This is a genomic window from Micromonospora marincola (genome assembly GCF_056150385.1).
Genome location: NZ_JAXCFT010000002.1, coordinates 1 through 57229 on the forward strand (window position 1 = coordinate 1; position 57229 = coordinate 57229).

Here is a 57229-nt window from a genome sequence, read left to right on the forward strand (position 1 = left end):
CGGCGTGCTGCCAGCACACTGACCGACACCGCCTCCGGCATCGCCCACCTCCACAACATCATCCTCGCGGGATGACGCCAACACCGTTGCCGGCCAACGCCTTCACCGAGTTACGAGACGTCCTTTAGATTGGAGGAGCTTTAACTTCGGCGGCCTGGCATCCCAGCGGCGCCAGCCCGCGCACTCAGCCGCGATGATGGCGCCCTGCGAGCCGCAGGTCGGCCCCTCCGCCAGGGGGCTCGGCGTAGGTAGTCCTGCTCAACGAGAGCGCTGCTGCGGCTGCAACTGTCGGGCGTTGCTGCTCTTGCCTGCGCCGGAGTTCCTCGGATGCGGATCAGAATCGTGTCGGGGCTGCAGGTAGGGCACATCGTTCATGGCGGCGGTCCTCCCGGCCCGATGCCCGATGGGTCGGTATGGCTGCGGCATCGGTGTCGCGTTGGTCGCCGGCTTCATGGCCGGGAGTGTCATCCGGGGTCCCGTGTCGGCGTACGGGTGAACGGGACCAGCCGCGTACGACCGAACGGGGCCAGTCCGCCGTATCTGCGCACGCCCCTCATGATCAGGGACGATCTCGACATTGATCAGGTGGTGCAGGGCCCGCCATCGGCCCGGCGAGGGAGATCAAGCTCGCGCTCACCCGATCCGCCGGAGTCGACGCGGCCCTCGACGAGTGCTGCGGTAGTGGGTCGAGACCAAGCCGACCCGCACCGCAGCCGCGCAGCGGCGAGGAGCGGAAGCGGCGCGGTAGTAGGGGCTATCCGGCTGCCTTCACGGCAACGACAACGTCCGCCAGGCAGGGCCTCGGCCGTGGGTAGGAGGCTGGCGCCGTTCATCCGTACCTACCTGGTCCCGTTCACCCGTACGCCGACATCCCGGGCGGCGAACCGCCGCTGGCGGTAGAGGCGTCGCTGCCCGGTAGCTACCAGGCGCGTGGCGTGGGGCAAGGATTCGGTCGGTGTCCGGCCGATAGGGGTCACTTCACGTGCGTGTCCCGGAGCTATTGCTGAACACTGCTTCGGACTACGCCACCGCGGCCGCGCGCATGGCCACCACGCTGCTGCCGTTCAACGGTCCCCTGGCACTGCCCATACCGATCAGCAGGTCGTGCTGAGCCTGCTGGCCGGTGTCGTTTTGGATGCGGCGGCCCCTGGTGTCGGCTTACGGCAGTGCGGGTGCCGCCGGCGACGCGGATCGACTCGCTCGGCACGGGACGGGTGGTTTTGCTCAGACAGATCCGCGACGGGCACCCGGATCTCACACGGCTGCACGCCTGCCGCCGGGCCCGACGGATTGCGTGGAGGCGCTGCCGGCAAATCCGGTGCCGATGGTCGACGGTGACCGATCACGCTTGCATGGCCGCCTGTCCCGCGCATCGCGCCGACGGTCGAGGGCGTCTCGGACACGCCGGAGGGACGGCTCAAGGTTGCCTTAGCTCCGCGAGGAGTGGCGATGCCACCCGGTACAGGACCTTGACGCCATCGGCGATCAGCACGACTGCGGCCACGATCCGCCCGAAATCTTGGGCTACCTGCTCGACTCTGTCGACGAAGCCCTCACCGGGGTCGTTCGGGAACTGGCGGTTCATGTGCAGCTTCCTTCCTCCTACCGCTCACGGATCGAGGCAGACACGCAACCATGATAGGTTTCACGCATCCGCCGTGTTGTGAAACGAAGACTACACGATTCACAGGGAGTGTGTGAAGTGAAGGCAGGCTCTAGTTCGGCGGTGGCCTTCGGACGCGTGTTGCAGGCCGTGCGTAAGCGCTTGGCGAAGAACCAGGCCGATGTCGCCGGATGCTTCGACCCCAGGCTCTCCGTGGCCGCTGTCTCGATGGCCGAAAGCGGCAACCGTCCACCCAAGACCGAGGCGATCATCCGCAGCTACGCCGTCGCCCTGGACCTCGACGAGGATGCACTGCTTGAGCTCTGGCGCGCGGTGCAGGGGACGGTCGAGATCTATGGTTGGGACGAAGAACCTCTGGGCACACGATGGTGGCGCGAGTTGGAGGCAAATCCTCAGGTCGAACTCGTCCATCGCCAAGCCGTAGCCGAAGCCGCGAAGGCATGGACCCCAAACGAAGACTGGTATGAGCCTTCGCTGAAGCTGGTCGCCCTCGCCGACGCGATCTGCGAAATCCTTGAGCGCTTGCTCGGCAGTTCTTGGAAGGTTGACTACAGATGCGAGGTCGGCCTCCGCGAGCCGATCGATGGGCGCCCTGCAGCGGTCATCATCGAACTGCGGGCAAGAGTTTCGGAGGACGGCGGCTCGAGCGAGCCCCTCGAGTTGATGACCAGCTTCCCATGCCCGGAACCCGTCGCTCGACCGGCTCCGCCCGAGCCGACGGCAAAGCCCCACACCGGGACCTTCCCCGCCGACGTCGCCTGGATCCTCGCGTCAGTTCAGGCAATGCCTGCACGCGAACGAGCAGCAGTTGCCGCATTCATCCATGGACTGCGAGAGGGAGCCAGCCTGTACTCAGCGACCTCTCCCCCTACGTAGGAGCCCGGTATGGCGGGCCCGAAACGGGCGTGCTGGCATACGAGCCGTCATGCTGTGGGGCGGCGGCTCTACCTCGCCCCGCCGACCGCAGAGTGTGCCGATTTCCGTGTTTGGGCCTGAGGTGCGATCGAGGTTATTAGATGGCGATCCGGTCACCGTAGGCCAGGACCAGGGCGTTAGGGGCCTTGGCCCAACCATAGACCCGGCCGCCGCCTTCAGGGTGTTCACCACCAGCGGCTCCTGACCTTGATCTCGCGTACGGGTATCTCGGAGGGGTGTAGGGGGCGTTCGACGACGGGGCGCATCGTGTGGGGTGTGATGCGGTCGCGTTCGTGTTCCTCGGCGAAGCGGGCGGCCTGTTCGTGTTCGCCGAGGTTGTCCAGGGCCTTCAGGAGGTCGGTTATCAGGATGTCGAGGCGGTGGGTTTCGGCTTCGGCGGCGAGGAACCGTTCGTGGTGGGTGACTGCCCGGTGGCCGCACCACTGGCGTAGTAGTTCGTGGCGGGGCCGGTCGTGGCGGCGGTACCAGTCGTACTCCCATTCCGGTGTCGTCGACCGGCTGTCGCGGCCGACGCGGTGCTCGTCGCCGAACTTGCATTTGTGGCGGGACTGGGCTTCCTGCTCGATGACGAGGTCGAGGACCTGGGCCGGGTGGGCGCGGCACGTGGCCTCGACCAGGTGGAGGGTGCCGGCCGGTGACAGGATGGTCCCGCCGTCGTGGTCGAACCATTCAGCCGAGGCGAGGATGTCGTCGACCGGGCCGTCGATGATCTCGCTCAGCCGGGCCCTGTCGTGGATGTCGGTGGCGCATGACACCGGGGACCAGAGCAGTTCGGCTACGTCTTCGCTGATCAAGAGGCCGAAGATCTCCTCGATGCAGGCTTCCTCTGTGTGATCGAGGCTGAGATCGTCGATGCGTTGCCAGTTCGCCATCAGCGCATCGAAGGTCCCGACCTCGTTCCACGGCACCCGCAGCCGCGATCCGGGGACCTTCTCCACCCGTTCGCCGGGGTCGTCGAGGAATCTGATCTCGAGGCGGGCGCTGGTCTTCTTCGGTTCGACGGCCAGGATGCGGACGCGTTCGGACGGTGTGTGGTCCGACTGCCGGTACGCCCATTCGTCGCCGACGGTGAAGCGGGAGGGGTCGATTCTCATCCAGCCGTCCTTCGGGTGAGCGTCGCTTGTTGCGTGGTACCGGGTCGTGCTGGCGGTTCGCGCCGCGATGGCGGCAGGTCCCGGCGGAGGCTCGTGCGCATCCGGCCGGAGGGTGGTGGAGGTTGAGGTGGACGCACTTCAGGCGCCGCGGTCGAGCAGCCCGTGGTGCCACGATTCGGCCTGTCGGCGGATGCCGGCGTGGGCCTGCCGGTCGTGATCAGGGCGGTGCTCCTTGCGTGGTCCGTGGGGGCTCCAGTCACCGAGGAACGGGCGCAGATCGTCGGATCCGGGTTCGGGGTTGTAATCGATGTCAGTTAGCACGCGGGGATTGCGAGTGGGGTCGATCCGGTCGGCGGCGGCCCTGCCCCACGCGACCCAACTGGCGAGGTACCCGCCGGCGGTCCTTCCCTCGGCCGCTTGTTCGAGGGCGTTGCAGAACGCGCGGATGCCGGCTGCGGTGGTCCACGCCTGGTAGGCGTTGCGGAAGGTTTCCGCGCGGATGTTGTCCGCGGCCCGGTCGCGGGCGTCGGCCATCGCGGCGTGCCATCGGGCGAGGGTGGCCTCCTCCTGCCGTCTGCGCTCGGCCGCGGCTTCCTCCTGCCGCCGCCGGTGTTCGGCTGCGGCCTTCTCCCGCGCGGCTTCGGCTGCCCGCCGTTGCTGTTCGTCGGCGACCGGTACGCGAACTCAACGCCACCCTGTCCGGCATGGGCGGGCGCTATCCGCTCATCGACTACGGCGCGCAGCACTCCGAGGACTTCGCCGACTACGTACGCCACCATCGCGACTCGCTGCTTGACCGGCTGCGCTGGCACCGGTGGGACCGCTTCGCGGCCGGCGACCCCCAGCCGGACTGGCCCCAGCTCCGGCGGGTTGAGTTGCTCGCCCCGGACCCGGAGTGGGGCACCACCGTCGACGTTCTTTCGACCGATCTCATGGCGGCGCGCGTCGAGGAAGAACTCACGGCGCGGCTGGGCGAACAGCCGCCAGACAGCGGCCCCCCTCTGCCGCGCCGCAGCGACTGTGCCAAGGCCAACGCCGAGTTGGTCGATACCGGCGCCGGCAGGCTGGCCAAGCTCGTGCGCGCCTGGCTCGAACGGCACAGCCGCCCGGTCCCCGCGCCGTGGACAGACGAGGCGTCGGCAGGCCCGGCGCTGCGCGCAACGCTCGACTCGGCCGGCGCGCTCGACTTCGCCATGCTGACGCTTCCGGACGTGCTCCGCTGGCTGCAAACTCTCGGCGTCTGGCCGACGGACATGCCCGCGACCGATGACGTTGACGCGCTTGGTCTCACCCACGACGACCTCGACCGCCAGAAAGCCGAGGAGCGGCAGCAACGCGCCGAACGGGAACGGCAGCGGCGGACCGTGAACATCGACGACAAACCATTCGACCTTGACGACGGCTTCACCTCGCTACGCGCGGCTCTCGACAATTCGCTGGACCGAACACCCGCGTTCCTGGCCACTCCACGCAGGTTCACCGGCCTCAAGGAAACCGACGCCCGGTCCGGCCCCGGCGGCCGGATCGCGGGTGGCGGCTTCGGCAGCGGTGGGTTCGCGTCCGAGCTGTCAAGCCTGCAAAAGCTGGGGGTGGGTTTCGCTGGCGAGTGGTTCGCTTATCGATGGCTGGAGCGGCAGTACGGTGCCGACTTCAGCCCGGAATGCTGGGTGTCGGGATACCGTGAGCGGGTCTTCCCCGGCACCGGTGACGACAGCCTGGGCTGGGACTTTGAAGTCCCCGGCCGGCGCGGCACCTGGTACTACGAGGTCAAGGCCACCCTCGCCGAGGGCGGTCGAATCGAGCTGGGCGAGACTCAGGTCATCTCAGCGCAGGAGAACGCCCGGAACCGGCGGTGGCGGCTCCTAGTGATCACCAACGTCATGAATGAGAATCGCCAAATCCGTATGCTCCCGAACCCGTTCGACCCGGCGAGCCGCGGCCGGTATCGCTTCGTCGGCCAGGGTCTGCGTCTGGAGTACCGCTGGTCGTGACCGCCGGCATCTACACGGGTATCCCTGAACTTCGCTGTCGCGTAGAGTTACTGAGCGGCTTCGGCTCGTGTGACCGAACGCTTCTTAACCACGCCGCCCTGCAGTAGCGGAGCCCGACATCGGCCGATGATGCCGAAGGGCTGAGACCCCGCCAGCGGCAGCGCTCACGCCTCTTCCACTCGCTCACGCATGAGCCGGTCGTTCTTGCTGTCCTTCCCGCCGCAGGCTGCCTGCCGGTCATTGACCAGGCCGTGTTGGAAGCCGCACTGGTGTGCCCTCCTGCCGAGGAGTGTCCGATGGATGTGTTCCGCCCCGACCTCGAGCCGTTGTCGTCGAAGCGGTGGCTTGCCCGCCGTTTCCCGTACCGTGAGGAGCTGATCGTCGACCTACGCCACCGCATCCGCCGCGCTCCTGCGCCGATCACCGTGTGCCCGCCGAATCCGCGACACTTCGGCCACGCTATCGAGAAGACCTTCGCACTCGATCTGTGCGACACTCCGCCGTACCCACACCTGTTCGCCAGCCTGCCCAAGACCGAGCGCCAGACCCTCCTCACCACCGCCGGCTACCGGCCCGACCACCGGAGAGGCGACGCGGCGTGGCGCAGGACCAACTCTGAAGTGCCAGGTGCCCGCCTGCTCACGGTGGGCAGCGTGCTCACCATCCTCGAACAAGCCCTGCGACAGCTTCCCATCACCAGGCCGGACGGGGCCCATGCCACGCTGCAAGGTCCGCTGCGGCATCGCCGGACTATCGCCATCTGCGCGACCGCGACCCGTGCCGTCCGACCAGCATTTGCCGCCTTCTGGGCCAGCTACCTCAGCGGATTCCGTGCTGCGCTGCGTAGCTACGGCCCCATAGCCGCCGGTCCCGCCCTACTCGATGGGCTGAGGGTCGCCGACCTACTCGCCGGCGCCACGATCGTGGAAGTCAAGACCGGCCACCTCACCGAGACCCACCAGTTCGAGGGTCTCATCGACCAGGTCCTTACCTACACGCTGCTCGCCGCTGTGAGCGGTTACCAGGTCTCCGCGGTGGCGGTGTACCTGGCCCGCTACCACGTACTTGCCCGGTACCCGATTGATGCACTCACCACCGAGTTGGCCGGCGGACCTGTCGACACCACCGAAGCCGGCAACCACCTCGCCACCCTCATCCGGGCCGAGTATCCATAAGCCGCCGCAGCGCTATACGAGACGGCTGCGCAACGGTCCCACTCGGGGCGGTGAGGCGGAAGCCCGCAGGATCGTGCCGCCCCCAAAACCTGGTGTCGAGGTAGGGCTCGGGCTTCTCCCGTTTGGGGTTCTCGGGCCAGGTCTTTGGGCTCGGTGAACAGCTGGGCTGCCTCCAGCACTGCAGGCGCCGGTTGGTGCGGACGAAGGCCCTCTTCAGGCCAGACTGCGGGTCGATGAGCCTGGCAGGTTGGAAGAAGGCGGCGTCCTGCAGTCCGACAATGGCGCCCAGGCGGTCGTGCTCCTGCCGAGAACATCCCTTGCGAGGCGGTTGGTGTGCGACTGGCCCGTGGCGTCGCCGGTATCCCTTTTGTCCGGGTCGGGTCGGACACCGGCCCCGACCTCGGCGCTGTTGCGCAGGCGGACGATGATGTTGAGGTCGTCGTGAAAGCGGACCACGGCTGTCGTCGGCCAGGTCGGACTCGCGTGCGAGGCCGAAGTGGTGCTCCAGGGTCGCCAGGTGATTCGTAACGAGCCGGAGCACTCGGACCAGTGGTGGGCCGATGCGGTGTTCGGCGGGGACGGCCTTGCTGATCCGGCGCATCACCGCAATGATGGTGGCGCTGGCCGGATGAAGCCTCCGCCCCGCAGGCTCCTTACGACCGAACCGCGGCGGCCCTGCCACCTGTCTTGGCTCTAAGCTTGGTCGGCAAGTGGGGAAATCGCGAAGGTCGCGATACTCAAGATCATTTTTGGGTCATGTCGCACAGGGAAGTCAGTCGTTGACGCTAGGGTCAGGTCAGCGTCTGTGGCTTCATGCACGGCAGCTGGGGGAGGTGCGGCGTACGTGGCGACAGCTGATCAAGTCAAGGCCCTGGTCAGAAGTCATGGCGAGGGTGACGATGCCCGCTTCTACTCGGTAGCCCTGCAGGTAGCCGCGAAGGCCGCTCGAAGCGGTCAAGCGCACTTCGCCCAAGAGCTGCGAGATCTAGTCGATGGACTCCGAGCAACTTCTGAGAGGGCAGACAGGCCAGTTAGCCGCCCGGTTCCTGTCGCTCGACCACGAGGTGAGCTAGCTGACCTCTTGAGCGTCGCCTACCCGACCACGCGTTTGGCAGACCTCGCGCTGGAGCCGGAAGTTCGGCAACGGTTGGAGCGTGTCTTGCTTGAGCAGCGACAGCAAGACAGACTCCGAGAACACGGCTTCGACCCTCTGCGTCGCCTCCTACTAGTCGGCCCGCCCGGGACCGGAAAGACGATGACGGCGCGCAGCCTCGCCGGCGAGCTTCGACTACCACTCTTCACCATCCGCCTGGACGCCCTGATCACCAAGATGATGGGCGAGACGGCCGCAAAGCTGCGGCTTGTGTTCGACGCGCTAGCGGAGACCCGGGGAATCTACCTGTTCGATGAGGTCGACGCTCTTGGGGGAGAGCGCTCCAGGACCAACGATGTTGGTGAGATCCGACGCGTGCTGAACTCCTTCTTGCAGTTCTTAGACCAGCAGGACTCGGACAGCCTCTTGGTGGCCGCGTCGAACCACCCTCAACTGCTCGACCGCGCGCTGTTCCGGAGGTTCGACCTCGTTGTCGGGTATCCGCTACCCACGCCCGAGGTCAGCAGGGCTGTTATCCGCAATCGGTTGGCTACTATGGGGCCCAAAAAGTGGGCGTGGAGTGCTATCGACGAGGCCGCAGCAGGCCTGAGTCACGCCGAGATCACAGTCGCCTGCGAACTAGCCGCCAAGGAGGCCATCCTGTCTGGTCAGCAGCACGTCACTCCTGCCACCCTGGCGGCAGCCCTGCGAGATCGGCAGAACATGGCCCACGAGAAGCAGTAAAGATGGCCCCTCGAAACCGCCCCCATCTCCTACTCACGCGAGCCGCCACTGCCGAGCCATACCGCCGCCCCGGAAGCGGGGGCGACAACGGCACCGTGGCGGCACCCTCGGATCGTCAGGCTCACGCGCAACGGCTCTCCGAGCAACTGAGAGAAGTCGACATAGCCGCACAGGCTAGGCGTGCGGAACGAGAGGCGACCGTCGAAGGAGCAATCGACGGCCTGTATCTAGTGTTCGAGAGCTTTCCTGGCGTCGGCCTAGCACTCCAATCGCTGGAATCGCAGCGCAGGGGTCTCCAACCAGAACTGGTCTCGGTCCATGAAGTCGAAACGCCAACAGGACCGGTGGAGCAGGCGACCGTCTTCGTCCCAGACGGCAAACTTGGTCACTTCTTCTCCAAGCTCGAGGGCTACGCTGAGACCACTAATGACGCCAAGCCAAAGAACGCCAACCTCGTCGACCGGATCGCAGCGGTTAGGCTAGCTTCAGTCGAGGCGCTATGGACCGATCCGCCAGAGCAATTTCCAGAGCCGGATGCCCACGTCTGGTGGGAAGTGTGGCTGCGTCGCCGCGACGGCAATGAGATCGGCCGTCTTCAGCAGTTCGCCGAGCGGGCGAGAATCCGGATGGGCCCGCGCACCCTCGGCTTCTCGGACCGAACAGTCGTCTTGGTCGAAGCGACCGCCCGGGATCTGGCAACCGCCCTAGACGTGCTCGATGACCTCGCTGAGCTACGTCAACCTCATGAACTCGCGCAACAAATTGCCTCTGAGCCCGCCAGCGAACAGCGTGAGTGGGTAGACCAACTCGTCGACCGAACAAGCGCCGCTTCAGCCGAAGCCCCCACCGTATGCATCCTCGATACCGGTGTTCACAAAAACCATGCGCTCTTGGAACACTCACTCGACCTAACCGACTGCCACTCTTGCGATCCGAATTGGCGGCTTGACGACCACGGTGGCCATGGTACAGAGATGGCCGGCCTCGCTCTCTATGGCGATCTTGGCAAGGTCATACGATCAGCGGGACCAGTGAAGCTTCGGCACCGCCTAGAGTCTGTCAAGCTGGTACCGCCGCCTCCTCGGGCGCATCCACCCGAGCTGCATGGTGCAGTTACCGCAACAGCGGCGAGCCTTGTGGAGGTTCAAGCCCCTGCGCGTCGCCGGGTATTCTCGATGGCTGTTACGGCAAAAGGAGGACCGGTTCAAGAGGACGGCAGCCGCCGTCGCGTGACGGGCGAACCGACGTCGTGGTCTGCAGCTGTCGATGCGCTCGCAGCCGGAAGAAGCATCGACGTCACCGACAACGGCTTGGTCTATCTTGACCAGGCCGAGGAGGCAGCTCGTCGCCTCTTCCTCATTAGCGCCGGGAACGTGGAGCGCACCAAGTTCCAGCAGGACTACCTGACCCGAAACGATGTCGAGCCGGTCGAGGACCCCGGACAAGCGTGGAACGCGTTGACCGTGGGGGCCTACACAAGCCTGGATAATCTCGCATCCGCAGGGCAGATGTGGGACGGCTGGATACCGCTTGCCCCCCGCGGTGAGCTATCACCACACAGCCGAACTTCCGTCCCGTTCAGCCGTAGATGGCCGGTCAAGCCCGACATCGTGCTCGAAGGCGGCAACGTCGCCTGCTCGCCCGCGGGAAAGAGCTATGACACTCCAGAGGCCCTGCAGGTGCTGACCACCCGACACCCGGGCGTCGATGCACGCCTCCTCACAACCACCTGCGCAACCAGCGCCGCCACAGCCCAGGCTGCTCACCTAGCCGCATCGATCCTTGCTGACTACCCGACACTTTGGCCTGAGACGGTTCGTGCCCTGATCGTCCATTCTGCGGAGTGGACGACCGCCATGCAGCAGCGCGTCAACCGAGCCCGCAGGGTAGGCAAGGCCGCGGTCCATCAGCTCCACAGACGATACGGAATGGGCTTACCCAGCCTAGATCGTGCGACCCGCAGCGCAAGCGACGCACTCACCCTTATCGTTCAGGACACAATCCACCCTTACCGCGACGGAACCATGAGGGAGATGCACCTTCACGACCTGCCGTGGCCCACTGACGTCCTGACAGGACTCGGAGCCGCGCAGGTCAGGATGCGCGTGACATTGTCGTACTTCATCGAGCCCAACCCCGGACGCCGCGGTTGGCAACGGAGATACAGCTACGCATCCCACGGCCTTCGCTTCGACATCCGGCGGCCTACAGAGTCCACTGATCTTTTCCGCAAGCGCATTAATCAACGCGCGCTAGCCGAAGAGGAGCGCCGACCGAGTAGCACCAATGACGCCAAGCAGTGGATCTTCGGGAGTAATCAACGAACCGCGGGCTCCCTTCATACCGATATCTGGGAAGGATCAGCGGCGGATCTCGCCGGGTGCGGCGCCATAGCCATCTTCCCCGTGACTGGATGGTGGAAGGAGAACCCCAAGCGTGACGGCAGCGACTCCGGCGCACGCTACGCTCTCGCCGTATCCATCGAGACCCCGGACCAAGACGTCGACATTTGGACACCCGTCGCCCAGCAGATCGGCGTTGCCGTCGCAATCCAAGTATGATCGGACTCATTACTGCCTGCGCGTCCCCCGCAAGGGCCCGCGGGCTTGACCAAGCCCGCAGCAGGCGCGCGGCCAATCGCACGCAACGCCTCGATTGCTGACCTCCAGCGAGCGAGCCCCGCCACACCACGGGACGAGTACGACCAGCTCCGTGCCGCCCTGCACAACAACCGCCCGGAGCGGCCTCGCCCTGCAGAACCGGACCGGCCACCCCGACTTCGCCCAATATCTCACCGGACGAGCCCTCTGGGTCGGTCACCACCACCCGGCACGCGCAGCCAAACCCGTCACGCTGCTGGCCCCAGCTCTCGCGGCACCGTAGACTGACGCGGCGCGGCAACTTCGCCGGGTTCCGGCATGAACGCGTCGGGCCGACCAAAGTACGGCCTGAGCAGGACTTACGTCAGCTCTGCTGATCTTCAGCAAGCGACCACAGCAACGCGCGTGTGCGACCCACTGAAGTGAATACAAAATAGGGACCCGCAGGTCATCAGCATATGGGTGCAGATAGAACGTCGTCTTAGGAAACCGATGCTCTATCCCCTGAGCTACGAGGGCGCGAGGGGACAGTCTAGCGACCTGGGGTTCACCCGGGGTCGCAGGGAGTGGCAGGGGTTCACCCACGTTCCCGGGACCGCCGTTTACCCAGCCCAGGACCACACCCGGAGTCTCCATGCGACCCCGGATGATCTTGATAGGCAGGTGAAGCGGCCGGCGCGATGGGATCGCGTCGGCGGAGGGCGGGCCGCTTCAGGCTGCGGCGGGGACGGTTACTGCCGGTCGGCTGAAGGTCTTGACACCTCGGACACAATGTGCGAGCCCACGTGTCAACGCTGGCCGAAGGTTCCACGCGGCGTCGACAGGCTGCCCGCTCCCGGGCAGGCGACGAGCCTCACGGAACTCGTCTGCGGACTTCGGGGGCTGGATCAGCACGAGGCCGACGGTTGCCAGCGTTCGGCGGAGCGGGTGAGCCACTGCCCGACGATCTACTGATGGGCCTAGGCTTGCGGGTCAGGGTTGACCATTGTCCTGGGCCGGCCCGTGGGCGGTTGGGCCGGAATCGGCGTGTCGGGCGGCTGGTTCTCGCATGGGAAACTCTCGCTGTGAGCTCAGGTGTTCCCCGGACGATCAAGGCAGTCGACACGTCAGAGTTGATCCGGCTCGACACCGAGGCGATTCATTGCGGACTGAGCCGCAATCACGGGGCAGGGTGGTTGGCGGAGTTCGCCGATCCAGCAGCGGTGCACTATCTGTGGCCGGTACTGGCGCACCGGTTGGGGCACCGGCCTGAGTCTTCGCCGCACTGGCGGTGCATGCTGCTTTTGACGGTGCGAGAAGGCCAGCAGATCTTTTCCCTGCTGGATGTCCTGCCCGCCTCCTTCGAGGATCTACCCGAGACGCTGGATGCGGCCACGAAGACCAAGATCGCCCACCGGCTGGAGCATGAGGGCCTGCTGACGCAGGCGCAGTGGGCCGATCTCAACCCCTGATCCGGGTAATGCGTGGCGGTGATATGCGGCGGCTGATATCGGGCGGCGTATCGTGCGGTCAGGTGTCGAGGCCTGCGAGGTTGAGGCGTTCGAGCAGGCTGGGCTTGCGGGCGTGCGCCGCCCGTAGCTCGGCCAGCCGGCGCCGGAACGACGAGCTGTCCCCGTCGCGTTCGCCGAGTTCGCGCAGGTCGACGAGGAGTTGTACGGCGGCGTCGTACTCGCGGGGTTTCTTGGTGGCGATGAGGTCGTCGACCCGCTGCCATGCGGCGGGTTGGTCGACGGCGAGGGTGTCGAGGTGCCGTTGCCGGGCGGCTGCGGCGGACCGTTCCCGGCGAACCCGGTCGCGTTCCCGCTGCTCGGCGTCCCGTCGTTCCCGCACGGCGCGCAACTCCGCGGCGGTGGCGAGCAGTTGACCGGCGGTACGGACGGCCGTTGGGGTGGACGCGTCGGTGGGAAGCGCGTCGCGGTAGCGGCGCAGCAGTCGGCTGCGCAGGTCGCTGTCGCCGCCGGTGATCAGGTCGGTCAGGATGGCGTCCTTGTCCCGAGCGGGCAGCTCGACGACCCAGGTGCGTAGTTGCGCGACGGTCGGTTCACCGGAGGCGGCCGGCGCCGACCCGGCCGCCGCAGCCGCGATCAGGTCAGGGTCGAGGCGCAGGAACTCGGCGACGGCGGTGAGGGGCGCGTCGAGGGTGTCCAGCCCGGCGGGGACGGGCGGCTCGGGCTCGTCGTCGGCGATCTCCTCGGACTGTACGCAGCGCAGCCAGGCCAGGTAGAGCAGGCGCAGGTCTCCGGCGGCGAGGCCGGCCCGGACCGGGATGATGGAGGTGAGCAGGCCGTGGCCGTCGAGGTCCCACTCGTCGGCGCCGTCCTCGTCCTCGTCGTGGAGGTCGATGATGACGTGCTTGCCGGCAGTCCAGGCGCAGGCGCTGTCGCCTTGGCAGTACTGGGCGGCGGTGGCGGGGGCGAGCACGTGTTTCGGTAGGCGCAGCATGAGCTGGCGGGTGCCCCAGTTGGCCAGGTACAGGTGCGCGTCGAAGTACCGTTCCATCAGCGTGCGCGGGTTGCCCTTGAAGTTGCCCCACTCGTAGGTGTTGACGAAGCTGGTGGCGGTGATGTCGGCCCGGGTCGACAGCGACCGCAGCTCGGCCCGCTCGCGGCCGGTGAGGGGTCGGTCGACGGCGGTGAACTCGTAGTACTGGTACTCGCTCACCGTGGCCTACCTTCCGGCCCAGTGCCGGTAGGCGTCGATCCACGCGGCACCGTCGGGCACAGGGGTGGGTAGCGGAAGGTCGAGAAGGCCGACCCGTTGCCGGTGGCGGCCTCGGACGCAGACCGCGACGATGCTGTCCGCAGCCAGCTCGATCTTGCCTACGGTTGCCTCGACGCCGAGGACGGTGGTGGTGAACGGCACCGCCAGATGCTCCTCGATCATGGCGAACAGGCCGGCACGCTCGTCCTCGTAACCGTCCGTGTCGACGGTGGCTTCCTCGATCATCGCCTCCAGCACGGCGGTACCTTTCGATGCCATCGGCGGAGGATAGCGGACCGGTGCCGGGGTGTTCGGCGCCCGATGCACGAGGATGGTCGGCATGGGTTCGGTGGCCGAGTTCGTCGATCTTCGGCGCGAGGTGGAACGGTTACGGGCGGAGAACGCCCGACTGGCGCGTCTGCTGGAGCTGCGCGGCCAGGACACGTCGGCGGCACCGGAGCAGTTGTCCGCTCCGGTGGAGCCGCCAGGGCTGGTCACCATGGCTTCGCCGACTCGGGACAAGCTGACGTTGTTCGCCGACCGGTTCCGGGCCCGGGCCGACGTGTACGCCGTGCGGTGGGACAACGCCCGTACCGGCGCTGCCGGGTGGATGCCGGCGGTCGCTGGGGGTTGGCGTAAGGGGATGGACCGGCGGGGTGCCACCTACCTGCCCCGGACAATGGAGGTCGCCGCGGCGCATCTGGTCGGCGACGTGTTCATGGGCTTGTACCCGCTGATGCCCGGCAACACCTGCCACTTCGTCGTGGCCGACTTCGACGGGCCCACGGCGATGCTCGACGCCCTCGCGTACGTGAAGGCGGCGCGAGCCAGCGCGGTGCCCGCCGCGTTGGAGATCTCCCAGTCGGGCCGCGGAGCCCACGTGTGGGTCTTCTTCACCGGCGCTGTTCCCGCGGCCACCGCGCGGGCCGTCGGCACCGTTCTTCTCCGTGAGGCGATGGTGCTGCGCGGGTCGATGGACTTACGGTCGTACGACCGGCTGTTTCCCAATCAGGACGTGCTGCCCGAAGGTGGCTTCGGCAACCTCATCGCCGCACCCCTGCAAGGACGCCGCCGCAAGGACGGACTGACCACCTTCCTCGACCTCGCACCCTCGAGCCGCACGCCGACCAATGGGCGTTCCTGTCGACGCTGGACCGGCTCAGCCCCGGCGACGCCGAACAGATCGCCCGGCAGGCCAAGCAAGCCGTCACCGGTGCCGACATCGCCACCATGAGCCGGTCCGCCGCGACCCAGGTCCATCCTCCGCTCCCTCCGGTGGTTCACGCGGAGGCCGGTGCCGGGCTGAGCATCGACGCCGGACAGCTCACGCCCGCCGCGCTGGCGACGTTCAAGCACGCCGCCGCCATGGCCAATCCGAAGTTCTACGAGCTGCAGCGACTCCGCAAGTCCACCTGGGACACCCCACGCTTCATCCAGGGCTACGACCTCACCCTTGATGACCGCCTGGTCCTCCCGCGGGGCCTGCGGCACACCATCGCCGCCATCGTCGAGCGCGCCGGATCGCGGCTGGCCGTCACGGACGTACGAAACTCCGGAACCGAGATCGACACCGCGTTCACCGCCGAACTCGCCGGCAAACAAGCCAATGCGGTCGGCGCGCTTCTCGCCCACGACGACGGGATTCTGGTCGCCCCACCGGGCTCCGGCAAGACCGTCATGGCCTGCGCGGTGATCGCCGAACGCAACACCTCCACCCTCGTCCTCGTCGACCGCAAAGCCCTCGCCGACCAGTGGCGCACCCGCATCCAGCAGTTCCTCGACGTCAAGCCCGGCCAGCTCGGCGGCGGCCGACGCAAGCTCACCGGCACGGTGGACATCGCGCTGCTGCCCTCCCTGGCGCGGCGGGACGACGTCGCCACCCTGACCCAGGGATACGGGCACGTCATCGTCGACGAATGCCACCACCTCGGCGCCGCCGCCTACGAGCACTCGGTCAAACGGATCGCCGCGCAGTTCTGGCTCGGCCTCACCGCCACCCCCACCCGACGCGACGGCCTCGGACAACTCGTCACCTGGCAACTCGGACCCGTCCGCCACACCCTGACCGACGAGGAACAAGGCACCCTCGCCGCAGCGACACACGCCGACGCCGGACCCCGTCGAGCGCTGTTCATCCACGAGACCACATTCCAGTCCGGCGACGTCGACCTTGACGCGCCCGGCGCGCTCGCCGAGGTCCACCGAAGGCTCGCCGTTGACGAGTCACGCAACGCTCGGATCGCCGATGACGTCGCCGCAGCCCTGACCCGCGGCCGCAACTGTCTCGTCCTGACCCGACGGGTCGCCCAGGTCGAGACCCTCACCGCCCTACTCGCCGCACGCGGACACCAGCCGCTCGTACTCCAGGGCGCGATGAGCACCCGTGAACGACGGACCGTTGTTGACCGGCTCGACGGTGCCAAGGTCGGCGACGGCCTGCTCGTCATCGGCACCACACCGTTCATCGGTGAAGGCTTCGACGCCCCCGCCCTCGACACCCTCTTCCTCGCCGGCCCGATCTCCTACGACGGCCTACTCGTCCAATGCGCCGGACGCGTCATCCGCGCCGCGCCCGGCAAGGACCTCGCCGAGGTCCACGACTACCACGACCCGGCCACTCCCATCCTCGCCGCCTCACTCCCACGCCGCATGCCCGGATACCGGGCCCTCGGCTTCACCAGAACATGAGTGCATCCCGACGCGATCACCACGCCTGGTCCCGCCGGTTACAGGGTGCGAATGAAAGGCCAAGCTTGCTGGGCCTAGCGTAGTAGGCTGATCGCCATGGGCCGGTTCTCCGAGGATGAGCTGCAGGCGGCTGTCTCCAGGTACGAGGCGACACGGGCGCAGGCGTTGACCGAGCGGGACGAGCAACTGCGGGCCTTCCACGCGGCCGGGTGGCGGCCGGTGGACCTGCAGCGGGTCACCGGATACAGCCGGGAAACGATCCGTCAGGCACTCCGACCGGAAGTCCGGCGGGCGACCAACATCAACCGGCGCAGGACGCCACCCCAGCCGCCAGCGGACTACCGGCCATACGGTGACCGGAAGCCTTATGTGATCGCCGAAACCCTCACCGAACTGCACGGCCCGACCGAGGGAACGGTGACGCTGCCGCGTCACCTCGACTGGTCTGGGCACGCCGAGTACGACCTGAACCGGCCCGCGCGCCTGGCCAGCATGTACAAGGTGGTGCTCACCGAAGCCAGCACCGTCGAGGATCTGAACACCTGGCTCGACGCCGACCTGCTCCGGCGGCTCTGGCCCACCCTCTGGCTGCCACCCCAGCTCCGCCAACGCTGGGAAGACGCCTTCCCCGAACTCGCCGCGACCCGCAGCAACGCGGCATAACGGTGGACCCCTTCCACGAACGCCTCGCCCGGACCGGCCCCGCGGCCGCCGACCGATACGGCTTCGCCCTGGCCGACGGCTACGCGGTCCAGGCCGCCGGACTTCTCGAGGACGTCGACCTGTTCACCGCCTGGGACCGCCGCGACGACTTCACCGCCGCGGTCACCGCCGTCGTGCACGCCTACCGGGACGGCGGCCTCACCGTCGGGGCTGAGCGCCAGTACGACACCTTCGCCCGACTGGCCGTCACCGACGGCATGCGGATCTCCAAGGTCGAACTCGGCGTGGACTGGCGCGCCAACGAACCGATCCTCATGGCGATCGGACCGGTACTCCACCCCGACGACGCGGTCGCGAACAAGATGAGCGCCCTTTACGGGCGAGCGTTCGCCCGGGACTTCATCGACATCGACGACACCCTCAGCTCCGGTCGCTACACCCGCGACGGCCTTCTCGCCCTCGCCCAACGCGCCGACCGTGGCTTCGACCGGCGCATCTTCGCCGACGCCCTCGGACAAGCCGCCCAGCTCGACCCCGACGACTTCGCCCAGTACGGCGTCACCGGCCCAGCGTTGGACAAACTCCGTAACCGATTCGCCGAATGGCGCCGTGAACTGCTCGACGACGAGGAACGATGACTCGGCTCCCGACTCACGGCAGCGTAAGCCTGTACACGCAGGACCCACAACGTCCAGCTGATCTCCGGCAAGCGATCGCAGCGAGCCCGCGAAGCGACCGGAACGCAACGGGGGAAGATAGAAAGCCGCAGGTCGTCGGCCTGTGGATACCGGCGGAGCGTCGGGTTAGGAAACCGATGCTCTATCCCCTGAGCTACGAGGGCGGGAGTGGCCAGTGTAACGACCTGCGGGCCCACCCGGGTCGGCAGGGAGTGACCCACGTTGACCTGCACTGACCCAGCCACCCGCTGTCCGATTCTGTCGAGACCGGTGAGTCGACCGGCACCCGCTGAGTGGGCCTACAGCTGTTCGATCAAGGTTGCGGCGATAACTCGGGCGCGTTGCAGAAGCGTTTGTTCGCCTTCGAGGCCGGCGCGCGCCATGGCGCCTTCCAGCAGAAACGACAGGTGCTCGGCGAGCGCGCGGGCCTTTTCCGGCCGTTCGGGCAGGAGCTGCTCGAGATGTTCTTCCAGCAGTTTTTCGACGTGCTCCTTGTGTCGACGAACCGAGTCACGGCCCGGGTCGCCGGCCGGGAGTTCGGCAGCTGCGTTCAGCAGCCCGCATCCGCGGAAGCCGTGTGCGTAGGAGAAGGCGGCGTGGTCGGTGTAGGCGTCGAAGACCGCGAGCACCCCGCCGTAAGGATCCGTGGTCTGCGCGATCCGGCGTCGATAGAGCTGCAGCCATTCCTCGTGCCGGGCGTCGAGGTAGGCCAACACCAGCTCCGCCTTGGAGGAGAAGTTGTTGTAGAGGCTCATCTTCGCCACGCCCGCCTCGGAGGTGATCGCGTCGATTCCGGTCGCGGACACTCCGTGGGTGTAGAACATGCGCGCCGCGGCGGCCAGTAGCCGCTCACGGGCCGCGCCGCCCCTGGCCGGGCCCGGTGCGCCCATGACGTCACCTTTCGACTAGGTAGGTCGGTCTACCTAGCATGTTAGCGTGTCGTCATGGCACGTACGGTCAGGATCGGCTTGATCCAGGTCTGCATCGCCGGATGTCTGTGGGGCACCGGCGGTCTTGTCGTGACGTTCCTGCACGATCGCGACGGGCTCGGAGCGATGACCGTCAGCGCCTGGCGGATGCTGCTCGCGGCAATCGCCTTGATCGGCTTCGCCGTGGCGACACACCGGTCGAGCGCGATCATGGCGATCATGCGTGTGCGTCCGCTGCGGACCGTCGTGGTGGGCTGCGGCACCGCCGCCTATCAGGGCCTCTACTTCGTGTCGGTGCTGCTGGTCGGGGTAAGCGTGGCCACCGTGATCTCGTTGGGGCTGGCGCCGGTGTTGGCCGCGGTCTGGGAACATTTTCGCAGCCGGACCCGGCCCTCAATCCAGCAGGTCGGGGTGCTGGGAGCGGCCTTGCTCGGGTTGGTGCTGATCAGCGCAACCGCGGATCAATCCACGGCGTCCGGCCGGTCACCGCTGTTCGGCTTGGTGCTGGCTGCAACCGCCGGGGTGACCTATGCGGCGACAACGATTCTGGGGCACACGCTCGCGCAGGCCACAGATCCAGTGGCACTGACGACCTGCACCACAACGGTCGGTGCGATCGCGCTCGCCCCGTTCCTGCTGGTTGCCGGATTCAGCCATGAGTCGATGGTCGGCACGAGTTCGGCGTCACTAGCCGCGTTGCTCTACCTGGGCGTGGCAACTATGGCGCTCGCCTACGGCTTGCTCTATGCCGGGCTGCGCACCACGTCCGGATCAGCGGCGACCGTGGCAACCCTGCTGGAACCGGTATCTGCGGCCCTGCTTGCCGTTGTCCTGCTCGGTGAACGTCTGCCGTTTCCTGCCTTTGCGGGCGGCGTCATGATCCTTATGGCGGTGGCCTCCCTGCCACCTACCGCAAGCGCCGCGCCACCCGTGGAGTCCACTGATCCGGTGGCTTCATCTCATCGACGGACTCACACCTCGGCTCAGGCACCGTTCGGGCTGCGACCGCACAAACCAGATCCATAGGCCAGCTCAGCACGTCGGGTCCCCTCCCACGACCAGAGCCCTCGACCCTAGCCCCGATGCGATCGGCGCTGAGCTGCAAGCAGGGTTGGGTGAGGACGCGTCGAACCTACCGCAGCATAGCCTGAGCAGGACTTACGCCCGTTATGCTGATCTTTAGCAAGCGAGCACAGCAAAGCGCGTGTGCGATGCGCTAACGTGAAAACAGGACAGGAGTCTCCATGTGACTCCGGGTGATCTTGGTGGCAGGGTGAAGCGGCCGACGCGATGGGGTCGCGCCGGCGGAGGGCGTGCCGCTTCAGGCTGCGGCGCGGACGGTTACTGCCGGTCGGCTGACGGTCTTGCGATCGCGGATGAGTGCCCGTCCTGTTCACGTCCTCACGTCCGGGCCGAGCACCGGCTGTCGGCACCACCGGTGACGGGTCGGCCGCCAGCCCACCGGCCGGTCAACCGGTGGCGGTGACGGCGGTGGCGGTGACCGTCCCGTCCGCCGCCTGGGCGCCCTGCACGCTGACGGTCTGTCCAGCCTTCAGTTTCGCCAGTTCGGTGGCCTGACTGGTACGCACGGCGGTGCGGCCGTTCGTCCGTACCGTGACCACGTTGCCGTCGGCCGTCTCCAGGTAGAGCACGCCGCCGTCGACGAGTTTCACCTTGCCGGTGGTGGCCGACCCGGCGGCGGCCGGGCTCGCTTCGGTGCCGGAACCGGACCGACCGGAACCAGCGCCGGGGAACGCGCTGGGGAGACCGCCCGGGAAGCCGCCCGACCGGCTGGTCCGCGCGGCCGTCGGCATCTCCCCCCACCGCTTCTGCGCCTGCGCGCCACCCACGAATCCGCCCAGCACCAGCAGCATCGCGGCCAGCACCACTGTGCCCCGGTTCCACCAGCGCCGTGGCGCGGCGGCTGCGAGCGCCGCGGTGAGGTCCCGGTCGGCCGGTTGGGTCGCGGCCGGCGGCTCGTCCTCGACCCGGTCGAAGATGACGGTTTCGGGGTCCATGTCCTCGTCTCTCCGCATGGGCTACTCGTAGCGCAGGGCGTCGATGGGGCGCAGCCGGGCCGCGCGGGCCGCCGGCAGGCCGCCGAAGAAGAGCCCGATCGCGACCGAGACGCCGAGGGCCAGCACGACCGAACTGGATACGATCACCGGCTGCACGCCGGCGATGGTGAACCGGGATCCGATCAACGCGGCGGCCACGCCCAGCGCCCCGCCGATCAGACTCAGCAGGGTCGCCTCGGTCAGGAACTGGGTCAGCACGGTCCGCCGCCGGGCACCCAGCGCCTTGCGGATGCCGATCTCCCTGGTCCGCTCGGTGACCGTGACCAGCATGATGTTGGTTATGCCGATGCCGCCCACCAGCAGGCTGATCGCGGCGACCGCGCCGAGCAGCACGGTGAAGGTGGCGGCGGTCTCGGTCTGCGTCTGGAGCAGCTGGGCGGCGTTCTGGATCCGGTACGGGGTGCTGCCTGTGCCAGTGGCGGGCAGTCGCTGGGCGAGCACCGTGGTGATCTCCGCCTGGGCCGCGTCCACCTGTTGCGGGTTCGCCGCCTCGACCAGGATCGAGCTGAGCGGGCCGTAACCGGTCAGCACCTCGCGTACCGCCCGCAGTGGTGCGACCGCGACGTCGTCGGCGTCCTGGAAACCGGTGCCGGACCTGGGCGCCAGCACGCCGACCACGGTGAACAGCGCGCCGCCGACGGTGACCCGCTGACCGATCGGATCGGCGTCGGGAAACAGCTCGTCGGCGACGGTACGCCCGATCACCACCACCCGCCGGCCCTGCGCCTCGTCGTCGGCGGTGAACGCGGCACCGCTGGCGACCGGGGAGTTCGAGGCGTCGAACCAGCTCGGCCGGGTGCCGACGAACTGGCCGACCTCGTGCTCGGCACCCTGGTATGTGACCACGCCCGACGTGGTGACCAGCGGTGAGACCGACCGCACGTCGGGGGCGAGCACCGGGTCGAGCAGCGCGTCGGCCACCTGGAGGGTGAGGCCGCCCGCGCCCGCCTGCCGGTTGGTGCCGGTGACCGTGAGCGTGTTGGTGCCCAGCGCCTCGATCCGGCGGGTGATCGCCTGCGCGGACCCGTTCCCCACCGCGACCAGCAGGATCACCGCTGCGACACCGATCAGGATGCCGAGCATCGTCAGCGCCGAGCGCAGCTTGTTCGCGCTCACCCCGCGTAGCGCGAAGCGGAGGATCTCGGCGAGCGTCACCGCGGCACCCCCGCGGTGTGCCGGCCCACCGTGTCCTGCCGCTGGTCGGAGCGGACCTGGCCGTCGAGTAGTCGGATCAGCCGGCCGGCCCGCGCGGCGACCTCCGGCTCGTGGGTGATCAGCACGATCGTCCGCCTGGCGGCGTTGAGCTGGTCGAACATGGCCAGGATGTCCTCCGTGGAGCGGCTGTCCAGGTTGCCGGTGGGCTCGTCGGCCAACACCAGGGCCGGTTCGGTGACCAGCGCACGGGCCACCGCGACCCGTTGCTGCTGGCCGCCGGAGAGCTGGTTGGGGTGGTGCTGGGCACGGTCGGCGAGGCCTACCGCGTCCAGCGCGTCCAGCGCCCGGCGGCGTCGCTGCGCCGCCGGAACCCCCGCGTAGGCCAGCGGCAGCTCCACGTTGGACAGGGCGCTGGTTCGGGCGATGAGATTGAAGGCCTGGAACACGAACCCGATCAGCCGGTTACGAACCAGCGCGAGCTGCCGGTCGGCGAGGCTCCCCACGTCGACGCCGTCGAGCAGGTAGCGCCCGTTCGAAGGCGTGTCGAGGCAACCGAGGATGTTCATCAGGGTGGACTTTCCGGAACCGGACGAACCCATGATCGCCACGTAGTCGCCGGCGTCCACCGACAGGTCGATGCCGCGCAACGCGTGCACCGTCGCGTCGCCCTCGCCGTACACCTTCGTCAGCCCGCGGACGTCGAGCACCGGACGGCCCGGGCTGTCCGGCGGGCGCATCAGTTGCCTCCGTTGCCGGCGCGGCGACCGCCCTGACCGCCGCCGGCGGGGAAGCCGCCGCCGCCCGGGAAGCCGCCCCCGCCGGGGAGGCCCGCCCCGCCGCGGAAGCCGGCGCCGCCGGTGCCGGTGCCCGTGCCCGTGCTGGCCGCGCGGAGCAGGACCCGGTCGCCCTCGGCCAGCCCGGAGGTGATCTCGTACGCCTGGTCTCCGGCGAGGCCGATCTCCACCCGCCGGGTCTCCTGGCCGGTCTCGGTGACCACGGCGACGGTGTGCCGGTCACCGGCACCGCTGACCGCGGCCGAGTTGACCAACAACACGTCCTGGGCAGTGCCGGTGGTCACGGCGACGGTGACCGTCTGCCCCGGCTTCGCGCCGGTGGGCACCTCGTCCAGGCCGACCGTCACGCCATAGGTGACCACGTTGTTGCTTGTGGTAGCTGATGGGTCGAGCGCCAGCACCTTGCCGGTGACCTGGGCGCCGGAGAGGGCGTTCCAGGTGACGGTGGCCGGCTGACCGTCCTTGAGCCGGGTCGCGTCCGCCTCCGCGACCGCCGCGTTGACCTGAAGGTGGGTGAGGTCGGCGAGCTCCATGAAACCCGAGGAGCCGCTCGACCCGCCACCGCTCTGCCCGGTCCCGCCGCCCTGCTGGCCACCCGAACTGCCGGCGCTGACCGAGCTTCCGCCGGAGGAACCGGAGCCGCCGGAGGAACTGCCCACCGTGCCGTTGACGGCGACGACCGTACCGACCATCGGGGCGGTCAGTCTCGTCCCGGCGACGCCCGCCCTGGCCTCGTCGACCGCGAGCTTCGCCTGGGTGACCGCGCTCTCGGCGGAGGACGTGTCGCCGTCGGCGTCCTGCGCCCGATCGAGCGCGCTCTCGGCCGCGTCCAGGTTCGCCTCGGCCACGTCGAGCGCCCGCTCGGCGGCGGCCGGGTCCACGGTCGCCAGGAGTTGCCCCTTCTTGACCTGTTGGCCGACTCGGACGCGGATGTCGGTGACGGTGCCCGCGGTGCCGAAGCTGGCGCTCGCCGTGGTGGCGCTCTCCACCGAACCGCTTGCGGTGACCGTGGCGGTCACCGTGCCCCGGGCCACCTGGACCGTCCGGGTGCTCTGGGCCGGTTCCACCTGCGCGGCGCGGGCGGACACCGACGACCAGGCCCAGTAGCCGCCGGCGGCCAGAAGCAGAGCCAGGGCGGCGTTCACCAGCACAGGCGGTTGGTGCAGGACGGCCGGCAGGCGCACTCGCATGGCCGAAAGCCTCACCCGGCCGGCTGGGAGGAGGGTCCGGGCAACCTCAGAGCTGGCTTGGAATCGCGGCCCGCGCCCCGACCCGCTCCTCCGGCTCGCCGCCCTCGGGGACCCGGGGGGCGCTCGGGGGCGAGGGGCAGCAGCACCAGGAAGGTGGTGCCCTCCCCCGGCACGGTGTGCAGGTCGATACAGCCCCCGTGGGCGTGCACGATCGAGGCCGCGATGGACAGCCCCAGCCCGGAGCCACCGCCGCTGGCCCGCGCCCGGCTGGCGTCCACCCGGTAGAGCCGCTCGAACACCCGGCCCGCGTGCCCCGCCGGGATTCCCGGCCCGTCGTCGTGCACCTCCAGCACGGCGAGACCACCGGCGCCGGGGGCGGGCGGCGGGCCGGAGCGGACGGCCGGGTCGGCCGGTAGCGCGGGCAGCCGGCCGACCCGGACGGTGACCCGGTCGTCCGGGTCGGTGTGTTGCAGCGCGTTTCCGACCAGGTTCGCCGCGACCTGACGGAGCCGATGCTCGTCGCCGAGCACGCTCGGCGGCTCGAACGTGTCGTCGCGGTCCGCGAGGGTGGTCAGCCGCACCGGCCGGCCCGGCGTACGGGCGTGCGCGTCGCGGATGGTGTCGGCGGCGATCTCCAGCACGTCGACCGGGCGCAGGGTGGGGATCCGCTGCTGGTCCAGCCGGGCGAGCAGGAGCAGGTCCTCGACGAGCACGCCCATCCGGGCCGCCTCACCCTCGATCCGGATCATCGTCTCGTCGAGCAGCGGACCGGTCGGTGCGCCACCACGCCGGTACAGCTCGGCGAAACCCCGGATGGAGGTGAGCGGGGTGCGCAGCTCGTGCGAGGCGTCCGCGACGAACTGGCGCAGCCGCCGCTCGGAGGCGGCCCGGGCGGCCATCTCCGCGGCGATCCGGTCCAACATCAGGTTGACCGCCGCGCCCAGCCGCCCCGGCTCGGTGTGCGGGTCGGCCCCGTCGACCCGGCGGCCGAGGTCACCTCCGGTGATGCCGGCGACGACGCCCTCCATCCGGGTCAACGGGCGCAGGCCCAGCCGTACGACCGAGGCGGCGAGCAGGCCCAGCCCGAGCAGCACGGCACCGGTGACCGCCACGTCGATGAGGAGCAGCCGATCGGCGGTACGGTCCGCCTCCCCGAGCGACACGCCGAGGACCACGGCCGCGCCGTCCCGCCCCACCGGCACGGCCAGCAGCCGCCACTGCGCCGTCCCGTCCCCGCCGGGCACCGTGTACGGCCGGCCCGTCGCGGCTCGGGCCGTGACCACGGCGAACGTGCCGGGGTCCGGGGCGGTCGCGGTGGGGGTGCTGCCGCGCTCGGTGTCCCGGGTGCCGTCGGCCCGGTAGAACACGACCAACTGGTCCTGGCCCAGGCGGGCGAACCGCCCGGCCACCCCCCGACCGGCCCCGGAGGACGGTTCCCCGCCCGGGGCCGGACGCGCCGACCCAACGGCCGACGGCCCGGACGGCTCGGCGGCCGACGGCCCGGGCGGCTCGGATGGTGGCGCGCCGCCGGGGCCCGGCGCGCGGAGCCCGGCGTGCAGGGGACGGGCCTGGGTGGCCAACTGCTCGTCGATCCGCTCCAGCAGATAGCCGCGGAGCAGGATGAAACCGGCCGTGTTCGCGCCGAGCAACGCGACAGTGGTGAGCGCGCCGACGACGAGGACCAGCCGGGAGCGCAGGGTCCACCTCGGCCACCGACGCAGGCCCCGCAGCCGGAGGTTCACTCGTCCCCGTGCGGCAGCCGCAGGGTGTAGCCCACGCCGCGGACGGTGTGGATGAGCGGCGGACCCAGGACGTCGATCTTGCGGCGCAGGTAGTAGACGTACGACTCGACGATCCGCCCGTCGCCGCCGAAGTCGTAGTGCCACACCCGGTCGAGGATCTGCGCCTTGCTCACCACCCGCCCCGCGTTGACCAGGAAATAACGCAGCAGGCGAAACTCGGTCGGCGAGAGATCCACCGGCTGACCGGCCCGGCGTACCTGGTGTGCGTTGTCGTCGAGTTCCAGGTCGGCGTAGCGCAGGGTGGGGTTCCGCTCCGGCTCGGCCGGCGCCTCCGGCCGGCTCCGGCGCAGGATGGCCCGGATCCGCAGCACCACCTCCTCGAGGCTGAACGGCTTGGCGACGTAGTCGTCGGCGCCGACGACGAGCCCGGTCACCCGGTCCGCCACGCTGTCCCGGGCGGTGAGGAAGAGCACCGGCACCGGACGGCCGGCGTCGCGCAACCGCCGGGCCACCTCGAACCCGTCGAGGTCCGGCAGCATCACATCGAGGACGACCAGATGGGGGTCGAACTCCTCGACGCAGGCGAGCGCCGCCCGGCCGGTGGCGGCCACCCGGGTGTCGTACGCGACCAGGCGCAGCGTGGCGGCCAGCAGCGCGGAGATGTTGCGCTCGTCGTCCACCACCAGCACCCGCGCGGCGCGGGTCGAGCCGTCGAGGGCCGGGGACGGGCCGTCGCCCGGTGGCCGGAGGATGTCGGTTCGCACCGGCAATGCCTACCGAATCCACCTCGGGGTGCCCTGTGTGGAACCTGTGTGTCAGCTGTCACCACGACCGCAGGACCAGGTCACCGTCGGCCAGCCCGCCGGTGACCTCGGTGTACTGGTCGCCACGCAGGCCGATGGTGACCGTACGCGACTCCCCGGCGCCGAGCCGCACGGTGCCTCGGCCGCCGACCACGTCGTGCACGGCGGTGGACGGCACACGCAGCGCGTCGTCGACGGCTCCGGTCCGGACGGTCACCGCCGCCGTCTGCCCCGGCAGCAGGTGCTCCGGGGCTTCGACGAACGAGAGCAGTACGCCGTAGCGGACCATCGTGCCGTCCGCGGTGCCAACAGGGTCCACCTGTACGACGGTCGCCGGGAAGGTGCGGCCCACTTGGTCAGCGAGGCCAACCGTGGCGTGCTGCCCGATGGCGACGGCTGCGGCGTCCGCCTCCGGGAAATTGGCCTCGACCTGCATGGCGAAGGTGTCGGCCAGGGTGATGAAGGTGGCGCCTCGGTCGACCTTGCTGCCCACCGTCCCGGCGACGGTCAGGACGGTGCCGCGGATCGGCGCGGTGAGCTCCGTGCCCGACTGCGCGTCCTCCGCCGCGGCGAGGGCGTTGTCCGCCTGGTTGACCTTGCGCTGCGCGTCGAGGATCGGGTCGCCGCCGGCCCGAGCGCCCCCGGCGCAGGTGGCCCCGCCGGAAGTCGGTCCTCCGTGGGGCTGCTGCGCGCCGCCGGTGGCGGACGGCGCGGAACGGGAGGTGGAGGGCGCGGGATCGGAGGTGGGGGACGCGGAACGGGAGGCGGAGGGCGTCGCGCTGGCGGTCGGGCTCGGGGTCGGGGTCACGCTGGGCGACGGCGATTGCCATACCACCGGCCGGGCGGCGGCGGTGGCGCAGCTCGTCGTGGCACCTGCGGAATCCTGCGCCTGGGCGAGAGCGTCCTCGGCGTCGGTCAGCTCCTGCCGAGCCTGCTCCACCGCGTCCGCAGCCGCGGCGATGTCGGCGTCGGCGAGGGTGGCGAGTTGCTGTCCGGCCCGCACCACGGCGCCGGGCCGGACGGCGACCCGCCCCACCGTGCCCGTGGCGGCGAAGCTCAACACCCGGGTGGTCGCCGGCTGGACGGTTCCGGTGGTGGCGACGTCGACCTCTACGGCGCCCCGGTCGACCGCGACGGTGACGGGCCGGGCCGGCGCCCCGCCCGCATCCGGGCGCAATGCCGCGACACCGGCGGCACCCAGCGCGAGTACGCCGGCGGCGGCAGCGACGCCCCAGCGGACCCGCCGGACGCGCCACAGTCGGGTCAGGCCATTTCCCATGACGAATCAGTCTGCGGGTCACTCCTTCCCGCGGGCTCGGTCCCAGCTCGGAGTTGCCTCAAAGCGGCCAACCACCGGCCCGCCTCGGATCGGGGGCCTCACCGGCCCGGGTCACCTTGAATCGGCAGCCCCAGCAGCCCTGGTCGCCTCGAAACGGCCCGGCCGCCGGGCGGGTCACCTCGAAACGGGGCGCCGACGGCCGGTCGGGCGGGACCGCCGGGGAAGCTCCGAGGCAACTCCCAGTCCGGTCCGAGGCGGCCCGGAGCTACGACCGGTTACCTGGGCACGTCCCCGAACCGGACGAGGAGTCGCTGTGTCGAACGCTGGAATGAGTCGTCTGCTGGCGGTCGCGCTGACCGGCGTCGTCTCGGTGCTCCTAGCCGCCTGCGGCTCGGACGACACCCCCACCAACGCGGCGGCCGAGGGCGGGCAGGACGGCAACGCCTTCGCGGCGTACCAGGACTGCCTGCGGGAGAACGGCGTGACCCTGCCGTCCGCCGACCCGTCGCGCTCCCGCGGGGCCCGGCCCTCGGGCTTCCCGACCGCCCGCCCGTCGGGCTTCCCGACCGCCCGGCCGTCCGGCTTTCCGACCGCCCGGCCGTCCGGGTCCGGTGGCCCGGGCCGTGGCTTCCCGGGGGCGGGGCGGCTCCCGGAGGGTGTCGACGGGGCCACCTGGCAGAAGGCGCAGGAGGCCTGCGCGTCGCTGCGATCGACCGGCCGGCCCGGCGGGCGGGGCGGACCCGACGGTTCCGCCGCGCCGGGCGGTGGGCGAGGCGACGGGCGGCAGACCGCCTACCGCACCTGTCTCAGCGGTCGTGGCGTTGACATGGACAAGATGGACGCATCCGACGCGAAGACAAAGGAGGCGCTGACCGCCTGCGCGGCGGTGAGCCCCGCACCGACCAGTTGAGAGGGCAGTTCGGGAGCAGTCGAATCACCGCCTGGTGGGTGCGCTCGGCCGCTGGCGCCCGACCGCCGGTCGCCCTGCTGTCAGCCGGCCCGCGCCGCCCGCCTCGGTGGCCGCTGGCGTGCGGCGCCCCGATCACCGCGCCCATCCGATCCAGGCCGCAGGGCACCACGAATGACGGCGGTTGCCGATAGTGTTCTCCACCACACTGTCCGCGCGCCCTGAAGGGTTCTGCCATGAGCTTTGGTTGTCGGCGGCTGTCGCGACTCGCCACCATCGCGCTGCTCCTCCTCACCGGGGTGGCGGTCCCCGCCGGCCCCGCCGAGGCGGCGAAGAAGGGCCTCGATCTCGCGGTCGACGCGTCCGGGACAAGGATCCCGCTGGGTGTTGAGAAGAAGGTCGTCTATCTGAAGATCAGCAACCTGGGGAACGGGACCCCGGGCGACGTCGTCGTCAATGTCCGCCAGCCGCAGGAGGGCCCCGACCCGCTGCCGGTCGCCCTGCTGTGGCATTCGGGGGGTGGTGTGGGCGAGTGCGACGGCGATCTCGGGGGGTTCTACTGCCGGCTGTTGCCGGAGCTGATTCCGGGGCCGGGCGAAACCGTCGACGTTCCCATCGACGCGAATGTCTACGGGGCAGCGGAGCCCTACGAGGGCAGGTTCGAGGTTTCGGTCACCATCAGACCGGAAAAGGACGCGAATCCGGCCGACAACACCAGATGGTTCCCGCTGGCGCTTGTCGATCAGCCACGTGCCGATCTCTCGCTTGTCGCCCGGGACGTGAAGCAGTCGGTGCGCATCGGCGCCGACGGCAGGCCCAGGCCCACCGGGACGCTGCACCCGGGTGAGACGGGTGCGGTGTGGTACACCGTCGCCAACCAGGGCCGGAAGGCGGTAAGCGGGCTACGGTTCACGCTGCGCCTGCCCAGGGGTGTGACGTTCACCAGGCCGCCGACCCAGTGTGCGCTCGCCGACGCCGGGCGGTCGGCGGTCTGCACCTACAGGAGCCTCACCCTCGTTCCGGCCGCCGAGGACACCGATCCGAAGGACACGGTCTACTCGGCGGTCGAGCTGTACAACCTGGTGACGACTGCGGCATCCACCACCGCGCCGGCGACGTTGCGGGGCGGGACCGTGCAGGTGGAGGGCCTCGCCGAGCAGCCGGCGAACGACCGTTCCAAGCCCGCGCGTACCGAACTGCCCGCGAATGCCGTCGCCGTACGGATCCCCGACGTGGACCACAGCGACAATCGGGACGGGTTCGCCGTGGTGCTCGCCGCGAAGAGCGGCGGCGATGGTGGCGTCGGCGGCGGTGACGGTGACGGTCACGGCGGGCTGCCGGTCACCGGGCCGCAGGCTGGGCTGCTCGGTGGAATCGGCGTCGCGGCGCTGGCGGCCGGAGGCGCGTTGTTCCTCGCTGCCCGGCGTCGCCGGGTGATCCTCGTGACGTCCGGGGACGAGCGGCCGGCAGCCTGATCTGCTTCGCCGGTGAGTGCGGGCGGGACGGGGAACCATCCCGCCCGTCGGCGTCGCCCGGTCGCGGTGACGATCGTCGTGCCCGGCGGGCCGCCCGCCTCTCGTAGGCTCCGGGGATGGAGAGCAGTCCGGGCCAGATGATGGCGCACATGTTGGATGCGGCGGAGAACGCCTCTCCGGTCGAGGCGGTCGAGGCGGTCACCCGGGAACTCGGGACGGCGTTGGGAGCGCGTAGCGTCGCGTTCCTGATCGCGGACCTCAGCGGCCGGGCGCTGGTCCGGCTGGCCCATGTGCCACTTGGTGATACCGGTCCCGGGCGTCGGGACGGTGCTGAGCGTGCCACGGTGATGCCGTTCGACGGCGGCCCCGCCGAGCAGGCGCTACGCACCCAGACGGCGCAGCTTGTCCCTCGACCTGGCGGGTGGACGGTGTTGGCGCCGGTGACCGACCGCGGTGAGGCGATCGGTCTGCTGGAGATGGTCCTGCCTCACGAGCCGGATGCGCGGGAGTTGGCGGAGATCGGCCGTACGGCGCACGTGTTGGCGTTCGTGGTGATCGTCAACCGGCGGCACACCGACCTGTTCGAGTGGGGGCAGCGCACCACACCGTTCACCCTGTCCGGGGAGATCCAGCGTCGCCTGCTGCCCGGCTCGTTCACCTGTGAGGCAAGCGCGTTCACTCTGTCCGGCTGGTTGGAGCCCGCCGCGAGCGTCGGTGGTGACACCTTCGACTACAGCCTCGCCCGCGACGTGCTGCACTTCAGCGTCACCGACGCGATGGGCCACGGGGTGGCCAGCGCGCTGACGGCCACCCTCGGTGTGGGTAGCCTGCGCAACGGTCGCCGTCGCGGGGCGGGCCTGGTGGAGCAGGCCGACGCCGCGAATGCCGACGTCGCCGGCCACAGCGGGGTATCCGGCAGCTTCGTCACCGCGGTGCTTGGCCGTCTCGACCTGCGCAGCGGGGTGTGCGCGCTGCTCAACGCCGGGCACGTCCCGCCGATGCTGGTCCGCGACGGGGACACGAGGGCGGTGCCGCTGCCGGGCAACTTTCCCCTCGGGATGTTCGCCGAGGCGGACTACCGCGCCGGCGAGATCACGCTGCGCCCCGGCGACCGCCTGGTGGTGGTCACCGACGGCGTGCGGGAGCGCAACGCCGCACGCCTGGACCTGCCGACCATGTTGCGGTCGATCGCCGGTCTGCACCCGCGCGAGGCCGTCCGGTCGTTGGCCGACGCCGTACTCAAGGTCAGCGGACCGATGCTCGCCGACGACGCCACCCTGTTCGTCGTCGACTGGCACGGCGGGCACAGCGACGACCGGCGCACAAGCGCCGGCGCCGACCAGGCACGCGCCAGCGCCGCGCTGCCCGACTGACTACCGGCCGGCCGCGCCCGTGCGGCGCGCTTCCGCCTCAGCCTCAGCCTCAGCCTCAGCCTCAGCCTCAGCCTCAGCCTCCGGCACGCTGTCGTAGACGTCGATGGCCCGGTCCACCGACGTGACAGTCAGCACGCCACGCACGGCGGGCTGCACCGCGGCGAGGCACAACCGCCCCCCGACATCCCGCAACGCCTTGAACATCACCACCAGCGCGCCCAGCCCGCTGGAGTCCATGAATCCCACCCCGGACAGATCCACCACGACCTGGCGGTCACCGGAGTCGACCAATCGCTGCAGCCCCTCGCGCAGCTGCGGGGACGTCGTCATGTCCAGCTCGCCGCGCACCTCGAGCACGGTGCAACCCCGACCGGGTCGGGCCGACAACAGCAGATCCACGACAACCTCCCCACACCGATGTTCCCGCGCCCACCCTATTTCGCCCGCGGGCAAACCGCCGCCGGCCGGTCCAGGGCGAGCCGACACCCGACTGTTTCATCTCGGCGCCGCCGGGTAGCGCTGATCGGAGCCGAAGCATCCCGCCTTAGGGTGTGGGCAGTTGGTCAGGCGGGTCAGGGCATGGGCCGGAAGGAGCGACGCACATGCGGGTGAGCATGACACTGTCACTCCCGCGCCAACCGTCCTCCGCGACCCGCGCCCGCCATGTCCTCACCACCCTGCTGAGCCTCACCGAGGCCAGCGAGGACACCCGTGCCAACCTCGCCGTGATGATCACGGAGGCGTGCGCCAACGCGATCCTGCACGCCGCCCCCGACAGCACCGTCGACATCACCATCACCATCGACGACCACGCCTGCCTGGTCGAGGTCGGCAACCGCGGCAGCGCCCCCGACAACACCAAACTCGACGCCGGCCTCCCCGCCCCGCTCACCGTCGGAGGTCGGGGGCTGCCCCTGATCGCCGCGCTCGCCAACACGGCCACGTTCGTCACCGGGCCACCGGACCAGGTGCTGCTGCGCATCACCAAACACCTGGCCGACGTCGCGTCGGAACGCTGGGACTGACCCGGAGCGGCACCGGTCTCAGGCCGGCTCGTCCGGGAACCAGCCGGCCCGGCCGAGGGCGCCCGGCAGGTTGGCCTTGCCGAGCCGGTCACCGATCCAGGCCGCCGTCTCGATCAGCGCGCGGGGGTCGAGGCCGGTCTGGTGGCCGGAGCGGTGCAGGGCGTAGACCAGGTCCTCGGTGGCGACGTTGCCGGTGGCCGCCGGGGCGAAGGGGCAGCCGCCGATGCCGCCGACGCTCGCGTCGAGCACGGTCACGCCGGCCTCGACCGCCGCCAGGGCGTTGGCGATGGCGGTGTTGCGGGTGTCGTGCAGGTGCAGGCGCAGCGGCACCCCCGGTGCGGCTGCGCCGGCTGCGGCCACCAGGTGCCGCACCTGGGCGGGCACTCCCACACCGATCGTGTCGGCCAGGGCGATCTCGTCCGGCTCGCCCTCGGCGAGCCGGGTGACGAGCTCGCCGACGGTCGACGGGGCGACGTCGCCCTCGAAGGGGCAGCCGAAGGCGGCGGCGACGGTGACGCTGGCCCGGCGGCCGGCGGCGTGGGCGGCCTTGGCGATGTCGGACCAGGCCTGGACCATGGTGTCGACGGAGGCGCCCTGGTTGCGCCGGCTGAACGTCTCGGTGGCGACCACGACGCAGTTCACCTCGTCCACGCCGGCGGCGAGGGCACGGTCGAGCCCGCGTCGGTTGAGCACCAGACCGATGTACGATACGTCGCTCCGGCGGGGCACCTCGGCCATGACGGCTTCCGCGTCGGCCATCTGGGGCACCCGGTCGGCGCGGACGAACGACACCGCCTCGACCCGCCGGGATCCGGCGTCGACGCAGCGCCGGATCAGCTCGATCTTGCTCGCTGTCGGGAGGATCTCGGACTCGTTCTGCAACCCGTCCCGGGGGGACACTTCCACCACGCGCACCATCATGTGTATACAATCCCAGACCGGGCAGGCGGGCGGCAAGACACCGACCGCGATATCGCTTTCAGACCACGACCACGGAGGCACGGGTGACCAATGCCGGGCAGGACGCCTACGAGGCGTTGCGGAGCGCGATCCTGAACGGGTCCATCCGCCCGCGGGAGCGGCTGGGCGAGGTGGAGCTGTCCTCGCAGTTCGGGGTGAGTCGGACCCCGATCCGGGAGGCCCTGCGCCGGCTCACCGCGGAGGGCCTGGTCGTCTTCCAGCCCAACCGGGGGGCCCGGGTGGCCGAGTGGTCGCTGAGCGACCTGGAGGACACCTACGAGATCCGGGCCCGGCTGGAGAGCTACGGCGCGGCCCTGGCCGCCCAGCGCATCGACGCCGACTGCCTGCCGAGGCTGAGCCTGCTCTGCGACCAGATGGAGGAGCGGGCGCAGCGGATGACCCCGCAGGACCTGGACGACATCGCCACCCTCAACGCCGAGCTGCACGGTGTGGTCATCGGCGCCGCCGGCAGCCCTCGGCTGACCTCCCTGCTCTCGGCGGTGGTGGAGGTCCCGCTCGTGGTCCGGGCGTTCCGCCTCTACACCCCGGACGCGCTGGCCCGCAGCATGGCCCACCACCGTGACCTGGTGGCAGCCCTCGGCGCCCGCGACGCCGAGTGGGCGTCGAGCACGATGCGCGCGCACGTGCTGGCCGCCCGGCGGGTGCTTCTGGACGCCATGTCCGACAATCCGGAGCTCTGAGCACGCCGATCCGACCGATCCGACCCGCCCGCCCGGTCAGCTCCCGGGCGCGCCCGGCTTGATGCAGGCCACCGCGCGATCGGCGTCGAGCGGGGCCAGGCGCACCTCGGTTTGTACACACCGGTCCTCACCGACCGGGCACCGGCCGTAGAGGACGCAGCCGCTCACCTTCTCGGTCGGGCTCGACGGGTCGCCGACCAGGCGGGCCGGCGGCAACTCCTGGTCGGGGTCGACGGGCAGCGCCGCGGCCAGCAGGGCACGCGTGTAGGGGTGCTGCGGATCGGCGAAGACCCGCTCCGAAGGGCCGGTCTCCACCACCCGCCCCCGGTACATCACCGCGATCCGGTCGCTGACGTAGCGGACGGTGTGGATGTCGTGGGAGATGAACAGGTAGCCCATGCCGAGTTCGGTCTGCAGGTCGGCCAGGAGTTGCAGGATCTGGGCGCGGACCGACAGGTCGAGCGAGGAGGTGGGTTCGTCGAGGACGATCAGGGACGGCTCGGTGACGATGGCCCGCGCGATACCGACCCGCTGCTGCTGTCCCCCGCTGAGTTCACCGGGGTACCGCCGGGCCATCTCGGGCGCCAGCCCCACCTGGTCGATCACCCGGGCGACCCGGCTCCGGCGGTCGGCCGCCGGGGTCTTCGGCTGGTGGATGGCGAGTGGCTCGCCGACGATGTCGGCCACCCGCATGCGCGGGTTCAACGACTCGAACGGCTCCTGGAAGATGATCTGTGCCTTGGCGCGCAGCCGGCGCAGTCCGGCTGCGGGCAGCGCGAGCACGTCGGTGTCCTGGAAGTGCACCGAGCCCCGGGTCGGCTCGATCAGGCGCAGGGCCAGCCGGCCCAACGTCGACTTGCCCGACCCGCTCTCGCCGATGATGGCGAGCGTCTCGCCGGCGTTCACCGTCAGCGACACGTCGTCGAGGGCGTAGACCGTGGTGGTCCCGCCGACGGGGAACTCCTTGCTGACGTTCGTCAACTCCAGCAGGCTCACCGGACGGCCTCCATCTCCTGCGACAGGTGACACCAGTACGTCCGGCCCGACGCCGAGGTCGCCGGCTCCGGGAACACCTGCCCGCAGGGCTCGAAGGCGTGCGGGCAGCGGGCCTCGAAGGGGCACCCGGCCGGGTAGTCGACGAGATCCGGCAGCCGCCCGGTGAGGTGCACCAACGGCTGGCCCGGCCGGGGAACGGCCCGGACCAGCGCCTGCGTGTACGGGTGTTGCGGGCTGGTGAGCACCTCACGGACCGTGCCGTGTTCGATGACCTTGCCGGCGTACATGACGACCACCCGGTCGCAGTACTGGGCCACCACGCCGAGGTCGTGGGTGACAAGCAGCATCGAGCGGCCGTGCTGCTGGACCAGGGCCCGGATGAGGTCGAGGATCTGCCGCTGCACGGTCAGGTCGAGGCCGGTGGTCGGCTCGTCGGCGATGACGAAGGCCGGGTTGAGCAGCATGGCCATGGCGATGACGACGCGCTGGGCCATCCCACCGCTGAGCTGGTGGGCGTAGCCGTCGAGGACCCGGTCCGGGCCGGCGATGCCGACGTCGGCAAGCGCGCTGCGGGCCCGGTCCCGGGCGGTGGTGTCGGAGCGGACGCCGTGCGCGGCGAGGATGGTGGCGAACTGCCGGTGGATGCGCATCACCGGGTTCAGCGCGCTGAACGGGTTCTGCGCGATGAATCCGATCTCGGCCCCGCGCAGCCGGCGCAGTTCGGCGCCGCGCAGGCCGAGCAGGTCGACGCCGTTGAAGCGGGCGCTGCCGTCGACCACCCGCCCCGGTGGGCGGACCAGGCCGAGGATCGACCTGATGGTCACCGACTTGCCGCATCCGCTCTCGCCGACCACGCCGACGATCTCGGCCCGGTCGACGTGGAAGTCGACGCCGTTGACCGCGTGCACCAGACCGTCGGGGGTGTCGAAGCGGGTGGTGAGGCCGCTGACCTCCAGCAGCCGGGGCTCCCGGTCCGCGACCGCGCCGGGGATGCTCATCGCTGCCTCGCCCGGCCGAAGGAGTCCTGCAACTCGTCGCTTATGGCGTTGAAGCAGAGCACGGTCAGGAAGATGGCGAGCCCGGGGAAGACCGATACCCACCACTGGCCGGTCGTCATGTTCTGCGCTCCTGTCTGGATCATCGCGCCCCAGCTGGCGTCGGCGGCGTTGATGCCGATGCCCAGGAAGGACAGCGAGGCGATCACCACGATCGAGTGGGCCACCGCCAGCGACGCTTGGGCCAGGATGATGCCTGTCATGTTCGGCAGCACGTGACGGAACATCACCCGCGGCCCGGTCGCGCCGATGGCGTGGGCGGCCTCGACGTAGCGGCTCTCCCGGATGGTCAGCCCTTCGCTGCGGACCAGCCGGACGAACCGGGGGACGTTGATGATGGCGATGGCCACCACGACGTTCTCGATGTGGTTGCCCATCAGGGCGACCAGGGCGATGGCCAGGATCAGCAGGGGGAACGCCTGGAAGACGTCGAGCGCGCGGACCACGCGCTCCCCCCACGGCCCCCGGTGCAGGGCGGCCAGCCCGAGCATGACGCCGATCACGAGCGAGATCAGCATGCCGGCGAGGGCCAGCGGGATGTCCACCCCGGCCGAGGCCACCAGGCGGCTGAAGACGTCGATGCCGAACTTGTCGGTGCCCATCCAGTGCTCGGCGTCGGGGGCGGCGAGGGTGTCGGGAAGCGGCTCGGCCGGGTCGTACGGCAGCGGCGCGAGGTAGGCCGCCGCCAGCATGCCGGTGAGGATGCCGGTGGGCACCCACAGGCGCAGGCGTCGACGGCCGCGACGGGGCTTGCGGCGCTTCGGCGCGGTGACCGTGGTGGGGTCGGCGGCCAGGGTCTCAGTCATAGCGCACCCTCGGATCGAGCACCGCGACCAGGATGTCCAGTGCGGTGAAGGCCAACAGGGTTCCCAGGCCGGCGGCGAGGATGAAGCCCTGCACGGCCGGCATGTCGAGCTGGAGGATGGAGTCGATCGCCCACTCCCCGAAGCCACCCCACGAGAAGATGGTCTCGATGATCGCCGCACCGCCGAGCAGGGCGGCCAGCAGGATGCCGCCGTAGGTCAGGATCGGCGTGCGGGCCTGACGGAAGGCGTACGCCAGCACGGTCCGCTCCGACAGGCCGCAGGCCCGGGCGAACTCGACCTGCTTGGATTCCAGGGCGGGCACCAGCGAGGCGTAGGTGCTGCGGGCGAAGTACGCCGAGTAGTAGATGCCCAGGGTCAGCACCGGCAGCATCGAGTGCGCCACCGCCGAACGGAAGACCGTCATGTCACCGGCGATGAGCGAGTCGACGAGCAGTGCCCCGGTCACCGTCGGCGGCGGCTCGTCCATCAGACCGAGCCGGCCGACCGGGGCCGGCGCCCACCCGGCGAGATAGAAGCAGAGGTAGATCAACAGCAGGGCGAGGAAGAAGTCGGGGATCGACTGGAACGTGGTGACCACGAAGCGGGAGCCCCGGTCGGCCAGGCTGCCCTTGTAGTACGCGCCCAGGGTGCCCAGGCCCACACCGAGCACCGCGGCCACGATGAGCGAGAGGATCACCAGCTCCAGGGTGGCCGGGGCGAAGCGCAGGATCTCCGACAGGATCGGCCGGTCGGTGTAGTACGACGATCCGAGGTCGCCGTGGACCAGGCCGCCGAGGTAGTCGACGAACCGCTCCCACAGGGGCCGGTCCAGACCGAGGCGGCGCTCGATGGCGGCCAGTTCCTCCGGGCCGGCGGCCGGCCCGGCGATGACCCCGACCGGGTTGCCGGGCAGCGCGTTGACCAGGAGGAAGGCCAGCACGATGACCGAGAGCAGCCCCACCGGCAGGAAGAGCACCCGCCGTCGGGCATAGCCGAGGACCCGCATCACATACCTCCCGGTCCGAGCAGCGCCGTGGCCTCGTCCAGGGCCAGCACCTCGGCGTACTTGGCGCCGAGGTCGAACAGGGCGGCCTGGTGCGGGCGCGGGTCGCGGTCCAGGCACGCCTCGGCGACGACGAGGGGGACGAAGCCGTGCTGTAGGGCGTCCACCGCGCTGGCCCGGACGCAGCCGCTTGTCGAGGCGCCGCCGACGACGAGGGCGTCCACCCCCAGGACCCGCAGGGTGCTGGCCAGGCTGGTGCCGAAGAAGGCGCTGGCGTACTGCTTGGTCACCACCGTCTCGCCGGGGGCCGGGGCCAGGCTCGGCGGGGCGGCGGCGAACGCGCTGCCGTGTTCGAAGACCCTCAGGGCGGGCACCTTGCGGGCGAAGAGGCCACCGTCTGCTCCACCGGGGCTCAGCTCCACCCGGGTGTGGATCACCGGCACGCCGTGGCGGCGGGCGGTGTCGAGCAGTGTGGCGCAGGCCCGCAGGGCCGGCGGGTCGGTGTCGCCGGCGTAGAGCGGTGAGGCCGGGTCGAGGTAGGCCCGGACGAGGTCGACCAGGAGCAGGGCCCGGCGTGATCCGCGACCCAGGTCCCCGCCGAAGCCGGCCCTGCGGTAGTCGCCCTGGAGGTCATCCACCGTGTCCGCCCCTAGATGACGCCGCTGGTACGCAGCGCGTCGATCTCGTCGGTCTCCAGCCCGACGATGTCGGTGAGCACCTCGTCGGTGTGTTCCCCGAGCCGCGGCCCGGCCCACTTGATCCGCCCGGGGGTCGCCGACAGTCGCGGTACGACGTTCTGCATGGGGAACTCGCCGAACTCGGGGTGGGCGACCCGGACGATGGCCTCCCGGGCGGCGAAGTGCTCGTCCGCAAGCATCTCCGGGGCGCGGTAGACCCGGCCGACCGGGACGTCGTGCTTGACCATCACCGCCATCAGCTCCTCGGTGTCGTGCTGCGCCGACCAGGTCGCGATGATGCCGTCCAGCTCGACCTGGTGGCGACCCCGGCCGGCGTGGGTGGCGAAGCGCTCGTCGGTGCCGAGTTCGGCCATGTCCATGGCCGCGGCCAGCCGCCGGAAGACGGTGTCCTGGTTGGCCGCGATGAGCACCAGTCCGTCGTCGCGGGTGGGATAGACGTTCGAGGGGGCGATGTTGGGCAGGATGGCGCCGGTGCGTTCGCGGACGTGACCGGCCAGGGCGTACTCGGGCAGCAGCGACTCCATCATCGCCAGCACCGCCTCGTAGATCGCCGAGTCGACCTTCTGGCCCTGGCCGGTGCGGTCGCGGACCCGCAGCGCCAGCAGGGCGCCCAGGGCGGCGAAGGTGCCGGCCAGGGAGTCGCCGAGGCTGATGCCGACCCGGCTGGGCGGCGTCTGTGGGTCGCCGACGACGTAGCGCAGGCCACCCATGGCCTCGCCGACGGAGCCGTAGCCGGGGCGGGCGGAGTAGGGCCCGTTCTGGCCGAACCCGGAGACCTGGACCATGACCAGCCCGGGGTTGGCCTCGGACATCTGCTCGTAGCCCAGGCCCCAGCGCTGCATGGTGCCGGGCCGGAAGTTCTCCACCACCACGTCGCACTGGGCGATCAGCCGCCGGGCCACCGCCTGTCCCTCGGGGGTACGCAGGTCGACGGTGATGGACTTCTTGTTGCGCGCCACGATCGGCCACCACAGCGACTTGCCGTGCGGCTTCTCCTGGCCCCACTCGCGCATCGGGTCGCCCTGGCGCGGGGGTTCGCACTTGATGACCTCGGCGCCGAAGTCCGCCAGGAGCTGGCTGCAGAACGGCCCGGCGAGCAGGGAGCCGAACTCGACCACGCGTACGCCGTGCAGCGGTCCCTCGTGGTGCAGATCGCTAGACATGAACACCTCTCATAGCAGCCACCAAGTGGTTGTTGTATACAACAGGCAGGCGGGACTCGCTGTCAACAGCGGTTCTTGCCGACCAGACTCACTGCCCCGCTCAAATTTGGACGTTCATGCATACACAGAACGGTCGGGAGGCCCGACACCGATCACGCCCGTCCGCCCAGCCGCCGGCCCAGCAACCGTCCGAACGCCAGCGCCGGCGTCACCGCCATCCCCCCGCAGAACGCCGCGCCGCTTGTGGCCCCCATGCCGATGGCCTCACCGACGGCGTACAGCCCGGCCACGACCGCGCCACCGGGCCGCCGGACCCGCAGGTCGGTGTCGATGTCCAGCCCGCCGAAACTGCACAGCAGCGCGGCCACCGAGCGAAGCGCGTAGTAGGGCGGCCGGACCAGGGGATACGCGGGCTCCCGGCGGCCCAGCGGGTCCACCCCCTGCCGCACCGCGAGGTTGTACGCCCGTACCGTGTCGACAAGCCCCGGCGCGTCGATGCCCGCCCGATGGGCCAGGCCGGCCAGGTCGTCGGCGACCCAGGCCACGTCACCCCGCTGCGCCTCCGCCCGGAACCGCTCGTCCCCCCAGGCCGGCACCAGGGGCGGCCCCGCCGCCAGGGCCTCCGAGTCGCAGACGATCCAGAACTCGCCCCCCGGCTGCTCCTGCACGGCCCGCTCGTGTCCGGTGACGTCGTCGAGGTCCTCGGCGACGAACCGGCGGCCGGCCGCGTTGACCCAGATCTCCCGCGGCAGGCGCTCGACCGGCGCGAGGTGCGCCAACTCCGACCAGAAGTCCACCCGCCCCGGCTCGGAGCGGCGTTCGAGCAGGCCGAGCCGGGGGGTGTGCAGATCGGCGAAGCGGACCTCGGCCCCCAGCGGCGTGGCCAGCTCGATCGCGGCGCCGGTGGAGGTCGGCACCGCGTTGGTCACCAGCCGGGGCCCGCCCGGGGTCAGCGCGCGGAACAGCTCCGGGTTGGCGCCGTACCCGCCGGAGGCCAGCACCGTGACCCCGGCGCGGACCTCGCGGGGGCCCTCGGGAGTGTCCAGGAGCGCGCCGGTGACGGCGCCGCCGGCGCTTGTCAGCCGGGTGGCGCGCGAGCGCAGCCGCAGCGTGACCCGGCCGGCGGCCACCTGCTCGTCAAGCAGCGGACGCAGCGTCTCCCGGATCGACCGACCGTGCCCGGTCCCCCAGTAGGTCCGGGGCCGGGAGTACGGGGAGTGCCCGTGGTACACCACAGGTGTGCCCGGGGCGAACGGGAAGCCGTGCTCGTCGAGCCAGTCCACGACGCCTGCGGCCTCGTCGACCGCCAGCCGGATCAGCGCCGGGTCGCCGCGGTGGTGCCCGATGCGCAGCACGTCGGCGTAGTGCCGGTCCGGGTCGTCGTCGATGCCCGCCTGGCGTTGCCGGCGGGTGCCCGCGGCGCTCATGTGCCCGGCCGAGACGCTGAGCGTGCCGCCGATGTCGGTGGCCCCGTCGACAAGCTCGACGCGGAGTCCGGCCCGCGCCGCCTCGATCGCGCAGGGCAGGCCGGCGGTGCCGGCCCCGATCACCAGCAGGTCGACCTCCCCGCTCATCGCGCGCCGGCCCGGTCGGATCCGGGCCGGCCCGTGGTGACGAAGGACGACACCACCGCGGCGAACTCCTCCGGCACCCGCCAGGGCAGTTGGCCTGTGGTGTCGGTCAGTCGTACGGCGACCGCGTCGGGACGGATCGCCTGCGCCAGCGCGTCGCCGTCGGCAAGCATGTCCCGGGCGGCGGTCAGCAGCAGCACCGGGCAGGGCAGGGCGCGCAGGGGCTCGGTCGGGTCGTAGCCGAACGCGGCCCGGTACGCCCAGTTGTACCGCTCGAAGACCGAGGCGATGTTTGCCACCGCGAGGTTGACCAGCTCCGGGGGCCCCTCCCAGATGTCGAGGTAGCGGGCCCAGAGCTCGTGCAGGTGCCGACCGTCCGGGTCGATCGGCTTGTCCGGCGCCCAGGAGGCGCCCAGACGCTCCCGTTCGGCCCGGTCCAGCACCAGCCCCGACAGGATGGCGTGGGTGACCCGGTCGGGGCCGGCGAGCTGGGCGACCGCCAGGGCCAGCGAGGCACCGGTGTGCTGCCCGCCCACGGCGAACTCGGTGATGCCGAGGGTGTCGACGGCGTCGAGCAGCAGCCGGGCGTAGCCGGGGATGTCAAGCATGTCGCGGGGCGGGTCGGAGAGCCCGTACCCGGGGGTGTCGAAGGCGAACGCGCGCAGCGTGCGGCCGAGGGCGGGCAGGGCCGGGGCGAAGACGTTCGACGCCTGCGGCGACTCGTGGAACAGCACCACGGCGGGTCCGCCGGTGCCGGCGGTGCGGTAGTGGATCTGCGCTCCGGGCGGGCCGACGTATCCGCGCATGTCACTTCCCTCGGGGGCGGGGGGTGGGGGGTTCGGGGGGTGGCTCGGACGGGCCGGCGGTGGGCGGACGCCGTTTCGGGGCGGTCGGGCGCGCGGCGCGTCGGGCCGGGCCGCCGCCGGCCTTCCCGGCCGGTCGGCGGGCGGGCCCGACGTTCGGTGGCGCGGTGGTCGGTGGCGCGGTGGTCGGTGGCCCGACGTTCGGTGGCGCGGTGGTCGGTGGCCCGGTGGTCGGTGGCCCGGTGGTCGGTGGCGTCGCGCCGGCCCGGGGCTCACGCAGCAGGTCCGTCGGCACGGTGGGTCGACCGATCACGGTCGTCACGGCGGTCCCGCCGATCGCGGCCACGGCCCGCCGGGCGCTCTCCACCGCGGCCGTGACCGAGGCCATGTCGCCGACGAGGGAGACGGTGACGAGTCCGTCGCCGATGCGTCGCACGCCGATCAGCCGCACCTCGGCCGCCTTGCCCATCACGTCGACGGCGACGATCGAGGCGGTAAGTCCCTGTGTCTCGACCATGCCGAGGGCACCCGCATCCCACAGATCCACGTCAGTCCTTCACGTAGTTGAGCCACGCCTCGGTCTCCAGCCGGTCGACGATCGCGACGATGCTGGAGTCCACCGGCGCCTGACCGGGTTGCCGCAGCGCCAGCCGCGCGGCGCCACCCGTGGCGACCAGGACGACCTCTCCCCTGCCGGCGCCGACGGTGTCGACGGCCACGTACGGCTCCCCGGTGGGCGTCTCACCCAGGGGCGCGACGACAAGCAGCTTGGCGCCGGTAAGCGCCTCGGACTTGACGGTGCTGACCACCGAGCCGATCACCCGGGCGACACGCATGCCGAACCACCTCGTTTCTCTAGCGTCGGTGCGACCAGGGCTTCGTCTCGAACGCCCGGCGGACCGCCTCGCGGGCCGACTCCACCTCCGAGTGCAGCCCGGAGACCCACAACCGCCCGAACTGGCCGACGCCACGGACGTCGATGATCTTGACGCCGGCGGACTTCTCCACCTCGTTGCCGACCGCGGAGATGTAGGCGGCGGGCTGGCACTCGACCACGAGCATCGACTCGCCGGCCACAAGCAGGGAGCCCTTGCGGGAACGGTTGACCAACTGCGCCTGGTAGGCGTCGATGTTGGAAACGACCTTCGCCGAGACCAGCTCCGCCGGCTGCGCGTCGGCCTCGGTGATCCCGAGCAGGTCCAGGATGGTCTGACCGGCCTGACGCACGGCGTCCTGTGACATCGAGTGCAGCTCGGTCATGCCGTACTGCCGCTCCACGACCTGGGAGCCGGGGCGGACCCCGGCGGCCTTGACGGCGGCGTCGACCAGGGCGTAGACGTCGCTGCCCGGGGAGATCTCCAGGTAGAGCTCGGACATCCCCTCGACCACCGGGTCACCTGACATCACGCTGCCGAGCAGGGCGGCCATCTGCGGTTGGAGCCGGTCGACGAACGCGAAGGTGCGCAGTTCGACGTCGCTGTGGGCCATCTCAGCGCCGGCCCACGAGCAGCGCGAGGGTGCCGCTGCTGCGCCGCTCACCGCTCTGCAGGACCCGGCCGGTGGGCGTGGAGACCTCCTCGACGCACTCCCGCTTGCAGGACAGTTCGGTGCAGTCGCCGGTGAACCCGGCGTCCCGGGCGGCCTGGACCAGGTCCATGTCCCGCATCGGGCCCCAGAACGGCTCGTTGTTGTTCCAGGTGTCCCAGTCGATGAGGAACTGCACGAGCGGGTCCAGCCCGGCGTAGCCCGGGAAGTCCGCGTGGATCATCATCCCGCCCGGGGCGAGCAGCCGGTGGCACTCCCGCAGGACGGCGCGGACCGCCTCCGGCGGCATCTCGTGCAGCAGGATGTGCGAGACGACCAGGTCGAAGTGCCCCGATGGGAAGCCGGTGGCCTCGGCGTTGCGCTGCGCGAAGTGCACCTTGCGGCCCAGGGACTCCGCCCGGCCGTGGCCGTAGCGCAGCAGCGCGGCGCCGACGTCGATGCCGTGCACCTCCGCCTCGGGATAGGCGTCGACGTAGGGCAGCGTGGAGTTGCCGACCCCGCAGCCGATCTCCAGGATCCGCTTGGGGCGGAAGTCCTTGTGCACGGCCTTGAGGTAGTTGTTCACCACCGACTGGCCGTAGTCGTCGTTCAGCTCGCCCATCTGGCCGGTGGCGTAGACGTAGACGCCCCGGTCGTAGAGCGCCCCGGCGGTGACGTCGCCGGGGACGTACTCGCCCCGGTAGCCGCCGGGCATGGCGTGGATGTCGATGCCCCAGAAATACCAGGGCAGGACGAAATCGGGATCCAGATCCAGCGAGCCGAGGGTACGTCCGGTCCGCTCCGCCCTGGCCCGCAGGTCGTCCAGTTGCCGGGCGATGCTGTCGGCCACCACGTTCCAGAGCAGGTCCTGGCTCGCCCGCCGCACCGAGCTCCAGAGCTGGTAGTACGGCTCGGGTTCCATCGCCCGGCGGACCGTCTCCCGGTCCCGGGGCGGGACGCCCATCTCCTGCTGGTACCGGGGTGCGACGCGGTGCGCGTACAGGTCCCGTACCCCCGGGGTCACCTCGGTGGAGATGTGCGACTTCAAGGCCCGGACGAACGTCTCCCGGGCCAGTTCGTCGTGGTTCTCCGTCGGCAACAGGCCGTGCCGCTGCTGCTGTTTCACTTACCCTCCCCCACCTGTGCGAAGGCCTGCCGGATGACCTCCCGGTAGGACTCCGGGGTCTCCTCCCGCACGATCTCCTCGCGCCACTCGTAGAAGACCCTCAGCACCCGGGCGACGAACGCCGCCGCCTCGGCGTCTCTGGTCTCGGCGTCCTCGGCGGAGAGCGTGAAGTCGTCCACCGCGCCCCGCTCCACCACCCGCCGGTCGGCCAGCAGATGTTCCAGGGTCATCACCCGCTCGCGCAGCACCCACACCTCCGAGGTGAGGGTCACCATCGTGGAGACCAGGGCCTCCATGCCCGGCTCGGCGAAGAACTGCGGGCGGGCGCCCTTGGCCTTCTTGGGCAGCAACTGTCCGGGCAGCGGTTGGGCCTGCTCGGGGCTGCCCACCCCGGGCCCGCCGTAGGCGCCGAGCGCCCGCAGCGTCTCGGTGGCGACCGTGGAGGCGTCCGCGTCGGGGTTGGCCGACACGACCGCGGCGGCGATGGTGCGGATGGTCCGCTCCGCCTCCTCCGCGGCCTCGCAGCCACACGAGCAGCCGTCGGCGTCGTCGCAGCCGCCCTGGGGCCCGCCGGATCCGGTGCCGGCCCCGGCGGGGGCGGCAGGCGCCGGAGCCGGAGCCCCGCCCGCCGCGCCGCGCCGGACGTCGATGCCCAGCCCCCGGGCGATGTCCTGGGCGTGCGGGGAGATCAGGTCACCCGGGCCCAGCAGGACCTCGCGCGGCCCGTCCGACCGGGCGACGTCTTCGATATCGACAGCAGTCCACACCCGACTCATGTCTCAACTCCTTCGATGAGCACGCGGGCTCTGGTCAGGACTTTGTTCCGCCTCGACTCGACCCGGTCGGCAGGATCGCCTCGACCTCGTTGTGCGGGCGGGGGATGACGTGCACCGAGACGACCTCACCGAGCCGGGAGGCGCTGGCCGCCCCGGCGTCGGTGGCGGCCTTGACCGCGCCGACGTCGCCACGGACGACGACGGTGACCAGGCCACCGCCGATGTACTCGGTGCCCACCAGGACGACGGTGGCGGCCTTGACCATCGCGTCGGCGGCCTCGACCGCCGCGACCAGGCCCCGGGTCTCGATCATGCCCAGCGCGGACATCTGCAGGTCAGCCATGACAGTTCTCCTCTGCGAGTTGGTCGGCGGGCCGGTGCCCGCCGTTGCCCAGGACCGTGGCGGTCCGGAAGTGGGTTGGTCTCATCGCACGGTCACCTGCCGGGCGATGTGGTGCACGAGCGCCTCAAGCGGGGACTGCGCCGGGCGCTTGTCGCGGGTCGGCCGGTCGGTGGCGCCGGCGTCGCGGCGGCGGGCCGGCGTCGCACCGGCCCGCGGGCCGGGAGGCGTCGACTCCTGCCGCGCCCCGGGGCCGGCCGGTTCCCGGGGTGGGGCCAGTCCGGTCTCGGTCAGGCAGCGCGCCCGCAGTTCCTCCAGGGTGCCGCCCCGGTCGAAGCGGGGCAGGTCCCCACGGCCGGCGGCCAGTTCCGCGCGCAGCGCCCGGGTGCGCTCGGCGTCGACCCGGCCGTCGGCCAGGACCACCCCGTAGCGCCGGGCGCCCTCGACGGTGACCAGGCCCCGCTCGGCGTCGTGGCGGACCTGCTCGGGGTCGCGTTCGAGCGGATCGCCCCAGCCGCCACCGCCCCAGGTGACGAAGTGCAGCAGGTCGCCGGGGCGGACCGCGACGTGGTCACACTTGGCCGGGACCACCTGCCGGGAGCCGTCGGCGCGTTCCAGGATCTTCGTGCCGCGTTCGCCGGGCTCGCCGCCGAGCACGCCCCAGGGTTTGGTGAACCACCTGTCGTCATGGATCGAGACCTCGCCCGGTTCGAGGAACCGGTAGCCGACCCGGATGCCGTTGCCGCCCCGGTGCCGACCGGCGCCCCCGGAGTCCGGGACCGACTCGTAGGACTCGATGCGCAGCGGGTAGTAGGCCTCCAGGTACTCGTTCGGCACGTTCGTGAACGAGGGCCACATGGAGTGCCCGTCGAAGCCGTCGCCAACCGGTCGGGCGGGCACCCCGCCGAAGCCGATCTGGTAGAGCTGGAACCACTTGCCGTGCCGATCCAGGCCGGAGTACATCAGGTGCGGGCTGGAGGAGAACCCGGCGGCGGCGAGGAAGTCCGGCTGGCACTGCCCGAGCAGCCCGGCGAGCACGTCGAAGAGCCGACCCAGGGCATGGGTACGACAGGAGATGGCCGCCGGTCGCCGCGGCTTGAGCAGGCTGCCCTCGGGGATGCGGACGTCGACCAGGGGGTAGAACCCGTCGTTGAACAGGATCATCGGGTCGACGGCCATGATGGTGTAGACCCCGAAGAACATCCGCAGGACGTTCTCGTTGAGCAGGAAGTTGATCGAGCCCTCGGCCTGCTCGCTGGTCCCGGCGAAGTCGAGCACCACCCGGTCGCCCTCGCGCCACAGCGAGCAACGGATGCGGAACGGCCCCTCGCCGCGCCCGTCGTCGTCGACGAAGTCCTCGAAGGTGACCGGCTGCTCGGGCACGACCTGGCGGAACAGCTTCGCCATGGCCTGCCGGTTGCGCTCCAGCAGCAGCTCCAGGGTGGACAGGTAGGTGTCGGCGCCGAAGCGCTCGCAGAGTTCACGGACCCGGGTCTCGGCGGTGCGGCAGGAGGCCAGGACCGCGTTCAGGTCGGCCCGGTTCCAGCTCGGCAGGCGCACCTGGTTGAGCACGGTGTCCAGGAGCTGCTGGTCGAGCGTCCCGGCGCGGAACAGCTTCACCGGCGGGACGATGACGCCCTCCTCGTGGATCGACACGGCGTCGGTGGGCAGGCTGCCGGGGACCTTCCCGCCGACGTCGCTCATGTGACCGAACATCGCCGCCCAGCCGACAAGCGCCTTCTCGAAGTAGATCGGCAGCAGCACCAGCCAGTCGTTGGCGTGACTGATGGCGCCGTCACAGGCGTACGGATCGGAGGTGAAGAAGACGTCGCCCTCCTCGACCGTGCCGTCGTAGCCGGAGAGGAAGCCGTCGATGAACGAGCCGAACTGTCCGGCGACCATGCGTCCGCGCCGGTCGGCGATCAACGGGAAGGCGTCGTGCTGCTCGCGGATGCCGGGTGACATCGCGGTACGCAGCACCACGGCGTCCATCTCGAAACGGGCGTTACGCAAGGCGTTCTCGACGATGTCGAGCACCGCGGTCTCGACCTCGACGCCGCGCGCCGGGCGTGCTGTCTCGACGATGACCGCACTCATCGGTTCCCTCCCTGCTCGGCGGGCAGGATGAGCAGGTTGCCCAGCCTGTCGACGCGCGCGACACAGCCCGGCAGGACCAGGCTCGTGGAATCCATCTCGACCACGATCGCCGGCCCGGCCAGCTCGTTGCCGACGCGCAGGGCGGTGCGGTCGTAGAGGGCGGCCTCCTGCCAGCCGCCGTCGACGTAGACCTGCTGACGGCCGACGATCGCCTGCGCGGCGTCGCGGTCGCCGGATTCGATCTCGACCGGGGTGATCCGTTCGGCGTGCGACACCCCGACGGCCCGGATGTTGACGATCTCGTGCCGCTCGTCCAGGGCGAAGCCGAACAGGCGCTTGTGGGCCTCGTCGAAGCCGCTGCGCAGGTCGGGGATCATGGCCGTGCCCCGGCCCGCGTCGACCTCGACGGAGACCTCGAAGCCCTGGCCGTGGTAGCGCACGTCGGCCTCGTACCGCACCGACCGGGCGTCGTCGGGGACCTCGGCCCGGTCGAACTCGGTGTCGATCTGGGCGGCCAGGTCGGTGAACTCGCGCCGCAGCAGGCCCTCGTCGACGTCGTCGAGGGGGCGGACCAGGGACCTGTTGGCCTCGGCCCGCACGCCTGTCGAGGCGTCGCCGTAGGCGCAGAGCACGCCCGGCGACTGCGGAATCACCACCGGCCAGGAGCCGAGGAGCTTGGCCAGGGCGTTGACGTGCAGCGGGCCGGCGCCGCCGAAGCCGAACAGCGCGAAGCGCCGGGGGTCGTAGCCGCGCTGCACCGAGACCAGCCGCAGCGCGCCGAGCATGTTCTCGTTGACGATGTCGATGATCGCGGCGGCGGCGGCCTCCACCGACACCCCGAGCCGGCTCGCGACGGTGCCGACCGCCGTGCGGGCCTTCTCCACGTCCAGCGGCATGGCGCCGCCGAGCAGGGCGTGCGGCAGGTAGCCGAGCACGACGTTGGCGTCGGTGACGGTCGGCAGTTCGCCGCCGCGTCCGTAGGTCGCCGGGCCGGGCAGGGCGCCCGCGCTGGCCGGGCCGACCCGCAGCGCGCCGGTCAGCTCGGGGACGTGGGCGATGGAGCCGCCGCCGGCGCCCACGGTCTGCACGTCGATCGACGGGGCGCGGACGGCGAGGTCGGCCACGGTGGTCTCGCGCCTGATGGCCGGGGTGCCGTTCTCGATCAGGGCCACGTCGGTGGAGGTGCCGCCCATGTCCAGGGTGAGCAGGTCCGGGTGGCCGGCGGCCGGGCCGAGGGCCACGGCGGCGGCGACCCCGCCGGCGGGTCCGCTCATCAGCAGGCTGACCGGGATGTCCTCGGCCCGCTCGAAGGTCATCAGTCCGCCGTCGGAGCGCAGCACGCGGCGCTCGCCGAGAAGCCCCTCGGCGACAAGTTTCGCGCTGAGGTTGCTCAGGTAGGAGCTGACGCCGGGGCGGACGTAGGCGTTGGCGACGGTGGTCAGGGTCCGCTCGTACTCGCCGAGTTCGGGCAGGACCCCGGCGGAGGTGGAGACCGGCACGCCGGGGGCCTCGGCGGCGGCGATCTCGGCGGCCCGCTGCTCGTGGGCGGGGTTGGCGTAGGAGTTGACGAAGCCGATGGCGAGGGCGTCCACACCCTGGTCGACAAGCTGGCGGACGGCGGCCCGCACGGCCGCCTCGTCGAGGGGCTCGACCTGTTCGCCCCGGGCGTCGATGCGGCCCCGGACCTCGCGGACGTCCTCCAGCGCGACCAGCTCGGCCGGCCGGTCCCAGACGATCCAGCCGCCCAGGCCACCGGGGACGAACGAGCGGGCGATGTGCAGGACCTGCCGGTAGCCGACGGTCACCACCAGGCCCACCCGGGCGCCCCGGCGTTCCAGGACGGCGTTTGTGGCCACCGTCGTGCCGTGCAGGAACTGGCGGATGTCCGCCGCGCGTGCCCGGGCGTCCGCAAGGACCCGGGTGACGCCCTCGATGACGCCGACCGACTGGTCCTGAGGCGTCGAGGGCACCTTGGTGCGGCGGGTCTTCCCGGTCGCCTCCTCGATCAGAAGAACGTCCGTGAACGTGCCACCGACATCGACTCCTAGGCGGTACATCAGTGCACATCCTGCTTTCTCTCGGCTTGCCGTTCTCTCCGTCGTCGCGGCGTGGTCCCCGGCCCGGGGGTGCCGACCGGGCCGGGGGGTCACCGCGCCGGCGGGGTCAGGAGACGCTGATGTCGTAGTAGTTGACGTGGCCCTGGGAATAGCTGACGAACCCGGTCACGCCCTTCTTGAAGATGTAGTACTTCTGGGAGTCGACAAGCGGGATGGCCGGCATGTCACCCACCAGGAAGTCGTTGACCTGCTTGATCAACGCATCCCGGTCGGGCCCCGGCTGGGTCTCCAGGATCTTCCGGGAGAGGTCGTCGACGGTCGGCGAGCTGTAGTTCTGCAGGTTGGTCAGCCCACCCGTGGAGTAGAAGACCTGCAGGTAGTAGGCGGGGTCGGGCACCAGCGGGGTGCTGGTGGCCAGCCAGCTCTGGAGCTTGCCCTCACGCTTGGCGGTGTCGAAGTCCGCGCCGGAGGCGACGTTGTTGAGCTTGACCTCGATGCCGACCTTGGCCAGTTGCGAGCGCAGCAGGACGGCGACCTGCTCGCTGTGCGCCCCGACGTTCGCCGCGTTGTAGGCCAGCTCCATCGGGAAGCCGTTGGGCAGGCCGGCCTCGGCCAGCAGTTGCTTGGCCCGGTCGAGGTTCTGGGCGAAGGGCTGGCTGGCCGCCGGGGCGCCGAAGTCGTCGTGGATGAAGTCGTTCGAGGGCGTCGCGTAGCCCTGGTACGCGGAGTCGACGATCGCCTTGCGGTCGACGGCGTAGGAGATGGCCTCACGGACCCGCTTGTCGTCGAAGGGCTCGGCCTTGAGGTTGGGCACAAGCACGTCGATGTTGGGGTAGAGCACCCGCTCCAGCCGGGCCTGGTCGCTCTCCTCAAGCGAGGAGAGCTGGTCGAAGGTCATCGCGGTGGCGATGTCGACCTGCCCGCTCTGGGCCAACTGGAGCCGGTTGGAGGTGTCGGCGACGGCGCGGACCACCACGTCGGTGACCTTGGGCTTGCCCCGGAAGTAGTTCTCGTTGGCGGTGAGCCGGACCTCCTTGCCCGGGTCGAACGAGCGCACCTGGTACGCCCCGAAGGTGGCGGTGTTCTCCCCCAGCCACTTGTAGGCGTACGGGTCGTCGGCGGTGGCGTGCTTCTTGGCCTCCACCGAGTCGTAGATGGTCATGAAGAAGGTGCTCAGGATCGACACGCTCACCGCGTTGGGCTTGGCGACGTTGATCGTGAAGTTCTTGTCGTCGGTGACGGTGATCGGGTTGGCGGTGTCCCAACCGCCGATGCCCATCAGGATCTTGGCGATCGGTACGCCGGTGCTGTTGACCATGCGGTCGACCGACCACTTCACGTCGTTGGAGGTGATCGGGTTGCCGAACTGGCTCTTGGCCTCGCGCAGCGTGAACGACATCTTCTTGCCGCCGTCGTCGAGCTTCCAGGACTCGGCGAGTTCGGCCTCGATCTGGTCCGGCGTCTGGAGTTTCGTCGCGCCGGCCTCGGGCTTCTTGAAGCGCACCAGGGTCCCGGCGGTGTTGGGGAGCAGGTCGATCGAGATGAAACCCTGGTAGCGCTCGGAGTCGAGACTCGACAGGACTCCGGGCGCGGCGATGGTGAGCGCCTGGCTGGTGCCGGCGTCAGACTTTTCCGCATCGTCGGCGCCGCAGGCCGCGAGAGCCAGGCTCGCCACGGCGAGCACTGCCACGGCCCGCACCCGCACGGAACGAATTCCCATGCCGACACCTCCACATTGTGTGCAAGCTTGAATATGTCTAGTGCAACGAACCTGGTAAAGCGGATAACACGAGCGATGCTTGTATACAAGTTGGCCCCTGTCAAGGCTCCGACCAGCCAGATCCCCGGAGCTGACCGCACCGACGCTCACGCCGATGCTCACGCCGGGCGACGGGCCAGGAACCGACCGGCGTCCTGCCGACCGACGAATCGCCCACGACGGGCGATCAGCTCGCCCCGCAGGTAGACCGCCTCGACCCGGCCGGGCACGTGCCACCGCTCGAACGGGGTGTAGTCACAGTTCTGCGTCATCGTCTGGGCCAGCACCACCGAGGCCGCCTCCGGGTCGAGCACGACCAGGTCGGCGTCGGCGCCCCGCCTGATCACCCCCTTGGTCGGATACAGCCCGAACCGGCGGGCCGGCTCGGTGCAGGCCACCTCGACGAAGCGCGACAGGCTCAGCCGCCCGGGGCGTACGCCGTGGCCGTAGAGCAGCGGAAGCCGGTGTTCGATGCCCGGCGCCCCGTTGGGGATCCGGCGGAAGTCCTCGGCTCCCAGGCTCTTCTGCCCGGCCATGCAGAACGGGCAGTGGTCCGAGCTGACCACCCCGAGGGTGCCCGCCCGCAGCCCCTGCCAGAGCGCCTCCCGGTGCTCGGCGGTACGCAGCGGCGGGCTGACGACGTACTTGGCCGCCTCGAACCCGGGCTGGTGGTAGAGGTCGGCGTCGAGCAGGAGGTAGTGGGTGCAGGTCTCGCCCGCGATCGGCCGGCCCGCCCGCTGGGCCTCGGCCACGGCGGCGACCGCGCCCGCGGTGGACAGGTGCACGAAGTACAGCGGGGCGTCGGCCAGGTCGGCGAGCATGATCCCGCGCCGCACCGCCTCCACCTCGGTCTGGGGTGGCCGCGACAGCAGGTGCGCAAGCGGTCCGGTGCGGCCGGCCCGGACCAGCCGCTCGGCGAGGACGTCGATGACGTGGCCGTTCTCGGCGTGCACGCAGAGCGTGGCGCCGAGGCGGGACGACTCGGTCAGGATGGAGAAGAGCTGCCCGTCGTCGAGCATGGCCAGGCCCTTGTAGGCCATGAACACCTTGAAGCTGGTCACGCCGTCGGCGACCGCGAGCGCCATGTCCGCCACCAGGTCCGGGTAGGGCGAGGTGACTGCCAGGTGGAAGCTGAAGTCGATGGCGGACCTACCGCCGGCCCGTCCGGCCCACCGGGCCAGCACCTCCGGCAGGCGCTCGCCGGCGCGCTGGAAGGCGTAGTCGACGTACGTCGTGGTGCCGCCCACGGCGGCGGCCCGACTGGCCGAGGCGTGGTCGTCGGAGGTGATCGTCCCCATGAACGGCGTATCCATATGTGTATGCACATCGACGCCACCGGGGATGACGATCTTCCCTCGGACGTCTACCGTCTCGATGTCCGCCGATGCGGGAAGCCGGCCGACACTCTCGATGCGCCCCGAGTCCACAAGCAGGTCAGCGCGGTGGACGCCGTCTTCGGTGACCACCGTGCCTCCGACGAGACCGAACCTTCGCGGCATCTCTTCCCCGTTCGGTGCAGATGAGGAAACGCGAGTGACAGGCAGGCTAGGCAGTGGACCGTATACAACTTGCCGGGGTGGCACAAGGAGTCGACCCGACTCCCTCCCGAGGCCGGCGGGCCCCGTCGCCATCCCCGCCAAACATCCTCTTGCATACAGAACACTCCGCCACGATCATCGGAAGTGGCGAAGTTAGCTGCTCAATCCCACCTTCTCCCACGACGCCCTAGACGGGCACCGTCAGATTACATACAATCTGGCGCAACCTGAAGGAGGTCGCCGTGACTCATTCCGGCAAGCGACGGGTCGTCATCGAGCAGGTACCCCAGCGGGTGTGGCGGGCACCGGACCTGCCCTTCGGACTACTCGTGCGGCAGATCAACGCCGACCCCGAGACCGGCGCGCAGACGCTCGTCGTCGACGTCCCGCCCGGCTGGCAGATGCCCGAGCACTGGAACGGCGCCGACATCGAACTCCTGGTCCGCGACGGCGACCTGAGCATCGCCGGGCGCCAGTGCCGGCGCGGGCACTACCTCTTCCTGCCCTCCGGCACCGAGATCGGCCCGGTCTCCTCGGCCGAAGGCGCCACCTTGATCTTCTGGACGGACTCGCCGTTCGAGGTCCGCACGGACGAACGGCCCCCGCCGTCGAAACCGCTCGGTGAGACCGTCGACCTGTTCGACCCGACCAACTGGCTGCCCGTCCAGGAGGCGTTCGCGGGAGTGACCGACACCAGCAGCCATGGTGACCTCGAGGTCCCCACCCAGTGCATCAGGTTGCGCAAGGTCGAGGAAACCGGCAAGGACACCATCCTGTTCGTCCTGCCGCGCAACTTCGCCAAGACCGCGCTGGAGTTCCACCACAGCACCGAGGAGATCTTCTTCCTCGGCGGCTGGTGCGCCACCGACCCGGAGCACGTCTACCGCACCGGGGAGTACCTGTGCTGGGAACCGGGCGTCATCCACGGCGTGGTCACCGGCTGGGAGGCCATCTGCCTGTCCAAGCACCACGGCCCGCTGACCAGCCCACAGATCCCGCTCGGGGCGACGAGCGTGGACGCCGAGCGGTGACGGCGCTGCCCGGCCACGGCCGCCGGATCGCCGCCGACGCCGGGGCCGGGGCCGGCATCGCACGCCCGGCGTTCGTCGTGCACCGCGACGAGCTGGCCTACGAGCTGATCTCCAGCCTCAACCACAACGCCGACGACGAAGGGCTTGTGCACCGCCTCGTCGACAGGCAGCTCACCGGCGACCCGGAGTGCGAGTTCCTCACCGGGATCTACCGCATGGAGCCCGGGATGACCCACCCGCCGCACCTGCACGCCGACTCGGCCGAGTTCTACTACGTGCTGTCCGGCACCGCGCTGTTCCGGGTGGCCGACCAGGAGTTCGAGGCGGGCACGGGCACCGCGATGTACATCCCCGCCGGTGTCGCCCACGCCATCTCCACCGGCGGCGGGCACGACATGGAGCTTCTCTACTCCTTCAGCACCCCGGACCTGAGCGGGATCGGCACCCGGTGGCTGTAGCCGCCGCGGACGGACCCGGCACGGATCAGGCCAATCGCAGGAACGGATCCGGCGACGCTCGGCGCGTCGGCTGACGAAGGGAACTACGGTGCGCAGCATCGAGCACTGGATCGCCGGGGCGCCCGTCACCGGCACCGACTACGCCACCGTGAACCAGCCCGCCACCGGGCAGCCCCAGGCCCGGGTCGCGGTCGGCGGGCAGGCCGAGGTCGACCTGGCCGTCGCGGCGGCGGTACGGGCCTTCGAGTCGTGGAGCGAGATGTCGCTGTCCCGGCGGACCAAGGTCCTGTTCCGGATGCGGGACCTGGTGGAGCGGCACGAGGACGAGCTGGCCCGGCTGGTCACCGCCGAACACGGCAAGACCGTCGAGGACGCCCGGGGCGAGGTGATCCGGGGCCGGGAGGTCATCGAGTTCGCCTGCGGCATCCCACAACTGGTCAAGGGGGCCTACTCCGACCAGGTCTCCACAGGCGTGGACTCGTACTCGCTGCGCGCCCCGCTCGGGGTCTGCGCCGGCATCACCCCGTTCAACTTCCCGGTGATGGTGCCGATGTGGATGCACCCGATCGCCATCGCCTGCGGCAACACCTTCGTGCTCAAGCCCAGCGAACGCGACCCGTCGGCCGCCAACCTGGTCGCGCAGCTCTACGCCGACGCCGGCCTGCCCGACGGGGTCTTCAACGTGGTGCACGGCGGCAAGGCGGCGGTCGACGCGCTGCTCGACCACCCGGACGTGGCGGCGGTGTCGTTCGTCGGCTCCACCCCGATCGCCAGGTACGTGCACGAGCGCGCCGCCACCTCCGGCAAGCGGGTCCAGGCCCTCGGCGGGGCGAAGAACCACGCCGTGGTGCTGCCCGACGCCGACCTGGCCGACGCGGCGCGGCAGATCACCTCGGCGGCGTACGGCTCGGCCGGGCAGCGGTGCATGGCGATCTCGGCGGTCGTGGCGGTCGGCTCGGCCGGCGACGAGCTGGTCGAGCTGCTGGACAAGGAGGCTTCGACAATCGTGGTGGGCCCCGGCGACCAGGAGTCCGCCCAGATGGGACCGGTGGTCACCGCCGAGGCTCGCGAGCGGGTCATCAGCAGCGTCGACGAGGCGCAGCGGGCGGGGGCGACGGTCGTCGTCGACGGCCGCGCGCTGCGGGTGGACGGGCACGACGAGGGATACTTCGTCGGCCCGTGCCTGCTGGACCGGGTGACCCCGCAGATGTCGGCGTACCAGCAGGAGATCTTCGGACCGGTCCTGGTGGTGCTGCGGGCGCAGAGCCTGGACGAGGCCGTGGCGATCATCAACGCGAACCCGTTCGGCAACGGCACCGCGCTGTTCACCTCCGGCGGTGCGGCGGCCCGCCGCTTCGTCCGGAGTGTCACGGTCGGCATGATCGGTGTCAACGTTCCGCTGCCGGTGCCGATGGCCTACCACTCCTTCGGCGGCTGGAAGGCGTCACTCTTCGGCGACACGCACATCCACGGCCCGGAGGGGGTGGCGTTCTACACCCGGGGCAAGGTCGTCACCAGCCGGTGGCCGGGCGGCACCGAGACGTTCCGCTCGGACTTCCACTTCCCCACCGCCACCTGAGTCGGCCAGCGCCGTCACCGATCCTGGTGGACGTGGTACGCGGAGATCCGCTCCCGAATGGCCTGTCGCTGCGGGTCGTCGGTGTCGTCGAGCAGGTCGAGGGCTTCCCGGCCCCGGCGGAGAGCGCTGTCGTGGTCGCCGACCGCACGGAGGGCCTCCGCCAGCACGGCGAGGGCGCGCGCCTGGCGTAGCGGGTCGGCCAGTTCGTCGCCGATCACCCGGGCCAGGGTCGCGTCCGCCAGCACGCCTCGGTGCCGCCCCAGGCGTAGTTGGGCCTCCGCCGAGATGATGAGGGCGTCGCAACGGATCGTGTCGTCGGTGACCCGGTCGTGCAGGTCCAGAGCGGCGCGGCCGAGGTCGAGCGCGGTCTCGGGCTGGCCCGTGTCGAGGCTGAGCTCGGCGAGCCGAACGTGGTTGAGGCTTCGGCCCCGAAGCGAGCCGATCCGGTCCCAG

Annotated in this window: 53 protein-coding genes (1 of these 53 cut by a window edge); 19 read left to right on the plus strand and 34 right to left on the minus strand. The window is 70.5% G+C overall.

What is annotated here, in order from left to right; translation table 11 throughout:
* Window positions 1-1417: 1417 nt before the first annotated feature.
* A complete protein-coding gene (locus SM450_RS04395) occupies window positions 1418-1585 on the minus strand; it encodes a hypothetical protein (protein WP_474618375.1) in 168 nt (55 codons plus the stop codon).
* Between the two features lie 141 nt (window positions 1586-1726).
* Here SM450_RS04395 and SM450_RS04400 point away from each other — a divergent pair, with 141 nt between their 5' ends.
* On the plus strand, window positions 1727-2500 hold the full coding sequence (locus tag SM450_RS04400; RefSeq protein WP_474618376.1) for a helix-turn-helix domain-containing protein: 774 nt from the start codon (window positions 1727-1729) through the stop codon (window positions 2498-2500).
* Between the two features lie 224 nt (window positions 2501-2724).
* Here the strand turns inward: SM450_RS04400 and SM450_RS04405 are convergent, their stop codons facing one another.
* Together SM450_RS04405 and SM450_RS04410 are read right to left on the minus strand one after the other, a co-directional pair.
* Complete coding sequence (locus SM450_RS04405) at window positions 2725-3654, minus strand: hypothetical protein (RefSeq protein WP_474618377.1); 930 nt, start codon at window positions 3652-3654, stop codon at window positions 2725-2727.
* Between the two features lie 138 nt (window positions 3655-3792).
* Complete coding sequence (locus SM450_RS04410; protein ID WP_474618378.1) at window positions 3793-4188, minus strand: hypothetical protein; 396 nt, start codon at window positions 4186-4188, stop codon at window positions 3793-3795.
* A 170-nt stretch (window positions 4189-4358) separates the two neighbouring features.
* On the opposite strand from SM450_RS04410, the gene SM450_RS04415 reads away from it, so the two are divergent.
* The 5 genes from SM450_RS04415 (at window position 4359) to SM450_RS04435 (ending at window position 12708) form a co-directional block, all read left to right on the plus strand.
* A complete protein-coding gene (locus SM450_RS04415; RefSeq protein ID WP_474618379.1) occupies window positions 4359-5645 on the plus strand; it encodes a hypothetical protein in 1287 nt (428 codons plus the stop codon).
* 296 nt (window positions 5646-5941) lie between these two features.
* Window positions 5942-6820 (plus strand): hypothetical protein, encoded by an 879-nt coding sequence (locus tag SM450_RS04420; RefSeq protein ID WP_474618380.1) that lies wholly within the window; start codon window positions 5942-5944, stop codon window positions 6818-6820.
* Between the two features lie 844 nt (window positions 6821-7664).
* Window positions 7665-8657: an AAA family ATPase gene (locus SM450_RS04425; RefSeq protein WP_281565831.1), complete on the plus strand. Its 993-nt coding sequence runs from the start codon at window positions 7665-7667 to the stop codon at window positions 8655-8657.
* A 95-nt stretch (window positions 8658-8752) separates the two neighbouring features.
* Window positions 8753-11218 (plus strand): S8 family peptidase, encoded by a 2466-nt coding sequence (locus SM450_RS04430; protein ID WP_474618381.1) that lies wholly within the window; start codon window positions 8753-8755, stop codon window positions 11216-11218.
* Between the two features lie 1103 nt (window positions 11219-12321).
* A complete protein-coding gene (locus tag SM450_RS04435; protein WP_474618382.1) occupies window positions 12322-12708 on the plus strand; it encodes a hypothetical protein in 387 nt (128 codons plus the stop codon).
* A 58-nt stretch (window positions 12709-12766) separates the two neighbouring features.
* Here the strand turns inward: SM450_RS04435 and SM450_RS04440 are convergent, their stop codons facing one another.
* Together SM450_RS04440 and SM450_RS04445 are read right to left on the minus strand one after the other, a co-directional pair.
* A complete protein-coding gene (locus SM450_RS04440) occupies window positions 12767-13918 on the minus strand; it encodes a hypothetical protein (RefSeq protein ID WP_474618383.1) in 1152 nt (383 codons plus the stop codon).
* 6 nt (window positions 13919-13924) lie between these two features.
* Entirely contained in the window at window positions 13925-14236 is a 312-nt protein-coding gene (locus tag SM450_RS04445; RefSeq protein WP_474618384.1) for a hypothetical protein, read from the minus strand.
* Window positions 14237-14297: 61 nt separating this feature from the next.
* On the opposite strand from SM450_RS04445, the gene SM450_RS04450 reads away from it, so the two are divergent.
* From SM450_RS04450 to SM450_RS04465, 4 genes are all read left to right on the plus strand, one after another.
* Window positions 14298-15191, plus strand: coding sequence for a TOTE conflict system archaeo-eukaryotic primase domain-containing protein (locus SM450_RS04450; RefSeq protein WP_474618385.1), 894 nt, complete (start codon window positions 14298-14300; stop codon window positions 15189-15191).
* A gap of 41 nt (window positions 15192-15232) precedes the next feature.
* Window positions 15233-16645, plus strand: coding sequence for a DEAD/DEAH box helicase family protein (locus SM450_RS04455; protein ID WP_474618386.1), 1413 nt, complete (start codon window positions 15233-15235; stop codon window positions 16643-16645).
* A 96-nt stretch (window positions 16646-16741) separates the two neighbouring features.
* Entirely contained in the window at window positions 16742-17308 is a 567-nt protein-coding gene (locus SM450_RS04460; RefSeq protein ID WP_474618387.1) for a hypothetical protein, read from the plus strand.
* Window positions 17309-17310: 2 nt separating this feature from the next.
* Window positions 17311-17946 (plus strand): nucleotidyl transferase AbiEii/AbiGii toxin family protein, encoded by a 636-nt coding sequence (locus SM450_RS04465; RefSeq protein ID WP_474618388.1) that lies wholly within the window; start codon window positions 17311-17313, stop codon window positions 17944-17946.
* Between the two features lie 338 nt (window positions 17947-18284).
* On the opposite strand, the gene SM450_RS04470 is transcribed toward SM450_RS04465, so the two are convergent.
* Complete coding sequence (locus SM450_RS04470; RefSeq protein ID WP_474618389.1) at window positions 18285-18875, minus strand: TetR/AcrR family transcriptional regulator; 591 nt, start codon at window positions 18873-18875, stop codon at window positions 18285-18287.
* 54 nt (window positions 18876-18929) lie between these two features.
* Between SM450_RS04470 and SM450_RS04475 the strand changes: the two genes are divergently transcribed.
* Window positions 18930-19940 carry a DMT family transporter gene (locus tag SM450_RS04475; RefSeq protein WP_474618390.1) on the plus strand — a complete coding sequence of 337 codons (1011 nt, stop codon included), beginning with the start codon at window positions 18930-18932 and terminating at the stop codon, window positions 19938-19940.
* A 443-nt stretch (window positions 19941-20383) separates the two neighbouring features.
* On the opposite strand, the gene SM450_RS04480 is transcribed toward SM450_RS04475, so the two are convergent.
* From SM450_RS04480 to SM450_RS04510, 7 genes are read right to left on the minus strand one after another with little or no spacing between them, the layout of a single operon-like run.
* The gene (locus tag SM450_RS04480; RefSeq protein ID WP_474618391.1) at window positions 20384-20950 is read right to left on the minus strand and encodes a hypothetical protein; all 567 of its coding nucleotides are present in this window, start codon (window positions 20948-20950) and stop codon (window positions 20384-20386) included.
* A 3-nt stretch (window positions 20951-20953) separates the two neighbouring features.
* The gene (locus SM450_RS04485; RefSeq protein ID WP_474618392.1) at window positions 20954-22147 is read right to left on the minus strand and encodes an ABC transporter permease; all 1194 of its coding nucleotides are present in this window, start codon (window positions 22145-22147) and stop codon (window positions 20954-20956) included.
* Window positions 22144-22884, minus strand: coding sequence for an ABC transporter ATP-binding protein (locus SM450_RS04490; RefSeq protein ID WP_474618393.1), 741 nt, complete (start codon window positions 22882-22884; stop codon window positions 22144-22146). The genes SM450_RS04485 and SM450_RS04490 overlap by 4 nt, the downstream gene beginning before the upstream one ends.
* The gene (locus tag SM450_RS04495) at window positions 22884-24131 is read right to left on the minus strand and encodes an efflux RND transporter periplasmic adaptor subunit (protein ID WP_474618394.1); all 1248 of its coding nucleotides are present in this window, start codon (window positions 24129-24131) and stop codon (window positions 22884-22886) included. The genes SM450_RS04490 and SM450_RS04495 overlap by 1 nt, the downstream gene beginning before the upstream one ends.
* Window positions 24132-24142: 11 nt before the next feature.
* Window positions 24143-25873, minus strand: coding sequence for a sensor histidine kinase (locus SM450_RS04500; protein ID WP_474618395.1), 1731 nt, complete (start codon window positions 25871-25873; stop codon window positions 24143-24145).
* On the minus strand, window positions 25870-26637 hold the full coding sequence (locus SM450_RS04505) for a response regulator transcription factor (protein ID WP_474618396.1): 768 nt from the start codon (window positions 26635-26637) through the stop codon (window positions 25870-25872). The genes SM450_RS04500 and SM450_RS04505 overlap by 4 nt, the downstream gene beginning before the upstream one ends.
* A 58-nt stretch (window positions 26638-26695) precedes the next feature.
* Window positions 26696-27955, minus strand: coding sequence for an efflux RND transporter periplasmic adaptor subunit (locus SM450_RS04510; RefSeq protein ID WP_474618397.1), 1260 nt, complete (start codon window positions 27953-27955; stop codon window positions 26696-26698).
* 313 nt (window positions 27956-28268) lie between these two features.
* On the opposite strand from SM450_RS04510, the gene SM450_RS04515 reads away from it, so the two are divergent.
* From SM450_RS04515 to SM450_RS04525, 3 genes are all read left to right on the plus strand, one after another.
* Window positions 28269-28865, plus strand: coding sequence for a hypothetical protein (locus tag SM450_RS04515; protein WP_474618398.1), 597 nt, complete (start codon window positions 28269-28271; stop codon window positions 28863-28865).
* 233 nt (window positions 28866-29098) lie between these two features.
* The gene (locus tag SM450_RS04520; RefSeq protein ID WP_474618399.1) at window positions 29099-30337 is read left to right on the plus strand and encodes a hypothetical protein; all 1239 of its coding nucleotides are present in this window, start codon (window positions 29099-29101) and stop codon (window positions 30335-30337) included.
* Window positions 30338-30453: 116 nt separating this feature from the next.
* The gene (locus SM450_RS04525) at window positions 30454-31710 is read left to right on the plus strand and encodes a PP2C family protein-serine/threonine phosphatase (protein ID WP_474618400.1); all 1257 of its coding nucleotides are present in this window, start codon (window positions 30454-30456) and stop codon (window positions 31708-31710) included.
* Here SM450_RS04525 and SM450_RS04530 read toward each other — a convergent pair whose 3' ends face one another.
* Complete coding sequence (locus SM450_RS04530; RefSeq protein WP_474618401.1) at window positions 31711-32109, minus strand: STAS domain-containing protein; 399 nt, start codon at window positions 32107-32109, stop codon at window positions 31711-31713.
* 215 nt (window positions 32110-32324) lie between these two features.
* Here SM450_RS04530 and SM450_RS04535 point away from each other — a divergent pair, with 215 nt between their 5' ends.
* Window positions 32325-32735: an ATP-binding protein gene (locus SM450_RS04535; RefSeq protein ID WP_474619010.1), complete on the plus strand. Its 411-nt coding sequence runs from the start codon at window positions 32325-32327 to the stop codon at window positions 32733-32735.
* A gap of 18 nt (window positions 32736-32753) precedes the next feature.
* Here the strand turns inward: SM450_RS04535 and SM450_RS04540 are convergent, their stop codons facing one another.
* Window positions 32754-33653 (minus strand): hydroxymethylglutaryl-CoA lyase, encoded by a 900-nt coding sequence (locus SM450_RS04540; protein ID WP_474619011.1) that lies wholly within the window; start codon window positions 33651-33653, stop codon window positions 32754-32756.
* Window positions 33654-33739: 86 nt separating this feature from the next.
* Here SM450_RS04540 and SM450_RS04545 point away from each other — a divergent pair, with 86 nt between their 5' ends.
* Window positions 33740-34396 carry a GntR family transcriptional regulator gene (locus tag SM450_RS04545; protein WP_474618402.1) on the plus strand — a complete coding sequence of 219 codons (657 nt, stop codon included), beginning with the start codon at window positions 33740-33742 and terminating at the stop codon, window positions 34394-34396.
* Window positions 34397-34432: 36 nt separating this feature from the next.
* Here the strand turns inward: SM450_RS04545 and SM450_RS04550 are convergent, their stop codons facing one another.
* The 18 genes from SM450_RS04550 to hydA form a co-directional block, all read right to left on the minus strand.
* Window positions 34433-35392 (minus strand): ABC transporter ATP-binding protein, encoded by a 960-nt coding sequence (locus SM450_RS04550; protein ID WP_474618403.1) that lies wholly within the window; start codon window positions 35390-35392, stop codon window positions 34433-34435.
* Window positions 35389-36390, minus strand: coding sequence for an ABC transporter ATP-binding protein (locus SM450_RS04555; RefSeq protein ID WP_474618404.1), 1002 nt, complete (start codon window positions 36388-36390; stop codon window positions 35389-35391). The genes SM450_RS04550 and SM450_RS04555 overlap by 4 nt, the downstream gene beginning before the upstream one ends.
* On the minus strand, window positions 36387-37253 hold the full coding sequence (locus SM450_RS04560; protein WP_474618405.1) for an ABC transporter permease: 867 nt from the start codon (window positions 37251-37253) through the stop codon (window positions 36387-36389). Before SM450_RS04560 ends, SM450_RS04555 begins: the two co-directional genes overlap by 4 nt.
* Window positions 37246-38259, minus strand: coding sequence for an ABC transporter permease (locus SM450_RS04565; RefSeq protein ID WP_474618406.1), 1014 nt, complete (start codon window positions 38257-38259; stop codon window positions 37246-37248). The genes SM450_RS04560 and SM450_RS04565 overlap by 8 nt, the downstream gene beginning before the upstream one ends.
* Entirely contained in the window at window positions 38259-38894 is a 636-nt protein-coding gene (locus tag SM450_RS04570) for an isochorismatase family protein (protein ID WP_474618407.1), read from the minus strand. The genes SM450_RS04565 and SM450_RS04570 overlap by 1 nt, the downstream gene beginning before the upstream one ends.
* Window positions 38895-38905: 11 nt before the next feature.
* On the minus strand, window positions 38906-40117 hold the full coding sequence (locus SM450_RS04575; protein ID WP_474618408.1) for a CaiB/BaiF CoA transferase family protein: 1212 nt from the start codon (window positions 40115-40117) through the stop codon (window positions 38906-38908).
* Between the two features lie 152 nt (window positions 40118-40269).
* Window positions 40270-41691, minus strand: coding sequence for an FAD-dependent oxidoreductase (locus tag SM450_RS04580; RefSeq protein ID WP_474618409.1), 1422 nt, complete (start codon window positions 41689-41691; stop codon window positions 40270-40272).
* A complete protein-coding gene (locus SM450_RS04585; RefSeq protein WP_474618410.1) occupies window positions 41688-42494 on the minus strand; it encodes an alpha/beta fold hydrolase in 807 nt (268 codons plus the stop codon). Before SM450_RS04585 ends, SM450_RS04580 begins: the two co-directional genes overlap by 4 nt.
* Window position 42495: 1 nt before the next feature.
* Window positions 42496-43008 (minus strand): BMC domain-containing protein, encoded by a 513-nt coding sequence (locus SM450_RS04590; protein WP_474618411.1) that lies wholly within the window; start codon window positions 43006-43008, stop codon window positions 42496-42498.
* 31 nt (window positions 43009-43039) lie between these two features.
* Window positions 43040-43327 (minus strand): EutN/CcmL family microcompartment protein, encoded by a 288-nt coding sequence (locus tag SM450_RS04595; RefSeq protein WP_474618412.1) that lies wholly within the window; start codon window positions 43325-43327, stop codon window positions 43040-43042.
* Between the two features lie 19 nt (window positions 43328-43346).
* Complete coding sequence (locus SM450_RS04600) at window positions 43347-43979, minus strand: hypothetical protein (RefSeq protein WP_474618413.1); 633 nt, start codon at window positions 43977-43979, stop codon at window positions 43347-43349.
* Window position 43980: 1 nt separating this feature from the next.
* Window positions 43981-45141, minus strand: a complete 1161-nt coding sequence (locus tag SM450_RS04605) for a class I SAM-dependent methyltransferase (protein ID WP_474618414.1) — start codon at window positions 45139-45141, stop codon at window positions 43981-43983.
* Window positions 45138-45917 carry a hypothetical protein gene (locus SM450_RS04610; RefSeq protein WP_474618415.1) on the minus strand — a complete coding sequence of 260 codons (780 nt, stop codon included), beginning with the start codon at window positions 45915-45917 and terminating at the stop codon, window positions 45138-45140. Before SM450_RS04610 ends, SM450_RS04605 begins: the two co-directional genes overlap by 4 nt.
* A 34-nt stretch (window positions 45918-45951) precedes the next feature.
* Window positions 45952-46251 carry an ethanolamine utilization microcompartment protein EutM gene (gene eutM / locus SM450_RS04615; protein WP_104114777.1) on the minus strand — a complete coding sequence of 100 codons (300 nt, stop codon included), beginning with the start codon at window positions 46249-46251 and terminating at the stop codon, window positions 45952-45954.
* Window positions 46252-46341: 90 nt separating this feature from the next.
* Window positions 46342-48354 carry a hydantoinase B/oxoprolinase family protein gene (locus SM450_RS04620; RefSeq protein WP_474618416.1) on the minus strand — a complete coding sequence of 671 codons (2013 nt, stop codon included), beginning with the start codon at window positions 48352-48354 and terminating at the stop codon, window positions 46342-46344.
* On the minus strand, window positions 48351-50411 hold the full coding sequence (locus tag SM450_RS04625) for a hydantoinase/oxoprolinase family protein (RefSeq protein WP_474618417.1): 2061 nt from the start codon (window positions 50409-50411) through the stop codon (window positions 48351-48353). Before SM450_RS04625 ends, SM450_RS04620 begins: the two co-directional genes overlap by 4 nt.
* 106 nt (window positions 50412-50517) lie before the next feature.
* Entirely contained in the window at window positions 50518-52131 is a 1614-nt protein-coding gene (locus SM450_RS04630) for an ABC transporter substrate-binding protein (RefSeq protein ID WP_474618418.1), read from the minus strand.
* A gap of 158 nt (window positions 52132-52289) precedes the next feature.
* On the minus strand, window positions 52290-53801 hold the full coding sequence (gene hydA, locus SM450_RS04635; RefSeq protein WP_474618419.1) for a dihydropyrimidinase: 1512 nt from the start codon (window positions 53799-53801) through the stop codon (window positions 52290-52292).
* Between the two features lie 149 nt (window positions 53802-53950).
* On the opposite strand from hydA, the gene SM450_RS04640 reads away from it, so the two are divergent.
* From SM450_RS04640 to SM450_RS04650, 3 genes are all read left to right on the plus strand, one after another.
* A complete protein-coding gene (locus tag SM450_RS04640; RefSeq protein WP_474618420.1) occupies window positions 53951-54739 on the plus strand; it encodes a cupin domain-containing protein in 789 nt (262 codons plus the stop codon).
* A complete protein-coding gene (locus SM450_RS04645; protein ID WP_474618421.1) occupies window positions 54736-55197 on the plus strand; it encodes a dimethylsulfonioproprionate lyase family protein in 462 nt (153 codons plus the stop codon). The genes SM450_RS04640 and SM450_RS04645 overlap by 4 nt, the downstream gene beginning before the upstream one ends.
* An 88-nt stretch (window positions 55198-55285) precedes the next feature.
* Window positions 55286-56776, plus strand: coding sequence for a CoA-acylating methylmalonate-semialdehyde dehydrogenase (locus SM450_RS04650; protein ID WP_474618422.1), 1491 nt, complete (start codon window positions 55286-55288; stop codon window positions 56774-56776).
* A 14-nt stretch (window positions 56777-56790) separates the two neighbouring features.
* Here the strand turns inward: SM450_RS04650 and SM450_RS04655 are convergent, their stop codons facing one another.
* Window positions 56791-57229: the end of an AfsR/SARP family transcriptional regulator gene (locus SM450_RS04655; RefSeq protein ID WP_474618423.1), read on the minus strand. 2456 nt of this gene lie beyond the right edge of the window; the window shows 439 of its 2895 coding nt (coding positions 2457-2895); its start codon lies off the right edge, out of view; the stop codon is at window positions 56791-56793.

What these genes read in the sequence shown, in the direction of transcription:
- SM450_RS04410 (WP_474618378.1), bottom strand. Translation starts at nt 4,188, where the DNA reads ATGGCCGACGCCCGCGACCGGGCCGCGGACAACATCCGCGCGGAAACC.
- SM450_RS04415 (WP_474618379.1), top strand. Translation starts at nt 4,359, where the DNA reads ATGGGCGGGCGCTATCCGCTCATCGACTACGGCGCGCAGCACTCCGAG.
- SM450_RS04480 (WP_474618391.1), bottom strand. Translation starts at nt 20,950, where the DNA reads ATGCGGAGAGACGAGGACATGGACCCCGAAACCGTCATCTTCGACCGG.
- SM450_RS04405 (WP_474618377.1), bottom strand. Translation starts at nt 3,654, where the DNA reads ATGAGAATCGACCCCTCCCGCTTCACCGTCGGCGACGAATGGGCGTAC.
- SM450_RS04540 (WP_474619011.1), bottom strand. Translation starts at nt 33,653, where the DNA reads ATGGTGCGCGTGGTGGAAGTGTCCCCCCGGGACGGGTTGCAGAACGAG.
- SM450_RS04585 (WP_474618410.1), bottom strand. Translation starts at nt 42,494, where the DNA reads ATGCGCGGATACGTCGGCCCGCCCGGAGCGCAGATCCACTACCGCACC.
- SM450_RS04420 (WP_474618380.1), top strand. Translation starts at nt 5,942, where the DNA reads ATGGATGTGTTCCGCCCCGACCTCGAGCCGTTGTCGTCGAAGCGGTGG.
- SM450_RS04475 (WP_474618390.1), top strand. Translation starts at nt 18,930, where the DNA reads ATGGCACGTACGGTCAGGATCGGCTTGATCCAGGTCTGCATCGCCGGA.
- SM450_RS04575 (WP_474618408.1), bottom strand. Translation starts at nt 40,117, where the DNA reads ATGTCTAGCGATCTGCACCACGAGGGACCGCTGCACGGCGTACGCGTG.
- SM450_RS04495 (WP_474618394.1), bottom strand. Translation starts at nt 24,131, where the DNA reads ATGCGAGTGCGCCTGCCGGCCGTCCTGCACCAACCGCCTGTGCTGGTG.
- SM450_RS04520 (WP_474618399.1), top strand. Translation starts at nt 29,099, where the DNA reads ATGAGCTTTGGTTGTCGGCGGCTGTCGCGACTCGCCACCATCGCGCTG.
- SM450_RS04445 (WP_474618384.1), bottom strand. Translation starts at nt 14,236, where the DNA reads ATGGCATCGAAAGGTACCGCCGTGCTGGAGGCGATGATCGAGGAAGCC.
- SM450_RS04525 (WP_474618400.1), top strand. Translation starts at nt 30,454, where the DNA reads ATGGAGAGCAGTCCGGGCCAGATGATGGCGCACATGTTGGATGCGGCG.
- SM450_RS04630 (WP_474618418.1), bottom strand. Translation starts at nt 52,131, where the DNA reads ATGGGAATTCGTTCCGTGCGGGTGCGGGCCGTGGCAGTGCTCGCCGTG.
- SM450_RS04620 (WP_474618416.1), bottom strand. Translation starts at nt 48,354, where the DNA reads ATGAGTGCGGTCATCGTCGAGACAGCACGCCCGGCGCGCGGCGTCGAG.
- SM450_RS04610 (WP_474618415.1), bottom strand. Translation starts at nt 45,917, where the DNA reads ATGAGTCGGGTGTGGACTGCTGTCGATATCGAAGACGTCGCCCGGTCG.
- SM450_RS04580 (WP_474618409.1), bottom strand. Translation starts at nt 41,691, where the DNA reads ATGAGCGGGGAGGTCGACCTGCTGGTGATCGGGGCCGGCACCGCCGGC.
- hydA (WP_474618419.1), bottom strand. Translation starts at nt 53,801, where the DNA reads ATGGCGACGGGGCCCGCCGGCCTCGGGAGGGAGTCGGGTCGACTCCTT.
- SM450_RS04490 (WP_474618393.1), bottom strand. Translation starts at nt 22,884, where the DNA reads ATGCGCCCGCCGGACAGCCCGGGCCGTCCGGTGCTCGACGTCCGCGGG.
- SM450_RS04555 (WP_474618404.1), bottom strand. Translation starts at nt 36,390, where the DNA reads ATGAGCATCCCCGGCGCGGTCGCGGACCGGGAGCCCCGGCTGCTGGAG.
- SM450_RS04595 (WP_474618412.1), bottom strand. Translation starts at nt 43,327, where the DNA reads ATGCGTGTCGCCCGGGTGATCGGCTCGGTGGTCAGCACCGTCAAGTCC.
- SM450_RS04460 (WP_474618387.1), top strand. Translation starts at nt 16,742, where the DNA reads ATGGGCCGGTTCTCCGAGGATGAGCTGCAGGCGGCTGTCTCCAGGTAC.
- SM450_RS04560 (WP_474618405.1), bottom strand. Translation starts at nt 37,253, where the DNA reads ATGACTGAGACCCTGGCCGCCGACCCCACCACGGTCACCGCGCCGAAG.
- SM450_RS04590 (WP_474618411.1), bottom strand. Translation starts at nt 43,008, where the DNA reads ATGGTCGAGACACAGGGACTTACCGCCTCGATCGTCGCCGTCGACGTG.
- SM450_RS04565 (WP_474618406.1), bottom strand. Translation starts at nt 38,259, where the DNA reads ATGCGGGTCCTCGGCTATGCCCGACGGCGGGTGCTCTTCCTGCCGGTG.
- SM450_RS04470 (WP_474618389.1), bottom strand. Translation starts at nt 18,875, where the DNA reads ATGGGCGCACCGGGCCCGGCCAGGGGCGGCGCGGCCCGTGAGCGGCTA.
- SM450_RS04600 (WP_474618413.1), bottom strand. Translation starts at nt 43,979, where the DNA reads ATGGCCCACAGCGACGTCGAACTGCGCACCTTCGCGTTCGTCGACCGG.
- SM450_RS04510 (WP_474618397.1), bottom strand. Translation starts at nt 27,955, where the DNA reads ATGGGAAATGGCCTGACCCGACTGTGGCGCGTCCGGCGGGTCCGCTGG.
- SM450_RS04625 (WP_474618417.1), bottom strand. Translation starts at nt 50,411, where the DNA reads ATGTACCGCCTAGGAGTCGATGTCGGTGGCACGTTCACGGACGTTCTT.
- SM450_RS04395 (WP_474618375.1), bottom strand. Translation starts at nt 1,585, where the DNA reads ATGAACCGCCAGTTCCCGAACGACCCCGGTGAGGGCTTCGTCGACAGA.
- SM450_RS04535 (WP_474619010.1), top strand. Translation starts at nt 32,325, where the DNA reads ATGACACTGTCACTCCCGCGCCAACCGTCCTCCGCGACCCGCGCCCGC.
- SM450_RS04450 (WP_474618385.1), top strand. Translation starts at nt 14,298, where the DNA reads ATGGGTTCGGTGGCCGAGTTCGTCGATCTTCGGCGCGAGGTGGAACGG.